Origin of the sequence: Neobacillus cucumis (assembly GCF_016908975.1) — a bacterium.
In the GTDB taxonomy this organism is placed as follows: domain Bacteria; phylum Bacillota; class Bacilli; order Bacillales; family Cytobacillaceae; genus Neobacillus; species Neobacillus cucumis.
The window spans coordinates 1-57671 of record NZ_JAFBEX010000005.1 but is presented as its reverse complement, the minus strand read 5'-3'; the positions used below and the strand labels follow the sequence as shown (position 1 = coordinate 57671).

Sequence of the window (57671 nt, the reverse complement as noted above, 5' to 3'; positions counted from 1 at the left end):
GTCCTCACCTAATAAAATGACATTTTCGTCTTTACGCATTGCAAGTTTCATAGCCTCATTAATCGCAGCAGACATACTCAATTTCCTTGTCATAATCGAATTCCTCCTTTAAATTAGTCCATCCGAAAAAATATTCCTAATCCCAAAATATAAATTCTGGTCGTTCCTTAAAGACGTCCTTTTGGACCTCCGTTCACCGTGCTTTCCATTTTAATAAGATACGTATACATCGGTTAACAACTCAGAAGGACTTGGATATGGACTTTCTTCACTAAACTTTACAGCTTGATTAACTGCATCTTCAACGGATTGTTCTAAAGTGGTTAATTCGTTTTCAGTTAATAGCCCCTGGCTCAGCAAATGATTTCTAAACAGTAGATTTGCATCTTTTTCCGTTTTATGTTCGACCTTTTCTTGCTCGGTTTTGTACTTTTGAGCATCTCCCTCGAAATGGCCATAATTTCGATACGTCACACATTCAATTAGAGTTGGACCTTCCCCGCGGCGTGCCCTGGCGACAGCTTCTTCTGCAGCTTGGTAGACTGCGAGTACATCTTTTCCATCCACCTTAATACCTGGGATATTATAGCCAATCGCCCGATCGACAATGGATTTACAGCTGGACGCGTAGGTAAATGGAGTAGCTTCAGCAAAGCCATTATTTTCGGCAACAAAAATGACTGGAAGATTCCAAATAGCAGCAAGATTAATTCCTTCATGGAAAGTCCCGTGATTTTGGGCGCCATCCCCAAAGAAGCAAACGCTTACATCTCCTGTCTTTTTATACTTCGCTGTTAAGGCAGAACCGCATGCAAGAGGAAAGCCTCCGCCGACAATTCCATTGGCACCCAACATCCCTTTATCTAAATCTGCAATATGCATGGATCCGCCCTTTCCTTTGCATAATCCAGTTACTTTCCCATAGATTTCTGCCATCATTCCATTTAAATCACAGCCTTTGGCAATACAATGACCGTGTCCTCGATGGGTGCTTGTTATACTATCTTTATCGGTTAAATGGGCACAAACGCCCACAGCTACGGCTTCTTCTCCTGCGTATAAATGAACAAATCCTGGCAGGATACCCTGTGCAAATAACTCATGCACTCTGTCCTCAAAATTACGGATTTCCAGCATTTTTTGATACATCCATTGTGCTTTTTCCTTTGTTAAAGCTACATCTTTACTATCCATCGTTCTCATTTTTTCAGCCTCCCTGGAAAAATTCATTACAACTTTAATTATGCAAGAACCGTGCCAAGTGACGGAAGTGAGATTCTTAAGGCTTTAAAGAGAATTATGGTAGAAAAAAAGAGACAAAACGATACAACTGTCTCGTTTTGTCTCTTTTTGTTCAAAGGAAAGATTGTGTTGTGAAAAAATTAGTAAATTTTTCAAAAAACGGTTTACAATTTCCTCCAAACGGTATATTATCATTATTGAGAATGATAATAATTAAAGCAATAGGTGATCACATGAATGAAAAAGCGAATTTAATCTTACATCCAGTTAGAATACGAATCATGAAAGCCCTGGTTGGAAACAGGAAGCTAACTGTGCAGGAAATCGGGCAGTATTTATCCGATGTTCCACAAGCTACCCTTTATCGGCATTTAAATAAACTTGTTCAGGGAGGAATCATTGAAAGTGTGGCCCAAAATCAAGTACGCGGCACAGTTGAAAAGGTTTATGCCTTATCAAGCAACAGCGGCATCACTCCGCAGGAATTTATAGAAAGCTCGAGTGAAGAAAAGCTGGGGGTATTTATACAGTTTGTAAGTGGATTGATTAACGACTTTGGAAATTACGTTGAACAGGACAACATAGATTTGATAAAGGATGGGGTATCTTTTCGACAGCTTGACCTCCATTTGAATGACCAGGAATTTATGGAGGTCGCCATAGGACTTGGAGCAGTTTTTCAAAAATATATTCAAAATACACCTGGTGAAGGGCGAAAAAAACGGACCATTGCAACCATTATAATCCCGGATGCGGGAAAGGGAGCGGATTGAACATGGTATATAAAATTAAAGAAGAACATGCTGTCATTCAGAGTGAAGTAAAACTATCAGGTACGCTAACCGTACCGATTGGAACAGAGGAGATTTATCCCGCTGTCCTGATTATCCCAGGAAGTGGTGGTAGTGACCGTGATGGTAACAACCCAAAATTCAAAATGGGGATTTACAAAGACTTGGCTGAATTCCTAACAGGACTCGGTTTTGTTACGCTGCGCTATGACAAACGCGGCACCCATCAGAGTGAGGGTGACGCCTATACCCTCGGATTCCGGGATTTGGCAAAAGATGCAACTGCTGCCCTTCACTATCTTAAACGGCATCCAAAGGTAAATGAAAACCAAACCATTATCCTTGGCCACAGTGAGGGTGCACAGCTTTCACCGGCGGTTTATGCCCAGGAACCTTCTGCCGGAGTAATCCTTTTATGCGGAGGGGCTATGCCCATGCAGGAAATCATTAACTGGCAACGACAGCAGGGGTTGGATGCCTTGAATCAACTGGGTGGATTTAAGGGCTGGTTGATCAGAACATTAAATGTGACAGAAAAAGCCAAAAAGACAAATGCTAAATTTGATGTAAAAATATTGAACAGCACTAAAGAGACCATGAGAGTATTCGGAAAAAAATTTCCCGCTAAATGGCTGCGAGAATTTTATCAATATGATGTATTAACAGACCTCCTAAAAATCACATGTCCTGTTCTCGTAATAGCCGGGGATAAGGATTGCCAGGTGCCGCTTGCTGCATCAGAACAAGTGATTCCTACTGTGTCAGGCAAAGCGGAGTTTCATATCATCAAAGATATGACCCATATTTTAAAATGCTGGTCCGGCACCATGGATGCCTCAAACCCTTTGAAAATCTATAAACAACTGTTTGAAGAACCTCTTCCAGAGGAATTTAGGAACTGCTTGTCCGCATGGCTGGAAGACCATTTTATTGCTGAAAAAATTGACAACAAGCAGATAGTTGGCAAATAGAGAGAATAAAAAGAACTCAGGGGGAGATCTTTATGAGGCACGTAAAATTAGCTGGATTTTTAACGATTTTATGTTTAGTTGGGATGTTAGCCGCTATTCCTTATTTAGCTGCGGTTCTTGGAGGTACACCAGCTGCAGCTAAACTCCCTTTACCTGTTGGCATTACCGTTACGATCATCCAACAATTAATCATGGCTTTTATCTTGGGGTGGCTTGGATTTATTATGGGGGAAAAACTCGGACTTGATGCCCCAATCTTTCGGCGCTGGGTGACAGGCACCGGGAATGCACAATTTCAAAAAAAAGATGTTTGGCAAGCTCTTATATCAGGGTTTGTTGGGACTTTGGTTGTTATTATACTAGAGATGTTTGTCTTCCAACCTCTTCTACCTGAAATATCCAGCAAATCTCATCCAGTACCCCATTGGGCTGGTATTCTCACCTTTCTCCAGGGAGGGGTATTTGAGGAAGTATTAGTCCGTTTATTCTTTATGACGCTTATAGTTTGGATTTTGTATAAATTGTTCGGAAAAACTTCCGGGAGAAAGGTGTGGATGTACTGGACAGGAATTATCGCTGCTGCCATCCTATTTGGAGTTTCCCACCTTCCAGCTGCTCAGCAGATATTTGGATTCATTACTCCCATCCTCTTTATCCGCACTATCGTCTCAAATGGACTTCTTGGAATTGTTTTCGGCTACCTTTATTGGAAAAAGGGATTAGAGTACGCAATGATCTCACACGCAATTGGAGATATTATTTTGCACGGTATTTTGGGGTAAAGCGGTTTTCCAAAAATCTTGCGCTATTAAAATATGAAGAAAACAGCCCTCCATCTCCATGAAATATAGCAAGAGATAGAGGGCATATTTTGTTAAAACATAATTAATGAAAACATGATGACACTCTTGGTTTCCCGACACTCTGACAGATGATGGTTATCAACATCTTATTCCAATGACTATTTTTTTGTAATCGCCAAAGTCTTATCCAAACCGTCGCCACCGCGATGCTGGATGTTGACATAAAGCGTGGTTCCGCTCTTATCAAAATAAATGCCAGTTGGCTCGGCTTCACTGTCGGTTAAAGTAGCAAAACGAACGGTCGTCTCAGCAGATTCAACATTTCCTTTACTTGGAACGGCTACCCAAATATCATCTCCCTTTGTTTTTGGGTTGGTGGTACTGAAATAACTACCGCCTGGATCTTCTGTTATATAGAGGTTTCCATTTTTATCAAGTGCAAGATTGTCTGGCATATGGAAATCACTTGGTGCATTCACGCCCGCCTGAACATAGGTTCTAACTTTTGCTTTGTCCTTATCTAAGTCGATGGCAATGACCCTGTCCTCTCCAGTAAGAGCAACGTATAAGGTATTCATTCCGCCACGGTTGTTTCCTGTGCTTGTTGCGATTTCAACATCTTCAGGTCTATCAAACTTTGTTGCACCAGCAGCAGTTGCAGCTGCATGTGAATCGATTTGGACTGCCTGACGATCTAATGGAATCCAAACAGCATTTCCTGTTCTATCAGCGGTGTTGTCCGTTACTTTCAAAGCATAAAGCTGACCGCTCGATAAATCACCTTTTTTATCAGGAACAAATTTGAAGATATGGCCATCGTGTTCTTCTGAGATACCATATAAATTGCCATCCTGATCAAATCGGATTCCTTCATTTGCTCTTACGCCAAAAGCTGGGATTGCCTTTGCTTCACCAGTCGTTGGATTAATTTCATAAACTGCAGATTGCCCCCTCTCTTGAGTAGCAATCAAAGTTCCCCAAGGAGTCCAAACGATTCCATCCATACTTCCCCAATCAGAACGTTGTGCTAATGTTTTTACTTCGTTTGTTTTAAGGTCAATGACAGAAACGGAGGCGTTACTGCCAACTTCATGAGTTTGATAGAGATAACGCCCTGCTTCAGGTCCTGTTTCATTTAAAGTATTCATATCCGGGTTACCGCCATAATTTGGCTCGGAAGCAATAATAGTCTGCTGGAACCCTTCGGGAAGAACCAATGGCTGATTTGGATTTCCACCTGGAGTTGCATCTGTAGAGGATGAAATAGGATTAAATTGAAAATAACCGTTTGTAACGCCAATATTCGCTGCATTCACTGTTGCTGTGCCCGCCACTACTGGTAATAAAATTGCGGATGATAGCACGACATTGCGGATTGATTTTTTTTTCATTTTCTACTTCCTCTCTTTATGTCTTCATTCCTACAAAAAGAATTATAGAAGGACACTATTAAGCTAGAGTTAACCTAACGTAAAATATTAGTATATATATCCATAAATGCGATTAATTTCAAAATGAATAAAGCTACCTTGATGGCAGCTTCGTCTATTAAATCAGATACCAATTACTAAAAAAACTCCTGAATGCACAGAGGAGTTTAAGAGCGAAACATCCGGGGATTTTGGAATATCCCCTTTTATGAATATTAAAATTAAAATGTAAATTTTATGAATCCTATGTAAAAATTTCCAAAATACTATTGTTCTAGTTCTCTATCATTTTTATAATAGTTTTGGTTATATATAACAACATTCATCATAAATTCCTCTTGTTTTTGCCATTTATTATGATTTTAAGTTAAGAAAGAGGTGTGGATAAATGAGGTTTACAAAGCTTCTAGCAGCCGGTACAACGGCAAGTTTATTATTGATTTCCCAGCTGGGGACTGCTTCTGCAGAGACAGTTTCTCACTCAAAGGAATCTTTAAACGCAAAAGATCATCAAAAGACAAAGGTGGAACACCATACGGTGGGCAATTTGTCTTTTATCGGGGAACAACGGATTGCAAATGATGCCATTTTCAATGGTACACCTGTTGGCGGTCTTTCTGGTATCGATTATGATCCACAGACAAACAAATGGATTATGATTAGTGATGACCGTTCAGACCTGGCTCCAGCCCGTTTCTATACGGGTCAGCTAAATTATGACTCTAAAAAGTTCAACTCTGTGAATCTATCAGATGTGACCATATTTAAACAACCTGATGGATCAACATACCCTAACCGAAACCAGTATGCTGTAGACCACAATGGTGTTGTACCTGATCTGGAATCGATACGGGTTGATCCTAAAAGCCACAACATTTGGTACACGAGTGAAGGCGATCTTGGTCTTGGTCTTGTTCCTTTTATTCGCCAAGCAAATCAAAACGGGCAATATTTATCATCATTTCAAATCCCGATACAGTTTACAATTGGATCAAACCATGGATTTCGCAATAATCTTGCCCTTGAGGGAAGTTCTTTTTCACCAAATGGGGAGTTTTATTTTACATCGATGGAAGCGCCGCTTTTCCAGGACGGAAATATTTCGACCGTTGATGCAGGTGGTTACTCTCGGATTACAAAATACGATCGACAAGGCCATATCCTCGCACAATATGCTTATACGGTTTCAGCTATTCCGTCTAAACCAGGTGCAGGAAAAAGCGCTGATAACGGTGTTTCTGAAATGCTTGCCATCAACAATCATGAGTTTTTAATGCTAGAACGTTCAGGGGTACAGGCTGCTGATGGCAGTTATTCAAACTACATTCGCATCTATAAAGTCGATACGCGCCATGCTTCAAACATTAGTAATATGGATTCACTACTTTCGGGTGATTATAAATCTGTCTCAAAAGAACTTGTACTCGATCTCAACACCCTTAATTTACCAAAACTAGATAATGTGGAAGGAATGACATGGGGTCCAAAGCTTGCAAATGGTCATGATAGCCTGGTCCTCGTTTCAGACAATAACTTTAATTCAACTCAAGTGACGCAATTCCTTGCATTCGATGTGGATCCTAAATAATTTTTTTGAAAAAAGCCCTGCGATGATGTTGACCGTAGGGCTTCTTTATCTTAGCTTTAATATTTCGATAATTTCATTGAATTTTTGATTATTTACTATCTTTCTTTCATAGTAAATAAGCGTTACTGCATAAGCAGAAACGCATTAGGTAGTAAAATTCTATTTCATAACCAAGGCCACGCAATGTTTTAATACGTAAAAACATAATAAACTTTTACATATAATCAATCTGACCTACAAAAACTGCTTATATAATAATATTGTTAAGATACTATTAAAATGAGGAGTAAGTAATGGAAACTATCTTTTTATCTATTTATTTAACTACAGTTATTTTTACCCTTCTTTATATTAACCTACCTACTATGCATGGCCCTGATTATAATGATATACATAAATCCTATATGTTAGGAATTGGATGGAGTAATAAATATTTAGAAATATGGTTTGACCCTATATCAATAATCGCTAAGCTATCTTTTTAATTGTCTATTTTTTCAAATAATGATATTGTTAAGAAAACAGGGTGAAAAGAAACGGACTTAAAACGAACTCAGTTAAATTGTTGGTTAAACTGATTTGTTGGGAAAGGATAGTTGCTAGCCATGAAAGTAGTTTATTATTTTGATAATGAGATTATTTATAAAACTAAAACGGATGATCTAAGCGGCTTAATTTCAGCAATTGAAAAATCGGATATGTTACCTTTTAAGAATGAAATATATTATCTCGATCATTTTCGATTAAACCATTACCTTAGTGAAAAAGACCATTGGAAAGAAGCCTTTAATGTGTATCTGAAAAAACAAGAAAGTTAAAGCACTCAAACTTATTATTACAAATTATTTACATTATTTTAAAATTTAAAGTGAATTTTTTGAAGTTCTTTTTTCCAAAATGAATATGTACCAAGAAACCTACAAAAATCCCAAAGGTCTTGGCAATCCCCCTTAAAACCCATCCTTATAGAAATAGGATGGGTTTTTTGTATATTTTTTCTATCTTTAATGATTAAAGGGTTAAAATTATTTTTGTTCGAAAATTGATTATTTGTACACATCAATAACAGAAATTCCACTAGTTTTGGACTTTCGTTTATGTTTAGAGGAGAGTCATAATGGATTTATATGAGAACGTCTATTCATTTTGCCGAAAATAAAAATCACACCGCTAGTCAAAGACGAACGGTGTGATTGAAGATATAACTATTTTTGAAGATGGATGGAGCCAACAGACATATCCTTGGCTTGTCCAACCACATTAACTTTCAAGCCAATTTGTGGGAGTTGGACACCGATAAATGGATAGGCAGGATTATAATAGGCTTTTGTATCATTGAAAGCTGGTACTGGTGCCTGACCGGCTTCAACAAGGTTCCGATTAGTGATATCATGATAATCTAAGAACACATTACCTGTTTTATTAAGTGAGAAGGCTGCGTCCTTAATTTGATATCTGTTACTCGCTACCGTCCCATCCGTCCATGAAGCAATATTTTGGTGGGCATCCACCACATTTAAGAAACCATGACCTGGATGGTCTGCCTCCACATTATCCGTATACTTATTATCTACATACCAGATAACCAGACCTGGATCATAGGCTAGTAGTGAGTGGCCACGTGAAATATCTGCAAGTGCCTTATCAGCTGCTGCATAGTTTCTCCATTCAAGAAGATAGTAATTAGTCGTAGAAACTGTTCCTTGATCCTTTTTGAATCCATTAAGAGTGAATGGAGATGTACTGTTTTCAGCTCCATCAGATAGAATCGTTGCACCATCAGCTGTTATGTTGATATCATCCACATAGAAGCCTGAGTGAATGGCTGCAACATCCGTCCAATAGTTGAAACGAAGATTAATTTTTTGTCCAGCAAATTGAGAGAGATCAAACTTTGCATCTACCCATTTCCCATTGGAAGACCCAGTAATTCCGTTACCTGGATTTTGATCATTAGGATTAGTAGTTGTGGTAATATTACCAGGAACCGTTACCCAATCACTACCTTGTTGAACTTTAACAGAGGCATAGTCCCAATCCTGCTCAATGTCATACCAGGTTTTGAAAGTCAGTTCTGCCGACGTTTTACCTGTTAAATCAACGGTCGTTGTCATGGAATTATCCAATTTGTTATCACTGCCGCTGAAATATTCATAGGATCCACTTGCAGGTGTATTGACTTGCGTTACCTTGTCAGGCAGATTCACCCGGACAGCATCCGCATTGGTCCCTTTCACACTGGCTTCATCAAGCTTAACGAATTGGCCCTTTCCAGTTAAATCGCTTAGGTTATAAGTGACTGGTTTAAACCAGTTGGAATCTGGCATGGTGCTTTGTAAAAATTCCTTATCTTTCGCATTAAAGCCGGTTGGTTCTGTTCCGGCAATTTTTCCGGCCCAGCTGCCCGCGGACATGATGGACCAATAACCGACAGGTTCATCATATGGGGTACTATAAGCAATATCATAATCATCTGGCAATCCAAGGTTATGACCGAATTCATGAGAGAATACACCGGCAGCACCGTCCTCTGGTTGCACCACGTATCCATATCCAACTAAGCTTCCACCCCAATATTTAACCTTTGCCTGCCCCGATGTTCCTGGGATTACTGTAGGACCAGCCAGATTCGAGCTATGCGACCAAATCGCATCTTGACCCAAGGACCCTCCACCAGATTCTTCCCCAATACCTGAGTGGACGACCACAAGGTGATCAATAATTCCGTCTGGCTCACGCAAATCTCCATCCCCATCAAGGTCATACGGATCCTCTATGTCATATTGGCTAAGATTGACACCAGATGCCGCAACTTTTGCCAAGGCTTCGTTAATTAAATCACGCGGTTTTGAATCATTGCCACCCGCCGCATTATGTCCACCATAATAAGCAGCAGGATGTTCAGCTGTGAACCATCCATAAACATCTCCATCAACGGTATAGCTGCCGCCTGATTGTTGTTCATAGAATTGTTTTTCCGAGATAAGGTTTTGTCCACTTGGTCCCTCATACCCGTTTTTACCGAAAAGCATATTTTTATAGTGTTCAGTTGGGTAGGATGGCAGACTTAAAACGGTTCCAGGGTCCTTTCCATCTCTGGATGGAAGGTCTGTATATGGATAATCAGGGAAGTCAATTAAAATAACCAGTTCCTTGTCTTGGCGAACTGGACCATTCCAAGTTTCTTTTTGAATGGGATTGACGTCTCCGTTTCCGTTACCAGGGTTTGTTTTAGGGGTTGTGCTATCTTGTCCCTTCGTTTTGCCAGGGGGCTTATGTTTGAGTCCAGCTTTTGTTTGCAAATTGGCGCGGATTTCCTTTACGCTTTTAGGACCTGCCATTTGACTCGCAGCCTTCGCTCTATTCGCAATGTAGTTTTTTAACGCGGTTTGTTTGACCGCAGCACTGGCATTTTTATCAATGACCCCCTGTTTAATTAATGAATTTAGTAGAAGATCATCATTAACTAAACCAACATCAAAAGGTCCTCCTTGGTATTTTTCAAGTATTTGAGTGGTTGGCTGCGCAGAATTCAAATTACTCCCATTTGATGTTTGAGCAAATGCCAATGGACCAAAGCTGCTTAACACTAGTCCAGTAGAAAGAATCGAGGTTCCCAAAGTTTTTTTCCAATTAACCAACTAATCTCGCCCCCAATAATATAAAGTTAGACGGTGCTCTATGTACTTCCTCCTTTCTTGTCCCCGCCGAATGGACAATTAAATAATATTAATATAATTCTAGTTTTTGAGAGAAGATTCCTTGTTAATTTTAGTGAATTTTGCAAAATAATTTACGACTCACTACGACATATTTCGTATTCCTAAATAAGAGAAAGTGATTTTTTCATATTAGTAAGGACCAAAACTCTTACTTTTATTGAATGGCTGGCTTACTGGGGCTTGGGAATTAAGTGTTTTATACAAGGGCTTTCACTCTCGAGAGTCTGATTTTTATGTGAGTAATCGAAACTTCACCATATGTAAAATACGGGGGAAAATATCTATTTTTTTGTTACCTCTATAGTAAGTTAGTATTTTTTTACCAGAAAAGTTATTTTGCAATTTTGTTTCATAAGAAAATATTCCTATTTTTAAATTTTGTTACTATATTGAAAAATAAATAATTAATTTACTTTGACAAACACATGCGGCATTAATTTTACATTAAGGAGTGTCTCCAAAAGTTGTTTTTGAAAGGCTAGGGCATTCGACAATCGGTATCACTATAGAAAATGAGAACCAATTGAGTTCCTCTTTCATATTCATAACCTTTCTGTAGAACGGATCACGTCACCTTTCCTTTTTATTTTAAGCATGATATTCATTATTAGATGCGCTTGGATTATCTTTCTCTGGTCTTATAAAGAATGTTCCGCCAAGTAAAAAGGCACCACTTATAAAGAATACTGAGATAATTCCAATCCAATTACCCACTAATCCAAAAAAGATAGGTGCTATCAATTGAGAAAGCCTATTTGTTGATAGACGCAGCCCTAATACTTCTCCAGTTCTATTTTTTGGTGAAGCATTATACGTTGTAGTCATGGATAAAGGTTGCCCACAACCCAGCCCAAATCCCATTATACAACTTAAAATTCCTAGTAAAATCGCACTCCCTGTAAAAGGAATTATAATGAAAGAAATACCCGCAAAAATAATGGATGCACACAAAATTGTATCTCTTCTAAACATGTTTGTCAGACTGGGCAATATAAAACGAACAATCATCATGGCCAGTGCCTGATTAGAAATAATCCATCCAATTGTAGAGTCAGAAATATGATATTGTTTTGCAAACAACGGGAAATAGGCAATAAAGATATCCTTGGAATACAAAACTAATGCACTTGAAAATAATGCTTTTCGTAAAACGGATATATTTAATAATCCGACTGATGAAAGAATACTAATTTTTTCTTGTTCCTTTTTCTTAATTACTACAGGAATAGTAAAAGAGAAGGCAACAGGCATAAAGGATATAAAAATAGAAACAAAAAAAGCTGCAGTATATGAAAGATGCTCAGAAATATAGCCTCCTATTAGTGGACCAATTAAAGCACCTGCAGCTACAGCCATACTAAAGATGCTAAAGTACCGATCCCGATTTTCCCTTGTCGCGGTGTTCCCAAGTACATTTTGCAGGGAAACAGTAAGAAAAACATTGGATAATCCAACAATGAACTGGCTTATGTACAGTGACCACATAGAACCAAACAAATAAGGAATAACCATTCCCATTGTGGTTCCAATAGATCCAAATAGAATGGGTAACCGATCCCCTACTTTATCAGCAATTTTACCAGCATGAATCGCAAAAATTAACGGAAGAAATGAGTAAGCCGCGGTGAGAATACCGATTTCAAAAGCAGAGGATCCCATATGTGATGCATATAGCGTTATGACTGGTCTAGTAAGATAAACAACGGTCTGAAATCCAAATGTAATGATAATAACATTCCACAGTTTCATATTCTATTCCTCACAATTATTTTATGGTTAAGCTAATTAATACAAAGGTATATTCTATAATATTAGGCCTTTTGTTCAGAAACTATCGGCATAAAAAAAAGGCTTGACAGACCATAAAATAACTCCTGGCTAATTCCTTCAAGCCTTAAAGGTTATTATATTTTCCGTCTTTATATTCTTTAACCCATCGGTTCACCATTTTGGGACAAAGCTCATGGTGTCGGGCAATATTTGCTGCATTACCTGCGTTAATAGCTTCCTTACAAACTTGTATTTTATACTCTTTTAAATATTGTATACGCTTCATGATTTCTACTCCATAAATTGATCTACAACGTGTTTGAATATCATATTTTATTGACGAAAACAAACGTATTAGATATTTTTTGTTCTGTAAATTTTTTGATAAATACTTTTTAGCTAGCACTAAACACGAAAAAGGATAAATCCATTCAAAGACTGTTTACACCTGCTACTGTCTTAAACAGAAAAGCATTTGAACTTTATAACCCAAATGCTTTTCACCTATGGTTTTTTTAAGTTAAATTTCGCTTGTAACATTCACAATATTTTATTTAAAAAGTGTAATTTTTACTACAAAATCCAGCACAAAAATACCTTTATCTTAAGATTTATATATATCATCAATAATCACACAATTTTTCTTCATTAGTGTTTCATCTACCCAATCCCGGTTTGCAGTTCCATCTATGGCTGCCTGTAATTTTTTATGATCACTGGCAGATACAACCTGAGCATCTTTTAGAATTTGTTCGGCATCATTTTTAGGTATTACAATAACACCGTCAGAATCACCTAGAATTACATCCCCTGGACTAACATGAATACCCCCACAGGCAATCGGAACATTAATTTCTCCAGGACCTTCTTTATAAGGACCTCCTGGTGTCGTTCCCGTTGCATAGACTGGTATAGTCATTTTTGAAATCTCGTTAATATCACGAATGGGTCCGTCCAACACTAATCCGGCTATCTTTTTCGTGTGTTCAGCGTAGGAAATCATAATCTCTCCCATGAGTGCTTGTGTACGGTCACCTTCATTTGAAACAATAATGACATCACCTTCAGAAGCCATATTTAAAGCTTTGTGCAATAAAAGGTTGTCTCCTGGACGCGCTTTTACTGTCAGAGCTACACCAACCATAATTCTATTATTGGGATTAGACATTAGTTTGATTTCTGAACTTAATGCACTTAATCTCCCCATACAATCTGCAGCATTGGCCGCCGGAATGGTTTTAAAACCTTCTATTATACTTTGATCCGGCAGCTCTCTCTTCAAAAATACCCTATTTCCAACACTCATTTTTTTACATTCCTCTCTTTATATAATTAATAGAATTACTCTGCAATTTTTTCTTCATAATGAATTGTGTTTTGCTTCATTTTTATCTTCAAATAATCAAGACCGAATAAAGCAATGGATGACACAATTAATGTGGCAATCATGAATAAAAATCCATCTGTAAATGAGCCTGTAGCTTTTACCAGATAACCAACCACCAATGGTGATATAAACCCACCTATTTGTCCACCAAAATTGGTGAATCCACTTAGTGTTCCGTGGACTTCACTTGGAAATAAATCAAGTGTAAGCCCCCAAAATGGTCCATATGCGCCAAATATAAAGAAGGATGCAACTGATAAGAATACTATACTGCCGCTAGTTGTCCCTGCGCTGAAGGCAAAATATAAACCTGCTCCTGCTAATATGTAAATGATGCCTATTAGAGAAGCGCGATGTTTTACTCGACTACCCAGCCATCCGAAAAATAACAAACCAAAGAATCCCAGTAAATATGGTATTGATGACGCAAACCCTAAATCCTTTATGTTAATGTACCGGCTAGTGTTCAAATAGACGGGGATCCACCCCAATAGTCCCCAGGATGCAACACTTTTTGTTAAATAGGCAGTAAAGATAAGCCAACTGCCTGGATATTTCAGAACATCCTTCAATGCAACCTTATCTTTTTTCTTTACATGATTGCCACTGTTTCTCTTTTCTTTCTTTTCACTTGGTAGAAGCCAATAGAGCAATACCACCAAAATGATTCCAGGGACTGAAAACCAATAGAAAAGACCATGCCATCCTACTTTTCCCATTATCCAAACGGCAATCGGTCCACAAAGAGCTGGACCCAACGGGATCGCCGTATTATATAGACTCGAGCCTAAATTACGATCCGAGCCGTTGAAGTATTTACCGAGTAACTTCAATTGTGAACCAGTTCCTAACGCTTCTCCTGCCCCGAATAATGCTCGTACAGCGATTAACATACCAACCGATGCAACAACTCCGGATAATGCTGTAAAAATCGACCACCAAACTAATCCAAAAATCATCGTTGCTTTTGACCCAAATCGATCTGCCAGCATTCCTCCAGGTATTTGCATAAGTCCATAACCGAAAGTAAAAGCCGATAAAAGGAGACCAAAACTTCCGGCATCCATGTGAAGATCTTTCATCATAAGTGGTCCCGCTGTAGATACATTTACACGGTCCAAGTAAGATACCATAAACGTCAGCCATAACAAAAATAAAACAAGCCATTTTTTTTTCATTAAAACACCCCCTGAGAAATTTAAATAAGTTTAATAATGAAATAGGACCATCTGCAAACCCTTTCATTTAATTTTAAAAAAACGCTAAAAATCTTTAAATACCCCTTTTATTTTTAGCGTTTTGCCGTAAATTTACTTTAGTTTAATTCATGTGAAAAAATCACTCTTCCATGATTGATATGAATACTCGGATTGTATTGTATATGTCCAGTAATGCCGTCTCCTTCAGAATCCAAATATTGAGTCTCAGAATGATCTGCCTCTAAAACAAGGATTCGATTTACATAATCCAGTTCCAATCCCATAAAACGGCATGCGTTATCCAATACGGATGAAAATACTTCTTCTTTCGTAAGTCCCCCTGCAATAAATCTAGAAACAATGTAACTCATGTCATTAACAGGCGGTTTCTTCCATGTATTCCTAACAATGTCCGAACTAATGAAGTTTGGCTTGATACCCTCTTTCAAGGCAGCTTGCTGAAATACTTTCCAGGAAAAATGTTTGCTTCCTTGACCAACATCTAACAACAATCCTCGATCAACTGCTTGTTTAAAGGCCGCAGACACTTTCCCATGTTCATCAAGAACATGACCTTTTTGTCCATGATAAGGGTGTGTCAAAACATCTCCAGGACGTAAAATTTCAACCACTTCGTCAATCGATAGACTTGAACCTGTAAGATGAACCATCATCTTTAAGCCACTTTTTTCAGCCGCATTACGAGCAACTTCCAACAACCCACGATCCGTTTTTGCATCTATTTGGCCTAATCGAACTTTAAACCCATATAGTCGGTTCCCTGCTAAAGAAGCGGTTTCTATCAAACGCTCCACAGAGATATCTTCAGGTTTTGTTGGGTTAGGATTAGGGTGGATAGTCAGACCTTCAGGGAGAACAGATAGCCATGAACGAATTTCCATCGGGCTATTCTGCCATAATCGGTCCGCATTTTCCCATCCATCATATCCAAAAGTTCCAGCATCTACAGACCCAATCACCCCAGAGGAAATATACTCAGTATCGGTAACACCCACAGAAGCACCTGGGGCCCAAATATGACAATGAAAATCAATCAAGCCTGGAACTAGTAAGCTGGATTCAGAGAGGTATATTTCTCGATCCTCTGCATTTAATACTTGAATATCTATAGAGGTGTTTTCCTTGAATCCATTTTCTTTCCAAATTAACCCTCCATGAAAACGCCATGTTGCCATTATATAACCACTCCATTCAAACATTATAATTAATCTATTAAATTTTTAAACTATTATTATTTAGGAGATCTTGTCATGCTCTTTACTAGCTGTAATTACATCCAACCAGCTCTCCGGAGTCTTTCCTTGGAACTTTTCTTTTAAATTTAATTCTGCCAACGATCTAAGTTTATCTTTGGCTGCTCTACTCATCAAGGAATTCAAATTCGAGGATTCTAGCATTTCTATCGTCCCTTCTAATTCTATCGATCTTCTTAATGCATGAATAGAAGTTCCGGTAATCAAACGATTCATAGTTTCTTCAAATGTTTTTGCATTCATGGTTTCACTTATAGAGTTAATAACTCGTTCTTCCACATTAAATTCACTAGCAGCTTCTAACATTTCAAGCAAAAGAGCAGGTAAGCCTTTCATAAAGATGCTGCGAATTAATTTTACGGCAGATGCATCTCCCGGTTTTTCACTTACTTTTGTAATATTCATGCCATATGGGGACATGAAATCAATAAAAGCGTCCGTTCCCTCACCACTTGCAAGAATAGGTACTTTATGTTTATAAACCGGCAAAGGACCCATCATCGCTGCATCAACGAATTGTGCTCCTTTCTCCTTAATATTATCATTAATATCTCGCTTAACATTTGGGCTTGAAGCAGATACATCGATATACACTAGATTGTTTTTTATATATGGCTTTAATGTCTCACTAACCTCGTATGCTTTATTTGCTGGCACAGCGACAATCAGGATATTGATTTCTTCCAAATTGAATAAACTTTCCAAAGAATTTTCCAGTTTAACTTGTGCTAGTTCTGCTCTGTCATGGACAAGTTTTCCGTACACAGGGTGATTCCAGAGCGAATCATATGCAACTATTTTTTCCAAACCCTGTACTTTTAGTCCAGCTGCCATTTCGAAAGCTGCTTCTCCAAACCCTACAAACCCTAATTTCATTCTGATATATCCTCCCTCTTTTACTACATAAGCTTCTGATTTCGGTTTTCATTACTTTAATTCAGGTTCCTCTGTTTAGGATCTTCTATTTGTATAACTAGTAGCAAAATAACAAATAGGCATTTTACCTAATGCAGGGGAAAATCCTACATGGTTTTAAACTTTCCTAAATGTAATATGTTGTTTTGTAGTAAAAATAACTACTAATAAATAAAATGTAATATTTATTACACACTTATATTATCATCGTTTTATTTACATGTAAACCTTTTCACTATATAAATTTTGAAAATAAGTAAAATTCACATTAATCATTAACTATATTTGGTACACTTTGCTGAATTTAATGAATATATAAAAGACCATACGTGAACACGTATGGCCTTTTCGTTTCATAATGACTTTAAGTTTAATCCAAATAATGATAGCCCAAATCGGTAATGATTGGTTCAATTGACTTAAAGCGTTCTTTTGTTTTATCTGAGTAATTAATGGCAATTGCACTAATAAGATAATCAGCGATAAACATTGGTCCAATGATGGAGTTGTGAAAAGCAATGCTTTGGTAACTGCAAGGAAGTAATAAATCGGTATAGCCCACTAGAGGAGATGAGTATCCGTCAGTAATAGAAATAATCTTCGCATTATTTTGTTTTGCCACTCTCGCCATGTTAATCATTTTGCTTGAATATCTTGGAAAACTGATAACTATCACTAAATCTGATGGTGAAAAATCAGTTGCTTTTTCTGGCCATTCATCCTCATTCGCCAAATGACTGTTACCAAACAATCGATTGAATCCATGATTTAGAAATTGAGCTACTGGCTTACTTGTTCTGGCACCTAAGCAATAAATCTGATTGGCAGAACATATCATATCCATCATCTTATTCAAAGTTTCGCTATCGATGAGATCCATTGTGGAACGAATATTTTCTATTTGTTTTTCTGCACAACGCACTAATAAATCGCTTTCATCAATTTCCTTCAGATTTACTTGCAACCTTGTTTGAGGATCTACCCTATTTCTTAGTAGTTCTTGAAGTTCCTTTTGAAATTCAGCATAACCCGAAAAGCCTAATTTAAAAGCCATCCTCATAATCGTAGTAGTACTCGTTCCTACGAGTCCTGCCAATTGATCAACAGTTAAAAAAGCAACATCCATCGCATTCTTGATGATGTAATCGGCTACTTTACGTTGTGATTCTGTTAATTCTGATGCCTTATTTTGAATTAATTGTATTACATTCGTTTTCATGACAATCTCCTATAATGTAAATTAAAGGTACATATTCTACATCATACCATATTAAAGTAGGATGTCGCAGGCTAAACCTTTATAGATTTTATATCAAAAACTACTATATTAAACTCAAGTAGTAATAAATACCACTACTAAATATGCTAGCAACGTTTAGCAAAAATATAATCTTCTATTTAGATGTATTTTTCTCTAAAAAAGTAAAATTAACTTAGTCTACTCTCATTAATATGACTTATTAGAAATAAAAACCCTGCGACATCTTGTCATATCCACTTTTGATACTGCGCTGGATTATGACTAGTTGCAGGGGCTAGGTTTACTTACAGACTTATTACTTTCTTTAATGGGAATTTGTTTCCATACCAAACAACCGTTGGAGGCCATATACTTTTTCCAATAAAATAACTGGAATTAAGCTTAAAAGAATCACTGCAGTTGATACTGCGGATATTAACGGATCTACATTTTCCTGAATGTAGCTGAATATCGTCAGGGGAAGTGTCATCTGCTGCGGTGACACTAAAAACAAGGACAGTGTAACGTTGTCGAACGAATTGAGAAAAGAAAAGATAAATCCAGAAAAAACAGCAGGTCTAATCAACGGAAGGGTAATATCCCAAAATACTCTAATTGGTTTTGCTCCTACAATGGCTGCTGCTTTTTCAAGACTATAGTCAAAACTTGTCATTCCAGTTAAAACCAGACGAACGACGTACGGAATAGTAATCAGCAAATGCGCCAAAAGCAATCCAAAAAAGGAACCCGCTATGCCAATCTTAGTAAAATAAATCAATACAGCAATTCCCACGATTAATGAAGGAACACTTAGTGGCGAAAGTAAAAATGTATTGACAATTTTCTTTCCCCTAAACTTATACTTCGCTATAGAAAATCCAGCCAATGTTCCTAGAATAGTCGCCGCAATGGCAGTTACCACAGCCAATTCTATACTGAATATAAAAGAATCAATAAATTCTGGGCGATCCAGTATTTTCGCATACCATTGAAAAGAGAACCCCTGCGGAGGAAACGACAGGAATTTGGCTGATGTAAGCGAACTTGGTATAAGAACGATAAAAGGAGAGATTACAAACAACAAAACAATAAATGTTAAAGCCCCAAGCCAAGAGAAGCGAAACGTTCTCATGATTGGAACACCTCCTTATAACGATGTGTTTCCACCAGTTTGGTAAATGAGCCCGCCAAGAGAAGCGTAAAGGCTAGTAAAATAAAGGACAAAGCGGTACCAAAAGGCCAATTTTGTGTAATCAGGATTTCTTGATATATCAGAGTTGGCATCACTTTTACCGCAGTTCCTCCCAATAAGGCAGGTGTCACAAATGCACTCATGGATAAACTAAATACCAAGACAATCCCAGAAAAAATCCCCGGCAAACTTAACGGAAACGTAATCGTTAAGAAAGAAGTAAATCGTCTCGCACCCATAATAGAAGCAGCTTTGTACAGGGATTGGTCTATGGCATAAAGACTTGTCGCAATCGCTAAAATCATATACACAATATAGGAGTCTGCTAGACCAATAACAGTACCTAATTCGTTATACATTAGGCGTAAAGGCTTTTGGATGATGCCCAAATTCATTAGCAAACTGTTGATTAAACCATTTTCATTCAAAATAATCGTCCATCCAAAATTGCGGATAACCACACTTACCAAATGAGGCACAAGTACAAGCAAAGTAACGAGGCTTCTTACTTTCCCTTCCGATTTCGCCATAAACATGGCTACAGGATAGCCGAAAACGAACGTTACCAAAACGGTCCAGACACTGATTTTAACTGAATTCCAAAGAATATCCCAATAATAGAGATCCTTAAAGAAAATGAAGTAGTTTTGCAAGGTAAAGTGAAAGTCATTATCCTCAAAACTATGAAAAAACATCATCAGCATGGGAATTAAGAAAAAAACCATTAATACAACAAGTGTAGGAGCCAACAAGAGTCCAATAATTAAGCTTGTTCGTAAAGAAGTTTTCGCCATCTAGTAGTTCTCCTCTACAACCATAATATCTTCTGTATGACAAAAGCCGTAAACTTCAGCTCCTTCAACGAAATGTCTCTGAGGTTGTTGCGTTCGCACAATCAGCTCGTGCTTTCCTACAGAAATGTGATATTCCGTAATCGGGCCAAGAAAAGTGACAAGCTTGATGATACCACTAAAAGTAGTTACATCAGCGCTACCGGCCGGGTCCTTTGTCAATTGGATGGTCTCAGGACGCATATACATTGAAACCTTTTCGCCCGAGACAAATTTCTTCTCCTTGTTCCTTGCCTTAATGGACAGTCCATCCTCCGTATGAATGGTAAGGTCACTGCCATCCAAAGCCTTTACAGTACCAGTCAGACGGTTCGTTTTCCCAATAAAAGTATGTACAAACTCCGTAGCCGGTCGGTGATAGATATCAGAGGGGGAGCCGATTTGCTCAATGTTTCCATGACTCAAGACAACAATTCGGTCGGATAGCGACAAGGCCTCTTCCTGATCATGGGTCACAAAAATGGTAGTAACCCCAATTTCCTTATGGAGACGTTTCAATTCATCTCTTAACTCCTCGCGAAGCTTCGCGTCCAAGTTACTCAGAGGTTCGTCCAGTAACAGAATGGACGGTTCCATTACTAACGCTCTGGCGATTGCGATACGTTGACGTTGACCACCTGAAAGCTGTTTGGGAAAGCGTGTTTGCACTTGAGGTAGTTTGACCAGTTCAAGAACTTTTTTCACTCTTACGTCTATTTCAACTTTCGGAAGTTTCCTCAATTTTAATCCATACGCTATATTTTCATACACAGTCATATGCGGGAACAATGAGTAGGTTTGGAAAACCATCCCCAAGTCTCTTTTGTAGGTAGGAACTCCATTCATTAATCTTCCCTTGATCAACAATTCCCCTTCATCCGCTTCCAAGAAGCCCGCAATCATGTTGAGTGTGGTGGTCTTTCCACAGCCCGAAGGCCCGAGAAAGGAGATAAATTCTCCTCTCTCGATCTGTAGACTAAAATCCTTTACAATCGTGTTTCCATTAAAGCTCTTTTTAATATGTTTTAGTTCAACATCATACTGTTTTTCCAACTGGTAGTCCTCCTTACTTATTGACTTTGGTTGCGACCTCTTTGTTGAATCTCTCTACCCATTTGGCATACTCGTTACTAATCAATTCTGTATCCACATTCACCGCTTTACTTTTATCAAAGTCAATTTTTTTGGACGCTTCAGCCGATAATTTCACATCTGTTACTGGGTTCAGATATAATTTTTCTCCTAGAGTTTTCTGCACTTCATCGGTCAGAAGAAAATCAATAAACTTTTTCGCCGCTTTAGTATGAGGTGCTCCTTTTACCAAGTTGGCAAATTGAGTCGAAAGGATGGTCCCTTCTTTTGGAATAACAAATTCCATAGGAGTACCAGAAGCAGCCAAGGTTAAACTTCTGTTTGAGTTCCATACTGTATAAGCTGCTCTTTTTTGTTGTAACGCCTGTTGAATTTGGGCGGTATTATTTAAGAAAGTGGGTAATCCAGAAGCAATACCCGCGTATTTTTCAAAGCCGGGATCGATATTCTTTTCCGACCCTCCATTAGCGTAAGCTAACATGATCAATGTCGTACGTCCGAAATTATTGCTAATATCCGAGAGTACTAGATTTTCTTTTACCTTTGGATTGTTTAAGTCATTCCACGATTTAGGTACTGGCAGCCCTTTACTATGCACAAGCTCTTTGTTATAAGAAATCCCCATAGTCGAGTAAAATACAGGCACTCCACTGTTATCTTTCGCTTTAGAACCAAATTGAGCTTTTTCCAAATTCGGTACATCTTTTTTATCTACTTTTTGCCAAAGCCCCTCTTTACGTCCAATCTCTTGGGAGTTGGAATCTACGATCGCAAAGTCAATTTGAGGAGAAGCTTTTTGTGCTCTTACCTTGGCTACAATGTCCCCTGAAACTCCAGAAACATAACTGATTTTTACTTCCGGATATTTTTCTTGAAACTGCTTGAAGATATCGTCTCTCATGACATTTTCGAATTCTGCCCCATTACCAGCAATAACCAGTTGGTTTTCAATGCTACCTTTCTTGCTTTCTGCCTTAGAAGCTGTACTCTGTTGTCCACATCCTGTAATCAGTGCACCCATCATGGTGGTTACGGCAATACTTGTTAACCATTTTTTCTTCATCTCTTTCATCCCCTCTTTACTTATATAAGTTTTTAATCTACCTAATTTACGTTGTAATAAATACTACATTTGTTATATTTAATGTATTTTTTATTACCAATTTAAGCAAAAAATATTATTCTATTTGGTATGCTCATTGGAAAGGTTTGAATAACGTGGGATGCGTAACGACTTTTATGCTGGGTCATACCTATGTTATCAAGACCGTCTCTAATTGATGAAGCGCTTTCTTTTTAAGAATAAATAAGTGAAACTCACAAAGGAGATGAGTTTCCGTCAGTAGTGGAACGAATATTTTCTATTTGTTTCCCTTCCCATTAAATCGCTTTCATTAATTTCCTTAAAAATTTGCTAGCAGACTTGTTTGTAGGTCTACCCTATTTCTAAGTAGTTCTTGAAGTTCCTTCGGAAATTCAGCATAACCCGAAAAGTCATCACCACCAGTAGTATTATTTTTTACTACAAAAATACAAATCGTAATAATTATTACATTCACATTGTAGCATATAAGTTTTCTAGATAAAAGCCTTTATTTATATAATTTTAAATATTTTAATAATTATAATTTACTTTAGTATCCCAAGTCCTCCTTACAAATTAACCGATTATTTAATTCCAAAACACTTGCTTGCCTTATTTAAGATTTCACGACTTAGGACATTCAACAACTGGAAATACGATGGACATTTACACACATGTTTTGCCAAATTTACAAAAAAAGCTGCTCACCAATTTGAGCAGCTCATTAAATAACATATGTAATGGCCAAAAAAAGTTCACCTTCCTCTCCTCAAACTATGTACTAACTTAATGCCTAAATAATTTCAAAGAATCTAATATATACACTTCCTAGCCAATAATGTCGTCTTGCATTTGCTTCAGATTTATTAAAATCAGTTCAAAAAAAATAGCTTGGGAAACTTCCCAAGCAAAATTATTATTATTATTATATTCATCTCTAGTATAAACAAACTCTGGAAGGATTTTCTGTTCATTCCGTACCAAGGTCGGATCTTATTATACTTTAAAATACAATACTAGAACCTTTTGTTTAAACGAAGTTTATAGAAATATTAATCTCTGCCGACCACTTCAGGATCCCCGAACTGACGCTTATTCTAATTAAGAGTACCTATTCGATTTAAATCTTCTTGTGTAAGTTCAAAATCAAAGATATCGGCATTTTCAGCAATACGATGTGGTTTGATTGATTTTGGAATCGTCACCACGCCTGTTTGAATATCCCAGTGCAGGGTCACTTGGGCAGTAGACTTGTTGTACTTGTTAGCAATCTCCACTAAGACTGGGTCGTTAAGCAGGATACCGCCAATCCTATCTCTAGCCTCTAGAACCCTACATTTTATGCCCTGCGCTGTAAGTAGAGACGCAGCCCGTAGGCCACTTAAACCAGCACCAACAATTACTATCGGATTTTTCATATTCCTTCCTCTTTCTGATCGTGTGAATACTGTTTAAATTTACCTGTTCGCCATTCAATCCCACCTACCAGATGTGAAGCCCCTGTCAATATTATGTAAAATAAATTTTTAAAGTATTTCTGCCTTTGTTCATGTTCTTAGGGAAAAGGTTCAATCATTGGCCTTACATCAGTGAGGACACTGAAATTTAAAAGAATTATATTCAATCTTGGATCTGTGATTTACTTTATAAGCGTTTTAATATATTACTGGAACCTCCAATAACCATCCAACATTTCAAAAAAGTGACTTTGATTCGTGTCAGTCAGGTTCACTAAAAAAGGAGTCTCCCCTTTTTCTTTTAATACCTTAGCAGCCGGACCATTTCCAATTGGTGTACAAAATAATAAATTAGTTCCGTTCAATTTTAATATTCTGCAACGTGCATTGATTTCCGTATCAATATACTCCTCGCCTTGTTTAAGGCCAAACAATTTCTTCCAAATTTCTAAAGTTTTATCTAAATTATTTACGACAAAACCAGCACTTTCCAATTTTGGTTGACCTAATAGGTGTGTCCCTATGAGTCTTTGTTCCTCTAATTCCGAATACCTTTCTTCATCTGATTTTTCCCATTCTATAAAAAATGGTAAAGAAACTTTGTTTTCCGCGTATTCAGGGAATAACAATGACCACCTGATTACTTCACCATCAGCTCGAACTCTCTCCCCAGTAAGCGGCCCATATACTGTAAGTCCTTCTGCTTTAAGTTTTATTGCTAGTTCTTCAATTTGATTTGTTCGGATCGCTACTTTCGCAGGACCTTCCCGACTTTCTTTAGCTAGCTGTTCAACAATTTGTGTAATCAATCGATTTTCAACATGTTTTTCAGCTATTGATAAATTTTCAATTCCTAAAAATTCAATATAACTTAAGCCAAAATAGGTCAGGGTATTATATGTTCCCCAAGATTCATGACGCCCACCATTCACAACATGAAGTCCTCTTTGTTTTAAGGGTAAAATTGCTTTCTCCGGTTTCCTAAAGAACCAAACAAGGTGATCAAAGAAAAAGTCCAAAATAGTACTCCTTTCAATCGATATTGTATGTTAACCTGACTTTATTCTGATGCTAATCTAATTATGGTTTGCATGAGGAGATTAACGCCATCCGCGATATCCTCTTTACTGCTCCATTCCTTTGGATTATGACTGATCCCATCCTTACTTCTAACGAAAATCATGCCTACATCCGTAATATTGGACATGATCATCGCATCATGGCCAGCCCCACTTACGATTCGAAACGGTTCGAAACCCAGATCTTGACACGCATCTTCCATCACATATCCACAATCGTATTCGAACAAAGAACCGGTGGAATATCCATATTCACAGTCAGATTATATTGCAGTGAACGTTTTTCACAAATTTTACGAAGAGCTAATTCAATCTCCGTTTTCATTAGCTCCCTTTTCCCGGCATCTGTATGTCGAAAATCAATCATAAAGGAAGCAGATTCTGGAATAATATTCGCACCGCCAGGTTCAAAGTGAATTCTCCCAATTGTTCCGACCCCTTGATACGCTTTGGCAATCTGTTCGACTTGCAGCATTAACTCTGCTGCGGCCAAACCAGAATCAGCCGTAACTGCATCGGGGTGGTTCCTGCATGGCCAGATTCACCTCAAATGGTCACTTCGAGCCACATCGGTCCTGCAATACCTGTGACAATTCCTACAGAAAGATCTCCATTCTCCAGTACTTTACCTTGTTCAATATGGATTTCAACAAATGCCTTGATACTACCTGGTTCTCTTTTTGCATTTTCGTAGTTATCAGGATTTAACCCAGCTTGAAGAAAGGCTTGGGAATAGGTAATCCCATCTTGATCGACCATTTCATCAAGATGGTGCCGTCCAAAAAGGCCGCACATTCCTTTGCTTCCGGTAAAACCAGCTGAGAAGCGAGCACCTTCTTCATCCGTAAACGAAATCACTTCAATGGAACGTTTCAGTTTTATCCCATTCTCCTGAATGGTTCGAACGGCTTCGAGGGCACCAAGAACTCCTAATGGCCCATCAAATTTCCCACCATTTAGGACAGAGTCAATATGCGATCCAGTCATAACAGATTCAGTTATTGATTCATCTGTTCTTGGCAATCGTCCAATAATGTTTCCCGCTTCATCTACCCGTACCTCCAGGTCCGTTTCCTGCATCCAATTCATGAGAAGCTTGCGGGCGGTTAAGTCTTCCGGGGACAAGGAAGTTCTGGTTACACCGCCACTTTCTTGTTTACCTATTTCGGCCAGTTCCATTAATTGAGACCAAATTCGTTCCGTATTAATCGAGATATTCGCGATCTGCTTTGCCATCAAGAAACATCCTTTTCATTTAAATTAATGATTTCAGCAACTGCCTGTTCAGCTGACTGAAGGGCACCTTCAAGATGTCCACTATATTCTGAATTCGTTTCTGTACCAGCAAAAATAATTTTCTTCTCCCATACACCTTCTACTGGTGGTGGACCATAGCTTTGGTAATTTTTAAGAGGACTTAAGTCTTCCTCAACAGTGGTTTCAGAATCGCTGGACCAATCTTTATAAAAAATAGCCTTTACGTTTTTAGCTTCACTCCCAAAGAGCTTAACTAACTGGTCAACAACCAATTTTAAAATTTTATCTTGGCCCATTTTTTCACGTGCTGCTGGAGGCATTCCGAAGAAACCAAATAATGCACCAGGGCCATTATTTGGAGAGGCATCATATATTTCTTCTAAGGGACCAACGGCACTCAATACATAACCAGAAAGTCCTACTTCTCTCCAGAAGGGACGATCATATACTGCAACTACCTTAGCCTGTCCCGCCATCCACGTAGGTTTTTTGACAATGTCAGCAATAAGATTTGGAGGAAGGGAAGGCGAAAATTCAATGTGATGTGCCACAAGACGAGGTGGCAATGCTAGAATAACAGCCTTTGCAGGAAATTTTTTTCTCTTTCCATCAGAAAGTTCTGCTTCAACCGTGATATCACCAGCTTCATTCAGCTGAACTTTCTTCACTCGCGTTTCTAGTTCAACTATTTCTGAGGGAATAGTTTCTGCTAGCACATCGATAAGAGACTGCACACCTCCAGTCAATCGAACCCATTTTTCGTCAGTGTGTTCTTTCAGCTCACAACGCTCTGGTGGCTTGATTTGAAATCGTTCTATAAGTATTTCACCTTTACTATATTGTTCGAAAGTTTCTAAATTTAGTTCTTTTACAAGTTTAGCAATTTGGCTCTCATACTGTGGCCAAAACCACTTCGGGCCAAGGTCAAATTTTCCTAGGTCAGGTCTCTTTGGATCAGAAGCACTCAAAACCCTTCCACCAATCCTATCTCTTGCCTCTAGAACCCTACATTTAATGCCTTTTTCAGTAAGTAGTGATGCAGCACGTAGGCCACTTAAACCTGAACCAACAATGATTACAGGATTGTTCATATTTTGTCCTCCTTCTGACAGTGTCTATGTTGTATAATTGTACTTTGTTAAAGGGATTTGTATCATAAAAGAGTTGTTTCTTTTTCTAATTCATGATGCAATACTTCTCCCATAACCTCCATACCTTTAAAAATTTTCTCTTTAGGCATATTCGAGTAATTTAAACGTAAAGAATTTTTCTTTGTTCCATTCGGAAAGAATGGGGCACCAGGAACAAAAGCAACATTATTTTCCAAACATTTTGCGAATAATTCCCCAGAATCAACAGATTCAGGAAGCTCTATCCAAATAAACAATCCACCTTCTGGCATACTATAGTTTATATTTTTTGGGAAAAATTCTTTGATACAAGATAACATAGCTGTGCATCTTTCTTTATAAACAGCTTTGATTTTATTAATGTGTTCTTCGATATTGTAAAGTTCCAGATACTTAGCTGTAATTCTTTGAGCAAAGCTATCAGTGTGTAAGTCAGCTGTTTGCTTAAAAGCAACGTACTTTTCAATGAAAGATTCGTCAGCACAAATCCATCCAAGTCGAAGACCGGGCGTAAAAATCTTAGAAAAGGTACTTATATAAATGACTCTACCCTCTGTGTCAAAGTGTTTCACAGGTAGGAGTTCCTCTCCAGCAAATCTTATAGCTCCATAGGGATTATCCTCTACAATCAGTACATCATATTGATTAGCGAGCTCAATCATTCTCTTTCGTCTTTCGAGCTTTAATGTGCGCCCTGTAGGGTTTTGGAAATCTGGAATCGTATAGATAAACTTCGTGTTAGGATACTCTATTAGCTTTTTCTCTAGCTCTTCCATCACCATACCATCATTATCCATAGCTACTTCAACAAATTTGGGATTGTATGACTTGAATGCATTAATGGCTGCAAGGTAGGTTGGGCTTTCACAAATAATAGTATCTCCCTCATTGATAAATAATCTTCCAGTAAGGTCGATTGCTTGCTGGGACCCTGATGTGATAAGAACATGTTCAATATTAGCGTTGATTCCAATAACTTTCATTCTCTGACAAATAGCATCTCTTAAAGGAATATATCCTTCAGTCGTACTATATTGAAGAGAAGCCGCACCTTCTTCGTTTAATACAGCATTACATGCATCCTTAAGAGCTTCTACAGGAAACAACTCTGGAGCTGGTAAGCCTCCCGCAAAAGAAATTACTTCTGGCCTTTCTGTTACTTTTAATATTTCACGTGTCTCTGAAGGTTTTACTAAGTGAGTTCTCTCAGCAAATTTATTTTCCATTTATCATCATTCCTTTTATATTTAGTAATGGAGAACATTTAATAATTATTTTAAAAAGATTAATAGCTACCTTCCTCTAAAATACCCTGAATTTTCAGTTACTTTTTAGCAGTCCTTACTCTGTTTATCCTCCAACTAGATTTAAAACATTCTAACACGCAACAAAAAGCCATACAACATTATAATTGTATGGCAAACAATTTCTTTCTTCTTTTCCTTCTGTTGGTATGTCAAATCCATATAGGAGGCTGCTCAAATAGAGAGCAAAGATGGTACATTCATATAATCATTTTCTTTTAAGAGTTTTGCTTCTCTAATAATGTTTGTAATCGCTATTTTGACATTCTCGGGAGTCGTTGCCAGGTTCAGTCTGACGTATCCTTTATAATCTGTACCAAACCATTCCCCAAAGTCCACAGCAAGTCGACAGCGGTCTTGAATAAATTCTTTTGTCTTTTCTTTTGGAATAATTTTATTTAGGTCAATAAACATTAAATATGTTCCTTCCATAGGTGTAACTGTAATTTCCGGAAGCTCTTTATTAAGGGTATCTCTTGCATAAACAAAGTTTGAATAAATAACGCTCTTCACTGATTCTAACCACTCACCTCCGCTAGAATAACCTGCCTCTGTCGCAGTAAGTCCCATCGTATTAAAATCTGTCTGATTCACTGTTTTTATATATTTATCATATTTTTCTCTTAGTATATCGTCTGTAATGATAATATTGGAATGAATCAGTGCTGCCAGGTTGAAAGTTTTTGAAGCAGAATTCACTGTAATGATTAGATCCCGGTATTTTCCGTCTTTCACTACAGCGGCAGGAATATGTTTATGATCATCGAAAGTAAAATCCTGATGAATTTCATCTGACACAATCAAAACGTTATGTTTCTTGCAAATTTCAAATAGTTTATCTTGTTCTTCTTCTGACCAAACTCTGCCTGCTGGGTTATGTGGAGAACAGTGTATATACAGTTTGGCACGGCTATCGATGATTGCTTGTTCGAAACGGTCATAATCAAAGGTGAAATAACCGTTATCATTATTTAATGGACAAGTAATTAGTTTCCGACCACAATCACGAACGGCATTATGAAATGGATAATAGACTGGAGTAAGAATGATTACAGAATCTTCAGGTTCAGTAAAAGCATTAATAAACCAGTAAAGCGCAGCAACTACACCGGTTGAATATCGAATCCATTCTTTTTTCAACTGAAAAGAATATCTTTCTTCCATCCAATTGAAGTATGCATCAAAGTAACTTTGTGGAACGAAAGAATAGCCATACACACCATGGTTCACGCGTTTTGTAAGAGCTTCTGTAATGGAATCTGAGGTCCTAAAATCCATGTCCGCTACCCACATGGCAAGTAAGTCTGCATCTCCAAAACGTTCTTCTAATAAATCCCATTTTAAAGATGTTGAATTATGTCTCTCTACTTTATACTTTTCTACAAATTCTTCAATGTTCATTTCTGTTCTCTCCCTTTTTTGCGACTACTAATATCATAATTCTCCGAATCAGGAAGCTCAACCCCAAAAATAATTGTTCTTCTGGTTTACTATAAAATCTATATTAAAACTACTTTTCTAGAAAGCTAATTCTATAGCTTTATTTCTCAAACCAGATTTGAATAATTCCAACACGTAAAACCATACAATTTTAAAAATTGTATGGTAAAAATAGTATAAATTACCAATTATAATTTAATTAACACAACATTTAAATCTAAAGTCTGTGTTCCATCTTCTATTTCAAAAAATGGAATTCCTATTCCTCCTGCTTCACGTACGGAATCATATAGTGTATTATTTTCCCTAACGTACAAATAATCCTTTAGCGCCGGAAAGCTTGTAGATAAATCCTGAAAATCGACATTGGCATTTTTTTCCTTCAGTTTGCTGAGTGCGTATAAGGTATCTGGGCACAAGTGGCTTCCAATTACTTTTACTTTCATAGTGTTCATCCACCTTTCAAATTTATATTTAAAAATTATTTAATACTGGTTTTTTGGCATTACAGCAATCGCTTCTATCTCACAAAGAACACCTTTTGGGAGTTCCTTTACCGCTACGCAGCTTCTAGCTGGTTTTGATACAAAATACTTTGAATAAACCTCATTAAAGACCGCAAAATCCGCCATGTCTGCTAGGAAACAGGTAGTCTTAAATACATATTCAAATCCACTTCCTGCCTCTTCAAGAATCGCTCCCACGTTTCGGCAACTCTGTTCCGCCTGTTCTTTAATAGCAGTTTCTACTGTCCCATCTTCTGGATTTACTGGAATTTGACCAGACGTATATACCAATTCATTCACTATAAATCCCTGTGAATATGGTCCAATTGCACCTGGTGCATGTATAGTTTCTATTATTTTCATTATTATTTTCCTCCGATCCTTTTATTTATTTGAGCCCTAAAATTTCTTCACCTTATAAAACCGATTAAATGGTTACATATGTTGCATCCTGTAAACAGGTAATTTCTAAAGTAATAATTATCCGCCAAAATCTTCTAATGTGCCTTTTGCAATATCTGTATCATTTGCAATATCCTTTACAGTATCACTCCTTGTATAGAACTTATAAGCAATGAAAACTATTACAACCCATACAGCCGACACAACCAAAGACATTCTTTCATCCGGTAAGAATCCCATACATACTATTACCACAGCCATAAAGAATAAGCCGAAATAATTACTGTACGGATAGAAAGGCATCTTGTAAGTAAGTTTGTCAACCTCATTATTTTTAATCTTTATCTTCCTGAATTTCAAATGACTTATTAGAATCGCAGACCAGTTGCAAATTAAACCAAAAACAGTAACTGAAGCAAACAAAGAGAAAACTTTTTCTGGTATAAGGAAATTCATTAAAACACCAAAAAGCATTGATGCAAAAACTAGCATGACTCCTGCAAATGGTATATTTTTACGGTTAACCTTGCTAAGGATAGCAGGAGCGTTCTTTTGCAAAGCCAAGTTGTAGAATGTACGGGTGTTGGCAAAAATACTAGAGTTTACTGCAGATAATACTGCTGAAATAACTACAAGGTTCATAATCGAAGCCGCAGCTGGAATATTCATTTTAGTAAAAATCTCAACGAAAGGGCTTCCTTTCGAACCAGCAGTATTCCATGGAAAGATTGTTACCAAAATAAAGATAGCCCCTACGTAGAAAATCATAATTCTCCAGAACACAGCGTTAACAGCTTTAGGAATAGTAGTCTTTACATTTTTTGCTTCTCCAGCTGCAAATCCAAGGTTTTCAACTCCGCCAAATGCAAACGCTACCATAACAATTGATAAAATAAATCCATTCATTCCCATAGAGAAAAATCCCCCATGGTTTACAAGATTACCGATTCCGACCGGATTACCATGATTGCCAACTCCGAAAATAATCATTAAAGCTCCAAATATTATCATAAGAACAATTGCTGTGACCTTAATCAAGGATAACCAGAATTCAGTTTCTCCATAGATCGATACGCCAATAATATTAATGGTGAACATAATCAATACCACTGCTAAAGCGCTAACCCATACCGGTATATTAGGAAACCAAAACTGTACATACTTTCCAAGTGCGTTAAGATCAGCTGCACTTGTAGCAATTAAGAAGATAAATGCGTTCCAGCCAGATAGAAACCCAGCAAAGCGATGAATATAACGATTCGCATAGGATACATACGTTCCCGACACAGGTTCTTCAACAGCCATTTCACCCAAAGCTCTCATAATGAAGTAAATGGCTATCCCAACAATTAAATACATCAGCAGAATGGCAGGTCCTCCTTGACTAATAGCCCAGGAAGAACCATAGAATAGACCAGTACCAATTGCCCCTCCTATGGCTATCATCTGGATGTGACGATTTGACAGATCTCTCTTCAAGTCCTCTTTCTCGTAAGACTCTACGTGTATTTTGTCACTCATTTTTTTTCCTCCCTCTATAGTGGTGATTGCAGATAAGATATATAAATACAGTAGATGTTGCCTAAAGGTAATAATAAAGACGTTTCTCGGTTATTTACTAATCTCTTTCCTCAAATAGCGAAATCAAACGGTATCGCCTAAATATACTATTTCGTTCTACTACTAACGTTAACCGCTAGCCTTCCAATCGCTATAACCTGCAGTTCACCACCAAAGAGGAAGACCAAGCATCATTACAAATTCTTCATATTTTTCAATGGTTACAGTTCTCAAACCTCCATTTTCACATTAGTTTCGGATTCTGAAGTTTCTTCTTCCTTGGCATTGATTGCATCACAGATTCTTTTCAGACCTTCAGCCAATACGGATCTCGGACAGGCCAGATTTAACCTAATGTAGCAGTCTGAGTTCTGTACAAACATATTCCCCCCTTCTAATAGAACACCAGCCTTATAGGCAAAAAACATAGGAAGGTTCTCATTCTTATCTAAGTAAGCACTTACATTTATCCATGCAAGGTACGTTGCTTCCGAAATTTCAAAAATGGCATTTGGTAAATTCTCTGCTAGATAATCTTTAGTAAAAGTAAAATTATCATCCAGATAAATTCTAAGTTCTTCTAACCAAGGTTCTCCCTTTTCATAAGCAGCTTGCGCACCGGCAACACTTAAAGGATTATCAAAATTGTAATGTCTTGAAAGCCAAATTTCTCTTAATTTCTCATCCGGAATTATAACATTCGAAAGCATCAGTCCCGCTGTGTTAAATGTCTTACTCGGAGCCATACAGGTAATCAATTTATCATACTTAGGAAATACTTTTGCTAATGGAATGTGTTTTTGATCTCTCCTTAGAAGATCACAATGAATTTCATCTGAAATAATCCATAAATCGTTTTTGACACATATATCGCCCAATCTTCTAAGCTCTTCTTCAGTCCAAACTCGACCTGTAGGATTATGTGGATTACATAAAATAAAGAGAGTTGTTTTTTCATCGGCTGCTTTTCGTTCAAAATCATCAAAGTCAATAAGATAGCGACCTTTTTCATTAATTAGATCTGAGCATATAGCCTCACGGTGATTATAATCTGCTGCATATTTAAAATAGGCATATGATGGAGTTAAAAAAATCACCTTTTCATCTGGCTTGCAGATATACTCAACAAACTCAAATAAAGCAGGTATAATTCCATTAGACATTACTAAGTGTTTTCTTTCAAAGCTCCATCCATATCTTCTAATACACCAATATACAAAAGCTTTATAATAAGAATCAGAGAGTATTCTGGTATAACCAAATATTTTACTATCTAATCTTTCTTTTATTCCATCGATGATTACCTGTGGTGTAGCAAAATCCATATCTGCGACCCACATTCTGATAAACTCCTCATCTTTGTATGGAAACGTCATCGAACCATCGTTGTCACCGAAAATATATCCACGGAAACCATCTGTACTCATTGCATTTGTATTTCTTCTGTCAATAATTTCGTCAAAATTATACATAAGCTCATCACGCCTTCTAAATTTTTATTAAGTCGAATTAACCGATTAAATGTTTCTGCTCCAAATGCCATAATATTTTGAAAACATAAATTATTGGGATCCCTCTATCTGAGATCATCATAACACGCACAAAAAAGCCATACAACTCCACGATTGTATGGCGAACAATTTTATATTGTGTGGCAAACAATCGTAATGTTGTATGGCGAATAATATTAGGTAAGATCGTTTAATAAACGTTTAAGGATCATTAATCCTTGCTCAAGTTCTTCAAGCGTTTCTGGTGCACAGACAGAAATCCTTACAGCCCGCTCTGGACTACTATTTCCAACTACAAACCGTTCAGCGGCATACACTTGCACCCCCTGCTGTGCCGCTAACGTTTCAAATTCAGCTCCTGTAATCTTGCCTGGTAATAGCAACCAACGAAAAATACCTGTTTCAGCACCCAAACACATATAGTCTGCCAAATATTGATTTACAACTTGGTTTATGCGAATGGTTCGTTTCCGATGCTCCTCAATTATGACTTCAAACTGATTTGATACAATAGTACGTGCAGCCAGTTCTGCTAATAAAGGGGAAACTGATATATTCAAATTATAAAGTGCCTTAGAAATAAATTCTTTAAATTGGTTCGGCACCGCTACATAGGCTAGTCTTAATCCTGGGGCTATTGATTTCGATAAACTTGCAATATGGATAACCTGTTCTGATGCAAATGATGCAATTGCTGGAAGTGCTTTTTCTTTGTGGAGATGATATGTCGCATCTTCAATGATGAACTTATTATACTTTTTGGCAATTGTTGCAATGGCTTTTCTATTCTCTACTGACATACAGCGAGTTGTCGGATTATGATAATCAGGTATTAGATAAATGCCTCTAATATTCTCATTTTTACATGCATATTCAAAGGCATCTGGTCTCATTTCATTGTTCTCTGATTTTATCGGTACTATTTTCAAACTAAGCATCGCTGCTACAGTTTTTAAGCCTGCGTATGTATGATGATCCGCACCAATGCAATCTCCAGGGTGACAAAGACTAGCTAGTGTGGCAGCAATCGCATTTTGGCCTCCATTTGCAAATAAAATGTGATCAACTGTCGTTTCAAACCCGCCTCTTCGGATAAGCTTAATAGCTGCATCCTTTTGCCAAAGACTTTCGCCTGCACGACCATAACCAAACCATTTCTCATAATGTGTCTCTTGCAGCATACCTCTCAGTTGGTTCAGGAGTGGCTCGTAAGAAGCTTTATCCGGTAGTGTTGCTCCCATCTCTATTAAATGCTTGGGCTTTGTTTCTTCAAGTAAATACGCATTCGATAACGCATCATATGATACAAAGGTGCCACTTCCAACTGATGAACTTAACAAACCCTTTAACTCACAGACTTTAAATGCTTTTGAAATAGTACTCAAATTTAAATCTAAATAATCGGCCAATTCTCGCTGTGGGGGCAGTTTTGTGCCTGGTATTAAAACTCCATTTAATATGTCCTGTTTTAATTGCTCAGCGAGCATTTTATAAATGGGCTTTTTGGTTTTATCAATGGATGGCTTCCAGCTCATCGGATAGTTTTCAAAAGAATTAATCGGCACGATACTCATCCTTTTTCATACAATTATATGATTGTGTCGTTTATAACACAATTATAATTTTCTTTTAATTTATCCAAGAAGGAGTCGAAATGGACCCATAGACTAACTATGATAAGTTATAAAGAAAGACCAATGGCATGTCGCTATTGGTCTTTTGATGGCGAATCGTTTAATGAATATCGCAGCTTCATTTGTGTAGATCCAGAACTTTATCGCATATTTTAAAGAAGTTCGGCCATCAGCTCATAAATTGCTTCTAACTAGGCAAGCATTGAGTTTTCCCAACTGCTTGCATAAAAAAATCCACCTTTCATTCAGAGTTTGGTGGATTTGACACACTAGTTCACATTAAAGCAGTAGCACTAGTACTATGTAATTTTCAAACAGCCGGTAAAACGCTTGATATGATTGAGTTTGTTGGCGGGACTGCGTGGGAATCGAACCCACCAGACCTGGCACGCAGGTCTCAAGCAGTTTTGAAGACTGTGGAGGACACCAGTACCCCATTCAACCCCATCTCAATATGCTTCTACAACTAAATATTATCTTGCAATCATAATACTATGGAATATAGTATTAATCAATTAAAAAATCCTATTTGTCATACTATCGACAAGGATTTCCATTATAGCATATCATCGACCCTATATTTTGGTTTTCAAAATTGTGGCGGATTCTTGTCATTAGCCCCATAAAAAGACTATAATAGAAGATAATTATATCGGTTTGTAGGTGAATCGCATGCTGCAAGGTTGGTTTCTATGGTTTATCCTATTTTGGGTCGTCTTTTTAATAGGTTCCTTTTCGATAGGCGGCTTCTTTATGTTCCGAAAGTTTCTTAAAAAGATGCCCAAAGAAGATGGCAAATCCGACATGGATTGGGAAGAACATTATGTGAATGAATCCCTTCACCTCTGGGGTCCGGAAGAAAAAGCCCTCTTAGAGGATCTTGTCAGCCCTGTGCCGGAGTTGTTCCGAGATGTTGCAAAGCATAAGATTGCTGGAAAAATTGGCGAGCTGGCACTAAAAGAAAATGCTTCCGAAATTACCGAAGAACTCGTCATTCGAGGATATATCCAGGCGACACCAAAGCGGGATCATAAATTTTTACGTAAAAAGCTTTTTCAAAATCAAATCGATGTTACTCCCTATGAACATTTATTCTAAACCGCCCAATTTATGGCGGTTTTTTTATTGTGTTCCCCTGTCGACACAGCATATAAAAAACACTGACATCAAAGAAGTCAGTGTTTAGCATTAATTTTGATTATGAAGCTCTTTATACAGCTTCCGATAAGAGCGGTACATCGCCACACGCCAAGGTACTATCATGCTGTAGGCCAGCAAGAAGAACATGCCGCTTAGCTGTCCAATATCAATCGTACTGCTTAAGATGGCTTTTAGAATCAAACGAAGAATCAACAAACCGACAAGGATGTAGATAAACGCCTTCGATCGTTTTAAATAAATATCATTATCGCGAATCTCAAAATTGGATGTTTTGATCAATAGAATAGAGAAAAGCATACCAACAATGATTGCCTCACCAATTTCCATTGGCGTTAAACGAAATTCCGGTACCACATACATGAATGCCCCAGTGGACATAAAAATAGGCGGCAGGATAATTTTTTTCGCATTAGTCGGTTTCTTTGCGGCTTTCATGCGGACAAACAGTACAAAAAAGCCCATAAAAACAGCTCCGATTGAAGAAACAACAACGTAGTTCATTGGATTCAATCATCCCTTATCTAATTATTTACTCACCTATTATATCTCAAATGAAGAAATTTGAAAAAAAATATTACTGTTTTAATCATTAAAATATTTTAATCTTAAAGGGAATCCATACAATCGCTGGTAAGTTTGCTATGCCTTGCAAACTATGAACTTCTAAAAACCGGTAAAGCCACCAAACATTCCTTGAAAAACGATAATGATTTTGGTCATCCAGTCAAAGAAAAGGACAATCCCCATGACAATCATGATATAACCGCCAATTTTCATAATCTTTCCGCTGTGTCTTTTAATCCACTTCATCCGTCCAACGAAGAACGACAGAATTAAGAAAGGAATCGCAAATCCTAGAGAGTAAGCAAACATGTATAACACACCTGACCCCGGATTGGAAGCGGCAAGGAGAATGACAGCTGAAAGAATTGGGCCCGTACAAGGAGTCCATCCGGCGGCAAATGCCATCCCAATTAAAACCGATCCAATATAACCTGAAGGACGGTTTTTAAACTCATAACGGCGGTCCCTCATCATAAATTCGGGTTTAAATACCCCGACAATCATTAATCCAAATAAGACAATAAAAATCCCGCCTAACTGACGAATTAGGTCCTTATAGGATAAAAAGAAGCTGCCTATAAAAAACGAGGTTCCAAAACCAATAGCAATGAAAATAATCGAAAAACCGATTAAGAAGAAGATTGTATGCAGTAAGCTCCGTTTTTGTAGCATGGCATTTTCATCTCTTAGCTCCCCAACAGACATGCCGGTTATGTATGAAAGAAAGGCTGGATAGAGCGGCAAACAACACGGTGAAATAAAACTTAAAAAGCCTGCCCCTAATGCTAAAAATATATTTACATCAGACATGTATGAACACTCCCACTTAAGTCGATACCTCTTCATTCTAACAAAAATGCTCTCCAAATGATAATGGTTCACATGAATATTTTGTGTCTCAGTGATAACGCTTCATGAAATGGGAACTTTTCATATAGAATGTATGAAATGGATTTTTTCTTACAAATAACTTTGAAGTTATTTACATTATAGGTTATACTAGTAAAACAGTGCTATTTTGTTGATAACTCTCTTATTCTACTATCCATTTTAGGAGTTACTCCGGAAAGGACTTCGGCCGTGATAAAACAAGACCTTATAACTATGATAGAAACAAAGCGAGCTGAATTAATTCAAGTCGCCATCACGAACGGCTTGACATCCTCCGTTGCAATTCGCTACAGCCAGGAACTTGATAAATTACTAAACGAATATAATAGAATATATATTAAAAAAGTTCCATCCACAGCCCACTAACAGGTAAGCCTTGCATATCTATTCATGCAAGGCTTTTTTCTACTAATTTACCGCATCTTCTAACCTCTCTACCGCCCCATTTTGCAGCAGGAACATTTTATGATAAAGTCCTCCAAGGGCAAGCAGTTCTTGATGGGTCCCCCGCTCGACTATTTCTCCTTGGTGCAAGACAAGGATTAAATCGGCATCCTGAATCGTCGATAAGCGATGCGCAATCGCAATGGTTGTTCGACCTTTCCGCATTTTGGCCAAAGCGGTTTGAATCATTTCTTCTGTTTCCGTATCAATGTTGGCCGTTGCTTCATCCAACACCAATATTTTAGGATTGGCTGCAATGGTCCTTGCAAATGCGATTAATTGCCGCTGTCCACTTGAAAAAGTGGATCCTCGCTCTACCACTTTATGCTCATAGCCATCCTCTAATTTTTCAATAAATGAATGAGCTTGAACAAACTTCGCAGCCTCCATCATTTGCTCATCTGTTAGCCTATCGTTATGAAGGCGGATATTATCTTTTACTGTTCCAAAGAATAAAAATGGATCCTGAAGTACTAAGCCCATTTTCTCCCGTAGTTCAGGCTTCGTAAAATGTCGAATGGATTCCCCATCGATTAAAATTTCCCCTCGTTCAAATTCATAGAAATGCATCATGACATTAATAATTGAACTTTTTCCACTGCCTGTATGACCAACAAGGGCAACGGTTTCGCCCGGATTGGCTGTAAAAGTAATATGTTTTAACACATCTCTTGCTCCATCATAGGAGAAACTGACATTCTTAAACTCAATCTTCCCTTTGTCAATGGAAATGTTTTTTTCCTGTTGCTGGCCCGGTGCTAATTCTTCTTCATCTAATAATTGAAACACACGAGAACCGGCCACGATGGCTTGCTGGTAGAGCGAAAGCCTCATCATCATTTGATTAACCGGTTCAAAAAAACGGTCTAAATAATTAATAAAAGCATAGATGACTCCAATTTCTACTGTGTGACTGGAGGAGGTAATTCCAAAGAAGCTTAGAACAAGGATTAATGCAAAAATATAAATCAAATCAATCGCAGGTCTTAAGAGTAAGCCATCAATCTTAATATTTTTCATTCCCGCGTTATAATGCTGCTGATTGATGTCACCAAACTCCTGGCGAAGGCGTTTTTCCTGACGAAATACCTGTATAATCGGCATACCGGAAAGAGATTCCGCAAGCTTTGCATTTAACTGGCTCAATCTTTCACGCAGATCGAGGTAAAATCTTGAACTTAATTTTCGGTATAAATTCATCACAAACAGCAAAATCGGCAGAATGATGACACACAATAAAGCAAGCTTCACATTTAAGATAAACATTGCAATAAAGATCCCTGTCAGTAAAAACCCGCTTTGAATAAAAGTGGCAATCACCGTAACAAACATATCTTTTATCGCTTCTGTATCATTTGTTACCCTTGAAACAATACTTCCGGCCGGAGTCTTGTCAAAATATTTTAATCCAAGGGACTGAACCTTAGAAAATACATCAATTCGTAGTTGCTGGATTATATAAAGTGCTATCTCTTGAAATTTTACTAATTGAAAGAATAAAAGAATCGCTTTAATTACTTGAATCCCCATGTAAATGGATCCTAGTATCATTAAGGGTCTAAACATTAGCTTGCTAGGAGTTAAATAATCATCAATAAACACTTTCACTAGATAAGGAAGGACAATATCTCCAATGGTTGTTAAAATCAGCAGCACAAAGGCAACAGTGATGATTTTTTTATGCGGCTTTGTATAGGAAAGAAGACGGAATAAGACCTTTCTTTGTTCACGTTCTGACAGTTGTGTTTTCTCATCCATATGAATGTCCCCCATGCTCCACCAGTTCTTCTAGCTGCTGGCGTAAATACATTTCCTTGTACCGTCCGTCTTTTTCCATTAGTTCTTCATGTTGCCCTCGTTCCACGATTTTTCCTTCGTTAAGCACTAAAATCAGATTGGCATGTTGAATCGCACTTAATCGGTGTGAAGTGATGATGGTTGTTTTTCCTTCTCGATTCTCTCTCAAGGAAGAAAGGATTGCTTCTTCGGTTTTGGCGTCGACGGCTGACAACGAATCATCTAAAACTAATACCTCCGGAATCATCAACAAAGCTCGGGCAATGGAAATACGCTGTTTTTGTCCACCTGATAAAGAAACACCTCGTTCTCCGACCACGGTATGATAGCCATCAGTAAATTGAAGAATATCCTCATGAATATTGGCTAGTTTCGCTGCTCTTTCTATTTCCTCACTCGTAACCTCCGGATCTGTAAAAGCAATATTTTCGGCAACGGTAGCAGAAAATAAGAAATGATCCTGAGGCACATAGCCAATGGCTTCGCGAAGTTTTTCAAGCTTATAGGATTGAAGCGCTTTCCCATCAAAAAGAATTCCACCTTGATAACCTTCATATTCACGGATGAGCAGTTTTAGAAGCGTGGTTTTGCCTGAACCTGTTTTCCCAACGATCCCGAGTGTCTCGCCTTTTTGGAGCGAAAAGAAGATATTTTTTAAAGTAGGTCTTGTTTCCCCCGGGTAAGTGAATTCCTGAATCTTATAGTCAATATCACCCATTGGCATTGTAGCTAATGCGTTATGCTTGTCGGTGATTTCAACTTTCTCTCTTAAGAGTGCAGCAACACGGTCATAAGAAGCACGCCCGCGCTCAACAATATTAAATAACCAACCAAATGCCAGCATCGGCCAAATTAATAGACCTAAATAGGTTGTAAACGAAATTAATTCACCAATCGTTAACTCGCCATTAAGAACATATTTCGCGCCAAACGCTATTGAGAGAAAGAAAGAGATTCCGACGATAATCGAGATGGTCGGGTCATAGAGGGAATCAATTTTCGCGACGGTAAGGTTTTTTTGGACGACATCTTCCGACTGCTTGCGGAAATCCTCAATATCTTCTTGTTCCTGGCCAAAGGTCTTTATGACTTTTATCCCAGTTATGCTCTCTTGTGTTTTATCATTTAAGGAGGAAAAGGCTTCTTGTGCCTTGTGGAAACTTTTATGTAACATTGTCCCAAACCAGCTGGTCAGCATCGCCATAAATGGCATTGGGAGTAAACAAATTAAGGTCAGCTTCCAGCTAATCGTCAAGGCCATCGCGATAATAACAAATCCTCCGGTTGAAAGGGAGTCGACGAGTGTTAGAACCCCCATTCCAGCTGTTTGCTGAATGGCAGATAGATCATTGGTCGCATGTGCCATTAGATCACCAATTCGGCTTTTTTGGTAAAAAGATGGCGACATCTTCGTAAAATGATGGTACAACTGATCTCGTAAAATACGACTAAGTTTTACGGAGGAACCGAAAATCATGATTCTCCAAAAATATCGTAGTACATACATCGTTAATCCTACTGCCAAAAGGACTACAATCCATTTTATTAAAAGACCTGTTGTAATCGTTCCATCATGAATATCATCAGCGATGATGCCAATAACTTTTGGAGGAATTAATTGAAGAACCGCTACAAATAATAAAATGAGAATCCCAGATAAATAAGCTTTTTTCTCTTGTTTAAAAAACCATCCTAATTGTAAAAAAACTTTCAATAAAACACCCCCAAATCCTTGATTCACAAGGTAATTACTTCGAACATCGAGGTAATCATTTTATCAAATTTTTACAAATTAATAAATACTTAGAAAATGATAAAAAGCACTCATCTATTATGAGTGCTTGTCCGTTTTTATTTAGATTGCTGCTTGTTCATGGCTGCCATCATTTGGTTGATCTTCTTTTGAGAAGGCTTCATACCCATTTGCATCATCATCATTTTTAACATTTGTTCATTGATTGGCGGATTTTTCTTCAGGTAGGTCATCATATATCTACGTGCAATGAAAAATCCTAGTGCTACACCAGCTACTAATGCCAGTATACCAACTAGTACATAATACATTAAACTTCCTCCTTCATGTTGTCTACCATACAGTGTACTAAATAAAACGGAATAAAACAATATCTCATTTCAATTAGACAAATTTTCTTTCTTTTATAGGCTTTAACCACCCAATCCGCTCATGTTCGAGGTCAATCGCTATAAAGGAAGATTCACATTTTCTAAGTACCTCAAAAAAAGCGGTCTCTGCTTCATAGCTGCCTTCTGCTTCAACTGTTATTAAATCTTGAAAAACTTCTAACCTTGCCATGCTTAGTTTTCCACTTAAGTTTATGGTATATGCACCGTGATCTGCCTTAAATCCCTTCATTTTTCCGAGCTGTTTTTGAAGTAAACTATGGATTTTTAAGACCTCTACCTTCTTCGTGATATATATAATTTGTTTTTGTGTAATAAATTTCAACTCGCCGTCAGATGAATGGTGCTCATGAAAAAGTTGAAAAAAAATTCGCTCTCTTCCGAAGTAATGGGCGGCAAATTCATCTTCTATTAAATATAGCTGATATTTTCTCACCACTGTTCTCCCCTTCGTTGAAATCCTTTTTTCTATTATAAAAAAGCATTCACAAAACGTTTGTCTTACGGCGGCAAAAACTTTCACTACTTTTGTCGATTATGAAGTTACTAAACAGTTCGTTTATAGATTTCGGTAGAATTCATGAACTTTCCTTTTAATTTGAGCAATGTTCACAATATTGCAACCTAATTTTCGGGGTGGGAAGGTGGATTGGCTCAATTTAGGGGGTAATTGGCTCTAAATTTTGACTTTATGGCCGATAATTTGCAGGGTTTGGCTCATTTCTTGCCCTTATTGGCTCATTTAAAAAGCAAATCAGCTTATTTACCATTTTATTACAAAAGACAACCAAAAAAGAGAACGGAATATCCGTTCTCTTTACTTACTTTATTTTTGTAAAAGTGCTTTAACACGAGCTACCACATTATTAACGCTGAAGCCGTACTCTTCCATAACTTTTTCACCTGGTGCCGATGCACCGAATTGGTCGATTGCGATTACATCGCCTTCGTCACCTGTATATTTATGCCAGCCGAAAGAGGCTCCCATTTCAATTCCAAGACGTTTTTTCACATTTCTTGGAAGTACAGAATCTTTGTAATCTTGAGATTGCTGTTCAAAGCGATCCCATGATGGCATGCTGACAACAGAAACTTGGACACCTTCGCCAGCAAGGACTTTTTGTGCTTCAACTGCAAGACTCACTTCTGAACCAGTTGCAAGAAGTAGTGCATCTGCTGTTTCTTTATCAGCTGGAGACACGACATAGGCACCTTTTGAAACTCCATCATATGCATTGGTATCTGTACCTTTTAATGTAGGTAAATCTTGACGAGTCAAGACAAGTGCAGTTGGCTTGTTAGTTGATTCAACGGCAAGCTTCCAAGCGGCAGCTGTTTCGTTTCCATCTGCTGGACGAATGATGGATAGACCTGGCATTGCCCGTAATGCTGCAAGCTGTTCGACTGGTTCGTGTGTTGGACCATCTTCTCCTACTGCGATACTGTCATGTGTAAATACATAAGTAACAGGTAGTCCCATAAGGGCTGCTAGACGAATCGCCGGACGAAGGTAATCAGAGAATACGAAGAATGTTCCTCCAAATACTTTTACGCCACCGTGAAGAGCAATACCATTCATTGCTGCACCCATGGCAAATTCACGAACACCGAACCAGAAATTGCGGCCTTCATATGCACCTGGCATATAGTCGGCTGAACCTTTTATCATCGTTTTGTTTGAACCTGCTAAGTCAGCTGAACCACCAATGAAAATTGGAAGGTTTTTAGCGATGCCATTTAGAGCTTCACCAGAAGAGGCACGGCTTGCTAAACTTTTGCCTTCTTGGTAAACCGGAATATCCTTATCCCAGCCTTCAGGAAGTTCATTCTTTAATGCTTGTTCAAGCTGTGTAGCTAATTCAGGATATTCATTTTTGTATTGTGCGAATAAGTCGTTCCATTCTTTTTCTTTTTTCTCACCATTTTCAACGATAAGTTTTTGGAAGTTTTCATAAACTTCTTGTGGAACGTGGAAATCTTCTTCAAAGGTCCATTTATAGGCTTCTTTTGTAAGCTTTAACTCATTGGCACCTAGTGGTGATCCGTGAACACCAGAAGTACCAGCATGATTTGGTGAACCATAACCGATGATGGTTCTAACTTCAATCAATGTTGGACGGTCAAGATCATTTCTAGCTTCTTCTAATGCTTTCGCAATTTCATCAAGGTTATTCCCGTCTTCTACACGCAGGTATTGCCAGTTGTAGGACTCAAAACGGCCTTTAACACTTTCTGAGAATGATTTATCTAAGTCACCATCAAGCGAGATATCATTTGAATCATATAAAACGACTAAACGTCCTAATTTTAAATGACCTGCAAGTGAAGCTGCTTCTGCTGAAACACCCTCCATAAGGTCACCATCACCACAAATACTGTATGTAAAATGGTTCACAAGTTCATAGTTATCTTTATTATAAACACTTGCAACATGACGCTCTGCCATTGCCATACCGACAGCCATCGCAATACCTTGTCCAAGTGGACCCGTTGTGGCTTCTACCCCTTCAGTGTGGCCATATTCAGGATGTCCAGGTGTCTTACTTCCCCATTGACGGAATTGTTTAATATCTTCCAAGCTTAAGTTATAGCCGGATAAGTGGAGCATGCTGTATAACAATGCAGATCCATGACCTGCAGATAAAACAAAACGGTCACGATTAAACCAATGAGGATTCTTAGGGTTATGGTTCATGAATCTAGTCCATAATGTATATGTCATTGGTGCAGCACCCATTGGCATACCTGGATGCCCTGAGTTCGCTTTCTCAACTGCATCAATTGAAAGCGTACGAATAGATGTTACAGATAAATCATCAATAGTATTAAACATGAATTACATCCTTTCTTGTTCGCGAATACAAATACATCCTTAATATTAGCTTGCATTGTCTATTAATTCAACAAATAAACAAAAATTCTGATAGAAATCGACCTTTATTTCTTATTTTTTCACAAACGAGATGAATGTATGTAATGGTAAAAATAAAACCTCGCTTAAATATTTAAGCGAGGTTTATATTAATAAAAGGAAATTAATGAAGGGGTCTATTTTTTCTAGCTTTTAATTTTTCCGGTGTCACATCATTGCCTTCTGGGTCAATAAACTTTGTATTTGTTAATGTATCGAGCATATTTGCCCGGAAAGTGGCTAAATATTCACTTCTTAATTTGGATTGCTCTTTTGCTTCAAGCTCTGTTAATCCTGAAGATTTTGCTTTTCTCGCCAGTTCATTGATGCGAGCCATTTTTTCTTTTGAAAGCATTCCCATCCATCCTTTCTATCAAATGGTGACACTTGATTTTACTAAAAAAAAGCCATTATGACAAGATAATGGCCTATTGCTTCTGTGATTCTATATATTCCTGATATCTTCTATGGACAGTGGCTTTGGAAATGTTATAACCAAAACCTCTAAGGGTAGCGGCAATTTCAGCAAATGTTAGGTCGTTGTTTCGTAAACGAATAATTTGTTCAATAGGGACCTCAATTTTGTCCCTTCCAGAGGATTGTCCAAGATTTTTTAAATTTTTTTCAGGTCTATACCCTTGCTCTACTGCTCGTTTCATCCCTCGTTTAATTTTTACATTATGGAGCTTGCGTTGATATTCTTCTACCATGCTGACAATTTTTAATACCATTGAGTCCGATTCTGACAGCTCTAATTCGCCACTATGTGAAATACTATATAGTTTTATTCCTTCTTTTAATATGCAATGCAAGAGCGCGATTTTAGCGTTTCCTCTTCCAAGCCGTGTTTCATCTTGTATTAACAAGGCTTGTACTTGTGGTTCTTTAATTCGCTCTAAAACCTCTAGTATTCCTTCTCTTTCAAACTCATACCCGCTTGCTTGTTCTTTTATAATCGTCTCAATTTCCAATCCATACTCTCTGGCAAGCTGAATTAATTCTTCTTCCTGACGTTGTAAGGATGTTTCTTGTGTTTCTTTATTCGTACTTACTCGGCAGTATATAATGGCTTTCATTCTTTTCCCTTTCTATTCCTTTGGTGCACTCGCTAGTTCTGTTGTGTTGGCTTGGTCGTTTTTACTTACAGGAATGACAATCTTTTCACCCGGATAAATTTGATCTTTGATATTTTCATTATGTTTTTTCACCCAACTGACGAACTCTTTGTTTGATAATGAATGCTGATCAGCAAATTGTTCGGAAATGGTCCAAAGTGTATCTCCTTCAGATATAGTTACTTTAACATATTGATCATCTGATTGATGTTTTAATAGGATAACAAAAGCGATAGTAAAGCTAAGCAATATTAGAGTTATAGCATATGAGTATTGATTCCATAATTTTTTCATGATCCGCACCTCTTATAGAATATATGTTCTCTTTTTATTTAAGCTCATTATAGTCCGAACGTTTGTTTGATGTCAACCATTTTCTCGAACTTATGTTTGTATAAGGCAGATGAACATGCTATAATAAATACAACAATAACCAGACGAGGTGCATTTTATCATGGTAAAGATATCAAAGCGGCAGCAGGATATCCTGGAGTTTATCAAGGATGAGGTTAAAAGTAAGGGTTATCCGCCTTCAGTGAGGGAAATTGGAGAGGCAGTAGGACTTGCTTCCAGTTCTACGGTCCACGGTCATCTGGCCCGCTTGGAAAGTAAAGGCCTCATTCGAAGAGACCCTACCAAACCTAGAGCAATCGAAATACTAGATGCAGATGAAGCAGCACAGATTCCTAGAAATAAAGTCGTGAATGTTCCTGTGGTCGGAAAAGTAACAGCAGGTCTGCCAATTACAGCCATCGAAAATGTTGAAGAGTACTTTCCGCTGCCTGAAAGCTTAGCCCCTGCTGATGAGCAAGTGTTTATGCTAGAAATCATGGGTGAAAGTATGATAGAAGCCGGAATACTTGATGGAGACTATGTAATTGTCAAACAACAGCAAACGGCTAATAATGGGGATATTGTTGTTGCGATGACCGAAGATGATGAAGCAACATGTAAGAGATTCTTTAAAGAAAAAGACTATATCCGTCTGCAGCCAGAAAATTCTACGATGGAGCCGATTATTTTACGGAATGTATCGATTCTGGGAAAAGTGATTGGGGTATATCGTCATATTCATTAATCTTGGAGAGCTAATTTAGCTCTCTTTTATATTTGGGTTGGGATCTTCTAGTTGATTTCGACTTTATTTTGCTATTAAGGACAGTTTCCTTTTTCTCAATCGCTTTTTGTCTTTCAAACTTATGATGAAGAACAATTTCCTAATCCCAAACTTGAATTTTGTCCTTCACAACCGATGAAGAACCTTTCCCTTTTCCATATCAATCAAAATCACCCCGCAGAAAGCTATTCGTATAAAAACAAAAAGCCCCAGCGCCACACAGCGCTAGGACTTATTTTATCTCTTAGTACATGCTCATGTACTGATCGCGTTCCCATTGGTGAACGACAGTACGGAACATATCCCATTCAATTTCTTTTGCTTCTACAAAATGTTCGAAGATGTGCTCTCCTAAACCAGAAACGATTACTTCATCAGCCTTTAACTGATCTAATGCTTGAGCAAGAGTTGCTGGAAGATCGATGATTCCTTCTTCGATTCTTTCTTCCTTGCTCATTACATAGATGTTACGGTCTACTGGAGCTGGAGGAGTTAATTTATTTTTAATACCATCTAAACCTGCTTTTAATAGAACAGCCATTGCTAGGTATGGGTTTGCTGCTGGGTCAACACTACGTACTTCTACACGTGTACTTAAACCACGAGATGCTGGAATACGAATGAGTGGTGAACGGTTTCTAGCAGACCACGCTACATAACAAGGTGCTTCATAACCAGGTACTAAACGCTTAAATGAGTTTACAGTTGGGTTCGTTACAGCTGTAAATGCTGGAGCATGCTTTAGGATACCAGCGATGAATTGACGAGCTGTATCACTTAATTCAAGATTTCCAGATGGCTCATAGAATGCATTTTGTCCATTTTTGAATAAGGAAAGGTTACAGTGCATACCTGAACCATTAACACCGAATAATGGTTTTGGCATAAAGGTAGCGTGTAAGCCATGCTTACGAGCAATTGTTTTTACAACAAGTTTGAACGTTTGAATTTGGTCACATGCTGTTAGGGCATCTGCATATTTAAAATCAATTTCATGTTGTCCAGGAGCTACTTCATGGTGTGATGCTTCGATTTCAAAGCCCATTTCTTCTAGCTCAAGAACGATGTCACGACGGCAGTTTTCACCTAGATCTGTTGGTGCTAAGTCAAAGTATCCGCCTTGGTCGTTAAGTTCTAATGTTGGTTCACCTTTTTGATCTAATTTGAATAAGAAAAATTCTGGCTCAGGTCCAAGGTTGAAGTTAGTGAATCCAAGATCTTCCATTTCTTTTAAGACTCTTCTTAAGTTATTACGTGGATCCCCTTCAAAAGGTTTTCCTTCTGGAGTATAAATATCACAGATTAAACGAGCTACTTTACCTTTTTCAGCAGTCCAAGGGAAAACAACCCAAGTGTTAAGGTCTGGATATAAAAGCATGTCAGACTCTTCGATACGTACAAATCCTTCAATAGAAGAACCATCAAACATCATTTTGTTATCAAGTGCTTTTTCCAGCTGGCTAATTGGAATCTCAACATTTTTGATTGTTCCAAGAATGTCGGTAAATTGAAGACGGATAAACTTCACATTTTCTTCCTTCGCCATCCGTTGGATGTCATCTCTTGAATACTTTGGCATCATAATTCCCCCTACTTTTTAAAAGAATAATTAAACTTAATGGAAAAATCGAGACATATCGCCTTGGCGTAATGTAGATCGATTGTTTCTGCCTGAATGCATTAATTCATTTCGAAGAAGTTTTCTAAGTTGATCGTCTGTTAGATTTTGTTTTTGTTTTTCAGTTTGTTTTTCGATTACATTTGGTTCCTGATGCTCTTTGACCATGAACAATTGCTTAATTCCAGCCATATTCACACCTTGGTCAATCAAATCTTTAATTTCTAATAGTCTATCAATATCAATTAAACTGAATAGACGTCTGTTTCCCTCGGTTCTTGCTGGAGAAATCAATTGGTGTTCTTCATAATAGCGGATTTGTCTTGCGGTTAACTCTGTTAACTGCATGACCGTTCCGATTGGAAACAAGGGCATGGAACGACGTATTTCTTTTCCACTCACCAAATTTCTCCTCCCTTTAATAGTCAATCATAATCTAATTATATTTAGTGTGAGAAAAGATGTCAATGTTGCGTAAGATTATGTTACACGTTTTTTTAGAAATATTGAACATTTTTTTAAATCTTTTCCTATTTTATATTGCCCTGTTCGAGACTAATTAATCCCTTATTTACTAATTGGTCAATCGCTAAACAGATCGCCATTTTCACATGCGAATAGGTCAAACCACCCTGGACATACGCCACATATGGTGGTCTAAGCGGACCATCAGCAGTCAGTTCAATACTAGCACCTTGAATAAACGTTCCAGCTGCCATGATGACATCATCTTCATAGCCAGGCATATAGCTTGGATGGGGTGTGACATAGGAATTAATCGGTGACGCAAACTGAATGGCCTGGCAAAAAGACACCATTTTATCGCGATCATCGAATTGGACAGACTGGATAAGGTCAGTCCTTTTGGTATCCCATTTAGGAGATGAATTCATCCCCAATTCCTCAAGCATTGCCGCGGTAAAAACGGCTCCTTTTAAAGCCTGCCCGACCACATGCGGTGCAAGAAAGAAGCCTTGATACATTTCTTGAAGGCTATATAGGGAAGCTCCCGCCTCAGCTCCGATCCCCGGAGAGGTCATTCGGTAAGAACAGGCTTCTACCCATTGTTTTTTCCCGACGATATAGCCGCCCGTTTTCGCTAGACCACCGCCAGGATTTTTAATTAAAGACCCAGCCATTAGATCGGCTCCCACATGACAAGGTTCTTGTTCCTCGACAAATTCACCGTAACAGTTATCTACGAATACCACCAGTTCCGACTTAATTTCTTTAACAAAGGAAATCATCTGACCTATTTCCTCTACGGTAAAAGACGGTCTTGTGGCATATCCTTTTGAGCGCTGAATCCCGATCATTTTGGTATTCGGTTTTATTTTTGCCGCAACCTCATCCCAGTTAATCGCTCCTTCAGCCGTCAAGGCGACACTATCATAGGAAATTCCAAATTCTTTTAATGAGCCTACCCCATTGCCGCGAATTCCAACAATTTCTTCTAGTGTATCATAAGGTTTACCAGTTATGTAAAGAAGTTCATCCCCTGGTCTTAAGACACCAAAAAGGGCAATCGAAATGGCGTGGGTACCGGAGATAATTTGGGGACGGACAAGCCCTGCTTCTCCGCCAAACACATCTGCATAGATTTGTTCCAGTGTATCTCTGCCAATATCATCATAGCCGTAGCCAGTAGACGGGATAAAGTGTGTATCACTAACACGGTGTTTTTGATAGCTTTTTAAGACACGAAATTGATTGCTTTCAATCTTTTCGTCTATTTCTTTATGGACTTCAGCAATTTGTTGTTCTACTTTTCGAACCAGGGAGTAAAGCTTTTCCCCATTTTGTAACTGTTGAAACATGTTGGAGCTCCTAACTATATTGTGAATTTCTGTAATTGACCGGTGATTTGATGATCCGCGAGAGTAAAGCCCTTACAGCGGTAAAATTGGTCCTCTTCATCAAAAACCAGTTCTCTCAAGATGGTATCATTTTTTAATTGTGACAACAGCTTTCCTTCAGTTGAAGGGATCTTTACTTCGTAAGACTCCATCATGCCGATCAACACTTTTTGCATTTGTTCCTTTAAAGCTTGGCGGTCCTTTTCATCAAAGGCACTAATAAAGATGGTCGGGTTATCGGCCGTTGGAACAAAATCTGGATGTTGAATATCTCTTTTATTATACACGGTTATTTGCGGAATATCTTTTACTTCTAAGTCATCTAGCAATTTTTTTACCGTTTTTTCATGCTGATAGTAATCTGGGTTTGACATATCGACCACGTGTAGAAGCAAATCCGCTTCCTTTACTTCTTCAAGTGTAGAGCGAAATGCCGCAATCAAGGTTGTAGGTAGATCTTGAATAAATCCAACTGTATCCGTAATCAACGCTAAAAAACCACTTGGTAAAATCAATTTGCGTGTCATTGGATCGAGCGTAGCAAACAATTGATTTTCCTCATAAGACTCCGCTTCTGATAATCGATTAAAGAGGGTTGACTTTCCTGCGTTCGTATAGCCGACGATGGCCACTTGGAAGGTCTTATTTTTCTTGCGGCGCTCTCGATATCTGTCACGATGTTGAACTATGACGGACAGCTGACTTTTAATATCGTCAATTCTGCGGCGGATATGTCTTCGATCAGATTCTAATTTTGTTTCCCCCGGTCCTCTGGTTCCAATTCCTGCTCCAAGCCGTGATAAAGCCGTCCCTTGTCCGGCCAAGCGGGGAAGTATGTATTGCAGCTGAGCTAATTCAACCTGTAGCTTTCCCTCTTTTGAACGAGCCCTTTGTGCAAATATATCTAAAATAAGTTGGGTCCGGTCAATAATCCGAGCATCCATTTCTGAGCCAAGATTTCGCTTTTGACTTGGAGAAAGTTCATCATTAAAAATGACGATATCAGCTTCTAGCTCCTCGACGAGTGCTTTCAGTTCTTCTACTTTCCCTTTTCCAATATAGGTTGCCGGATGGATGCGGTCCCTTTTTTGGATTAAGGAAGCAATTACCTCTCCTTGTGCGGTTTCAGTTAAGGCACCTAACTCTTCCATTGAATAGTCAAAACGCAAATCCTCGTCACTATTTGTATGACAACCAACGAGAATAACCTTTTCCTTTGTTTCCTTTTGTTCCATAGGCATCCTTCTTTCCATACATGCTTATACCCATCATAACAAAAATTAAATGGTTTCTCTAATTTTCCCCAACCCTTTTCATATTAAAAAAATTGTTGTAATTTTCTTTCAGCATGATACAATTTTATTTGTTTGTTACTGTGCGTTTTTTACTATTATCATAGTGATTTTGTGACGAAAATCAGGGGAGAAATCAAACATGACATGGGAAGTTTTAAGTATGATTGGGACCATTGCCTTTGCCGTCAGTGGTGCCATTGTAGCAATGGAAGAGGAATATGATATTTTAGGGGTCTATATTTTAGGTATTGTCACTGCTTTTGGCGGAGGAGCGATTCGGAATCTATTAATAGGGGTTCCCGTTTCCGCTTTATGGGAGCAAGGTTTATTTTTTCAAATTGCCTTGTTGTCGATAACGGCGGTGTTTTTATTTCCAAACGATCTTCTACGTCACTGGCAAAAATGGGGAAACTTTACCGATGCGATCGGTTTGTCCGCTTTTGCGATTCAGGGGGCCATTTATGCGGAGAAAATGCATCACCCTCTTAGTGCCGTAATTGTTGCGGCTGTTTTAACTGGAATTGGCGGTGGAATCATTCGTGATTTGTTAGCCGGAAGAAAACCAATTGTATTAAGAGCGGAAATTTATGCTGTCTGGGCTATACTGGCCGGTTTAGCCATTGGTCTAGAGATTGTCGTGGATTCTTGGCAATTATATACTCTGTTTGTTCTCGTTACAGGTTTACGCGTTCTATCCTATACCTTCGATTGGAAATTGCCTTCACGAAGTATCGGAGTGGGACAAACCTTACAAAGTCATAAAAAAATCGGCGGATGATTGCATCCGTCGATTTTTTTCAATCCTCTTCAAATACCAAATCATTGCTCCTAAGTGTCATGAGTTCGTGCCGATCATAGCTATTTAACATTAGCAAGCGCATCGCTTGTGCCCGAACGGATTTTTCAATGACGTTCCGGACATATCTTCCGTTTGAAAAACTAGTAGGATTTAAGACAGCCTTTACCCAAATCAAATGATCTCGTAATTTCTTTTCGGCCTCATGGCTAAGCGTATATTCTCTTTCCTTCAACATTCTTGCCGAAATTTCCATCAGCTGATCAATATTATAATCCGGGAAATCAATCACTAAGGGAAAACGAGAATGAAGACCAGGATTTAAGGTTAGAAAATGATCCATTTCCCTTGAATACCCAGCTAAAATTAAGATAAATTCATGTTGCTTATCCTCCATATGTTTGACCAGTGTATCAATGGCTTCCTTCCCAAAATCCTTCTCCCCGCCACGTCCTAAGGAGTAGGCTTCATCAATGAAAAGAATTCCACCCTGAGCCCTTTTCACTAAATCCCTGGTTTTCTGAGCAGTATGCCCAATATACTCGCCCACGAGGTCTGCTCTCTCAGCCTCAATTAAGTGTCCTTTGGAGAGCACACTCATTTTTTGAAACAACTTGCCAATTAATCTGGCCACAGTGGTTTTCCCTGTTCCGGGGTTCCCTTTAAACATCATATGGAGGGCTTGCTTTCTTGCCTTCAGCCCCATTTCTTCTCGTTTTTTATTCACGTAAATCCATGCGTAAATTTCCTTTATCATGCGTTTCATTTCTTCCATGCCAACCAATGCCCCGAGCTCTTCTTCAATTTCTTTTAATGCGGTGTGCTCTGGGGGAATGACCTTTGGAACAACTTGAAAATCTGGTACCTCTTTTCTTACTGTTGTTTGCTCATGTGAATTGAGTACCACCCTTATTTGGCCGTTACTTCTTGTACGAAATGGTTGATCCAAAGCTATCACCTCTCATTCAGCAGACAGTATACATAAGGCAGCTTGATAAAAGCTATTAACGAAGTGTTTTAGGTTAGGCATAATCCTTCATACTATTTGTATTCACAATCCTCTGAATTCATTAAAGTTTATTTGATTAAATTAAAAAAGAGCCCGATTGAAGGGCTCGATTCTTTTAAAAATTTATTGATTGTCCAACTCAAGCTGGACATTTCGCTGCGGCGCAAAAGTGGAAATAGCATGCTTAAATACTAATTGCTGTTTCCCCTCTGATTCAAATAAAACGGTAAAATTATCAAAGCCCTTGATTTGGCCTCTTAATTGAAAACCATTTAATAGGAACACCGTTACATGGGTGTTGTCTTTGCGGCACTGGTTCAGAAATTGGTCTTGAATATTAATTGTTGTTTTCATTTGTATATCCTCCTCTTTTATCTCTACTAATATGTATTCGATTTTACTTGCAGCTTTCCTTCAACATATTGTGAAATTTCCCCTATTTTTTTTGAGAGATTATTCACATCTGTCATGTCAAACCATTGTACATCCATTTTGTTTCGAAACCAAGTCATTTGCCTTTTGGCATACCTTCTAGAGTTTTGTTTTAGTTGCTCTACCGTATCATCCCAAGTCATTTTACCATCTAAAAAGTCATAAATTTCTTTATAGCCGATTGCTTGGATGGATTGACATTCACGAAGACCCTTTTGAAATAAGGATTTTACCTCATCAAGAAGTCCTTGCTCAATCATTAAATCTACCCTTCGGTTGATGCGATCATATAGCATTTCCCTGTCCATCGTTAAACCAACAAGAGCTGTCTCGTATAATAAATCCGGCTGTTGATTACTCTGGAATTCTTTCATGGTTTTCCCTGTCAACTGAAATATCTCTAGGGCCCGAATGACTCTCCTTACATTATTTGGATGTATTTGAGTAGCATTTTCTGGGTCAATCTTTTGCAATTCTTTGTACAATGCTTCATTTCCAATGCCTTTTGCTCTTTCCTCAAGCTCTTTCCGTAAAGTCTCGTCACCGGGAACATCTGAAAATTGATAGTCATAAATGACAGACTGTACGTATAGCCCTGTCCCGCCAACAATGATGGGAAACTTCCCCCTTTTGGCAATCTCATTTATTTTAGCACGAACGAGGAGTTGAAATTCTGCAACTGAAAAATTTTCCTCCGGGTCCTTGATATCAATTAAATGATGTGGGATACCTTGCATTTCCTCTTTTGTTATTTTCGCTGTCCCTATATCCATTCCTCGATAGATTTGCATGGAATCTCCGCTAATAATTTCACCGTTATAGCGTTTCGCCATTTCGATACTCAGGTTGGTTTTTCCCACTGCAGTAGGGCCAATAATAACTAATAATTTTTGGTTGGAATCCACGATTTTTCTCACTGCCTTATGCTTTATTTCAGTGGTGGAAGATGTCTACTCCACTTCCACCCCTTTATGGTAACACAATTTTAATAAGCAGTAGAACATCAAACAATTATATACAAAAAACATCATTTCTATGCAATGACAAATATGATTTTTTCGACACATTTCTTACAATTTTGCAAAATAATCCTCATAACATTACAAAAACATAACGGTTCATTTACAAACGACCATCTACCCCCAAATTCATGTTAGGCTTAATCGTAGTTTTTAAATGTACTTAATAATTTAGGAATAGGTGAATAAAAATGCTTTCTAATTTTGATATTGGGATTGATTTAGGAACTGCTAATATATTGGTCTATAGCAAAGTTAAAGGAATTGTTCTTAACGAGCCATCGGTTGTGGTCATAGATACGAATACAAAGAATGTCGTGGCGGTTGGGATTGAAGCCAAAGAGATGATCGGGAAGACACCGGAAAAAATCGTCGCCATCCGACCGTTAAAAGATGGGGTTATTGCAGATTTTGATGTCACGACAGAAATGCTTAAAAGCGTAATCCGCAAGGCATCTAAAAAATTAGGTTTCGCTCTTCGTAAGCCAAACGTGGTGGTATGTATTCCTTCGGGTTCGACTAGTGTGGAACGCAGAGCGATTCAGGATGCAGTCCGTAATGCGGGTGCAAAGAAAATTACTCTGATTGAGGAACCTGTAGCGGCTGCGCTCGGAGCAGGAATGCCTGTCGATGAGCCTGTTGCCAATGTGGTTGTCGATATTGGCGGTGGTAATACCGAAGTAGCGATTATCTCTTTTGGTGGTGTAGTGGCCTGCCACTCGATTAAAGTTGGCGGCGATCGCTTGGATGACGATATCATTCAATTTGTCCGCAAAGAGTATAATGTTTTAATTGGAGAAAGAACGGCTGAAAATATTAAAATGGAAATTGGTTATGCACTAATTGATCATGAGGAAAAGTTTATGGATGTGCGCGGTCGTGATTTGGTAACCGGTCTGCCGAAAACTATTACGCTATCATCTTATGAGATTCGCAACACAATTAGGGAATCACTGCTTCATATTTTGGAGGCAATTCGGGCTACGCTTGAGGATTGTCCAGCCGAGTTAAGTGGTGATATTGTAGATCGAGGTGTCATTCTGACTGGTGGCGGATCGTTGCTGAATGGAATGGAAGCGTGGCTAAGTAAGGAAATTTTCGTTCCGGTCCATCTTTCAACAAGCCCGTTGGAGTCTGTTGCGGTTGGAACTGGACAAGCGTTGCAATATATTAATAAGATTCACGCTGGTGTAAAATAGATATTTTAAAAGGCTACAGGATTTCCTGTAGCCTTTTTCTTTGTGTGATAGGTAATCCTTATTTTTGGTCAAAATAATTTTTTATTTTGACCGATTTTCTAATATTTGCCTGCCTGCGGGCAATATAATCATTTATTTTGACCGACTTCCTATTATTACGCCTGCCTGTGGGCAATATAATCATTTATTTTGACCGACTTCCTATTATTGCGCCTGCCAGCAGGCAATATAATCATTTATTTTGACTGACTTCCTATTATTGAGCCTGCCTGCGGGCAATATAATTATTTATTTTGACCGACTTCCTATTATTGCGCCTGCCTGTGGGCAATATAATCATTTATTTTGACCGACTTCCTATTATTACGCCTGCCTGCGGGCAATATAATCATTTATTTTAACCGACTTCCTATTATTGCGCCTGCCAGCAGGCAATATAATCATTTATTTTGACTGACTTCCTATTATTGAGCCTGCCTGCGGGCAATATAATTA

Annotated in this window: 56 protein-coding genes and 1 tRNA gene (1 of these 57 running past the window's edge); 11 read left to right on the top strand and 46 right to left on the bottom strand. The window is 38.1% G+C overall.

Annotated elements, in window-relative coordinates; all coding sequences use genetic code 11:
- Positions 1-93 carry the 5' portion of an alpha-ketoacid dehydrogenase subunit beta gene (locus JOC76_RS07970; protein WP_205177071.1) on the bottom strand. It extends 936 nt beyond the left edge of the window, so only the first 93 of its 1029 coding nucleotides appear in the window; the start codon lies at positions 91-93; its stop codon lies beyond the left edge, outside the window.
- A gap of 117 nt (positions 94-210) precedes the next feature.
- Positions 211-1203, bottom strand: coding sequence for a thiamine pyrophosphate-dependent dehydrogenase E1 component subunit alpha (locus tag JOC76_RS07965; protein ID WP_205177070.1), 993 nt, complete (start codon positions 1201-1203; stop codon positions 211-213).
- A 170-nt stretch (positions 1204-1373) separates the two neighbouring features.
- Between JOC76_RS07965 and JOC76_RS07960 the strand changes: the two genes are divergently transcribed.
- The 3 genes from JOC76_RS07960 to JOC76_RS07950 are packed head-to-tail and all read left to right on the top strand — an operon-like array spanning position 1374 to position 3786.
- Positions 1374-2015, top strand: a complete 642-nt coding sequence (locus JOC76_RS07960) for a helix-turn-helix domain-containing protein (RefSeq protein WP_307784699.1) — start codon at positions 1374-1376, stop codon at positions 2013-2015.
- A gap of 2 nt (positions 2016-2017) precedes the next feature.
- Positions 2018-3004: an alpha/beta hydrolase gene (locus tag JOC76_RS07955; RefSeq protein WP_205177069.1), complete on the top strand. Its 987-nt coding sequence runs from the start codon at positions 2018-2020 to the stop codon at positions 3002-3004.
- A 32-nt stretch (positions 3005-3036) separates the two neighbouring features.
- Positions 3037-3786 (top strand): CPBP family intramembrane glutamic endopeptidase, encoded by a 750-nt coding sequence (locus JOC76_RS07950; RefSeq protein ID WP_205177068.1) that lies wholly within the window; start codon positions 3037-3039, stop codon positions 3784-3786.
- Between the two features lie 179 nt (positions 3787-3965).
- Here JOC76_RS07950 and JOC76_RS07945 read toward each other — a convergent pair whose 3' ends face one another.
- Positions 3966-5198, bottom strand: a complete 1233-nt coding sequence (locus tag JOC76_RS07945) for an alkaline phosphatase PhoX (protein WP_205177067.1) — start codon at positions 5196-5198, stop codon at positions 3966-3968.
- A gap of 427 nt (positions 5199-5625) precedes the next feature.
- Here JOC76_RS07945 and JOC76_RS07940 point away from each other — a divergent pair, with 427 nt between their 5' ends.
- From JOC76_RS07940 to JOC76_RS07930, 3 genes are all read left to right on the top strand, one after another.
- On the top strand, positions 5626-6825 hold the full coding sequence (locus JOC76_RS07940) for an esterase-like activity of phytase family protein (protein ID WP_205177066.1): 1200 nt from the start codon (positions 5626-5628) through the stop codon (positions 6823-6825).
- A gap of 293 nt (positions 6826-7118) precedes the next feature.
- Complete coding sequence (locus JOC76_RS07935) at positions 7119-7310, top strand: hypothetical protein (RefSeq protein WP_205177065.1); 192 nt, start codon at positions 7119-7121, stop codon at positions 7308-7310.
- A gap of 120 nt (positions 7311-7430) precedes the next feature.
- Positions 7431-7643: a hypothetical protein gene (locus tag JOC76_RS07930; protein WP_205177064.1), complete on the top strand. Its 213-nt coding sequence runs from the start codon at positions 7431-7433 to the stop codon at positions 7641-7643.
- A 387-nt stretch (positions 7644-8030) separates the two neighbouring features.
- Here JOC76_RS07930 and JOC76_RS07925 read toward each other — a convergent pair whose 3' ends face one another.
- The 26 genes from JOC76_RS07925 to JOC76_RS07810 all read right to left on the bottom strand — a co-directional run bounded on the left by JOC76_RS07925 (position 8031) and on the right by JOC76_RS07810 (position 36256).
- Positions 8031-10466, bottom strand: a complete 2436-nt coding sequence (locus tag JOC76_RS07925; RefSeq protein WP_205177063.1) for an immune inhibitor A domain-containing protein — start codon at positions 10464-10466, stop codon at positions 8031-8033.
- A 669-nt stretch (positions 10467-11135) separates the two neighbouring features.
- Entirely contained in the window at positions 11136-12296 is a 1161-nt protein-coding gene (locus tag JOC76_RS07920; RefSeq protein WP_205177062.1) for an MFS transporter, read from the bottom strand.
- Between the two features lie 145 nt (positions 12297-12441).
- Positions 12442-12603, bottom strand: a complete 162-nt coding sequence (locus JOC76_RS07915) for a hypothetical protein (protein WP_205177061.1) — start codon at positions 12601-12603, stop codon at positions 12442-12444.
- A 318-nt stretch (positions 12604-12921) separates the two neighbouring features.
- The gene (locus tag JOC76_RS07910; RefSeq protein ID WP_205177060.1) at positions 12922-13623 is read right to left on the bottom strand and encodes an RraA family protein; all 702 of its coding nucleotides are present in this window, start codon (positions 13621-13623) and stop codon (positions 12922-12924) included.
- Positions 13624-13658: 35 nt separating this feature from the next.
- On the bottom strand, positions 13659-14882 hold the full coding sequence (locus JOC76_RS07905) for an MFS transporter (RefSeq protein WP_205177059.1): 1224 nt from the start codon (positions 14880-14882) through the stop codon (positions 13659-13661).
- A gap of 137 nt (positions 14883-15019) precedes the next feature.
- Positions 15020-16099: an amidohydrolase family protein gene (locus JOC76_RS07900; RefSeq protein WP_205177058.1), complete on the bottom strand. Its 1080-nt coding sequence runs from the start codon at positions 16097-16099 to the stop codon at positions 15020-15022.
- Positions 16100-16159: 60 nt separating this feature from the next.
- A complete protein-coding gene (locus tag JOC76_RS07895; RefSeq protein WP_205177057.1) occupies positions 16160-17053 on the bottom strand; it encodes an NAD(P)-dependent oxidoreductase in 894 nt (297 codons plus the stop codon).
- A 409-nt stretch (positions 17054-17462) separates the two neighbouring features.
- Positions 17463-18311 (bottom strand): MurR/RpiR family transcriptional regulator, encoded by an 849-nt coding sequence (locus JOC76_RS07890; RefSeq protein ID WP_205177056.1) that lies wholly within the window; start codon positions 18309-18311, stop codon positions 17463-17465.
- Positions 18312-18657: 346 nt separating this feature from the next.
- The gene (locus JOC76_RS07885) at positions 18658-19464 is read right to left on the bottom strand and encodes an ABC transporter permease (protein ID WP_205177055.1); all 807 of its coding nucleotides are present in this window, start codon (positions 19462-19464) and stop codon (positions 18658-18660) included.
- Positions 19461-20318, bottom strand: coding sequence for an ABC transporter permease (locus JOC76_RS07880; protein ID WP_205177054.1), 858 nt, complete (start codon positions 20316-20318; stop codon positions 19461-19463). The genes JOC76_RS07885 and JOC76_RS07880 overlap by 4 nt, the downstream gene beginning before the upstream one ends.
- Positions 20319-21407 carry an ABC transporter ATP-binding protein gene (locus tag JOC76_RS07875; RefSeq protein ID WP_205177053.1) on the bottom strand — a complete coding sequence of 363 codons (1089 nt, stop codon included), beginning with the start codon at positions 21405-21407 and terminating at the stop codon, positions 20319-20321. It lies immediately after the preceding gene.
- A gap of 13 nt (positions 21408-21420) precedes the next feature.
- On the bottom strand, positions 21421-22509 hold the full coding sequence (locus JOC76_RS07870; RefSeq protein ID WP_205177052.1) for an ABC transporter substrate-binding protein: 1089 nt from the start codon (positions 22507-22509) through the stop codon (positions 21421-21423).
- A 1118-nt stretch (positions 22510-23627) separates the two neighbouring features.
- Positions 23628-23948 carry an aldo/keto reductase gene (locus JOC76_RS07865; RefSeq protein WP_205177051.1) on the bottom strand — a complete coding sequence of 107 codons (321 nt, stop codon included), beginning with the start codon at positions 23946-23948 and terminating at the stop codon, positions 23628-23630.
- Positions 23949-24193: 245 nt separating this feature from the next.
- A complete protein-coding gene (locus JOC76_RS07860) occupies positions 24194-25006 on the bottom strand; it encodes a VOC family protein (RefSeq protein ID WP_205177050.1) in 813 nt (270 codons plus the stop codon).
- 41 nt (positions 25007-25047) lie between these two features.
- On the bottom strand, positions 25048-25269 hold the full coding sequence (locus tag JOC76_RS29915) for a M20/M25/M40 family metallo-hydrolase (RefSeq protein ID WP_239557612.1): 222 nt from the start codon (positions 25267-25269) through the stop codon (positions 25048-25050).
- Positions 25269-25559, bottom strand: a complete 291-nt coding sequence (locus JOC76_RS29910) for a zinc-binding metallopeptidase family protein (RefSeq protein WP_239557611.1) — start codon at positions 25557-25559, stop codon at positions 25269-25271. Before JOC76_RS29910 ends, JOC76_RS29915 begins: the two co-directional genes overlap by 1 nt.
- A 53-nt stretch (positions 25560-25612) precedes the next feature.
- Positions 25613-26302 (bottom strand): hydantoinase/carbamoylase family amidase, encoded by a 690-nt coding sequence (locus JOC76_RS29905; RefSeq protein ID WP_239557610.1) that lies wholly within the window; start codon positions 26300-26302, stop codon positions 25613-25615.
- Positions 26302-27414 carry a flavin monoamine oxidase family protein gene (locus JOC76_RS07850; RefSeq protein WP_205177049.1) on the bottom strand — a complete coding sequence of 371 codons (1113 nt, stop codon included), beginning with the start codon at positions 27412-27414 and terminating at the stop codon, positions 26302-26304. The genes JOC76_RS29905 and JOC76_RS07850 overlap by 1 nt, the downstream gene beginning before the upstream one ends.
- Positions 27415-27476: 62 nt before the next feature.
- Positions 27477-28679 carry an aminotransferase-like domain-containing protein gene (locus tag JOC76_RS07845; protein WP_205177048.1) on the bottom strand — a complete coding sequence of 401 codons (1203 nt, stop codon included), beginning with the start codon at positions 28677-28679 and terminating at the stop codon, positions 27477-27479.
- Positions 28680-28931: 252 nt separating this feature from the next.
- Positions 28932-30158 (bottom strand): MalY/PatB family protein, encoded by a 1227-nt coding sequence (locus JOC76_RS07840; protein WP_205177047.1) that lies wholly within the window; start codon positions 30156-30158, stop codon positions 28932-28934.
- Positions 30159-30385: 227 nt separating this feature from the next.
- Positions 30386-30643 carry a glutaredoxin gene (locus JOC76_RS07835; protein ID WP_205177046.1) on the bottom strand — a complete coding sequence of 86 codons (258 nt, stop codon included), beginning with the start codon at positions 30641-30643 and terminating at the stop codon, positions 30386-30388.
- 39 nt (positions 30644-30682) lie between these two features.
- Complete coding sequence (locus tag JOC76_RS07830) at positions 30683-31066, bottom strand: RidA family protein (RefSeq protein WP_239557609.1); 384 nt, start codon at positions 31064-31066, stop codon at positions 30683-30685.
- A 117-nt stretch (positions 31067-31183) separates the two neighbouring features.
- Positions 31184-32626: an amino acid permease gene (locus tag JOC76_RS07825; protein ID WP_205177045.1), complete on the bottom strand. Its 1443-nt coding sequence runs from the start codon at positions 32624-32626 to the stop codon at positions 31184-31186.
- A 269-nt stretch (positions 32627-32895) separates the two neighbouring features.
- The gene (locus JOC76_RS07820; protein ID WP_205177044.1) at positions 32896-34137 is read right to left on the bottom strand and encodes a MalY/PatB family protein; all 1242 of its coding nucleotides are present in this window, start codon (positions 34135-34137) and stop codon (positions 32896-32898) included.
- 215 nt (positions 34138-34352) lie between these two features.
- The gene (locus JOC76_RS07815; RefSeq protein WP_205177043.1) at positions 34353-35750 is read right to left on the bottom strand and encodes an aminotransferase-like domain-containing protein; all 1398 of its coding nucleotides are present in this window, start codon (positions 35748-35750) and stop codon (positions 34353-34355) included.
- Between the two features lie 409 nt (positions 35751-36159).
- Positions 36160-36256 (bottom strand) — tRNA-Sec (locus JOC76_RS07810).
- A 226-nt stretch (positions 36257-36482) separates the two neighbouring features.
- On the opposite strand from JOC76_RS07810, the gene JOC76_RS07805 reads away from it, so the two are divergent.
- On the top strand, positions 36483-36908 hold the full coding sequence (locus JOC76_RS07805) for a DUF2621 domain-containing protein (protein ID WP_205177042.1): 426 nt from the start codon (positions 36483-36485) through the stop codon (positions 36906-36908).
- A 90-nt stretch (positions 36909-36998) separates the two neighbouring features.
- Here the strand turns inward: JOC76_RS07805 and JOC76_RS07800 are convergent, their stop codons facing one another.
- On the bottom strand, positions 36999-37472 hold the full coding sequence (locus JOC76_RS07800; protein ID WP_205177041.1) for a CcdC family protein: 474 nt from the start codon (positions 37470-37472) through the stop codon (positions 36999-37001).
- 162 nt (positions 37473-37634) lie between these two features.
- Entirely contained in the window at positions 37635-38345 is a 711-nt protein-coding gene (locus tag JOC76_RS07795) for a cytochrome c biogenesis CcdA family protein (RefSeq protein ID WP_205177040.1), read from the bottom strand.
- Positions 38346-38639: 294 nt separating this feature from the next.
- Here JOC76_RS07795 and JOC76_RS07790 point away from each other — a divergent pair, with 294 nt between their 5' ends.
- On the top strand, positions 38640-38792 hold the full coding sequence (locus JOC76_RS07790) for a Spo0E family sporulation regulatory protein-aspartic acid phosphatase (RefSeq protein ID WP_239557608.1): 153 nt from the start codon (positions 38640-38642) through the stop codon (positions 38790-38792).
- Between the two features lie 42 nt (positions 38793-38834).
- Here the strand turns inward: JOC76_RS07790 and JOC76_RS07785 are convergent, their stop codons facing one another.
- The 8 genes from JOC76_RS07785 to yneA all read right to left on the bottom strand — a co-directional run bounded on the left by JOC76_RS07785 (position 38835) and on the right by yneA (position 47129).
- Positions 38835-40628 carry an ABC transporter ATP-binding protein gene (locus JOC76_RS07785; RefSeq protein WP_205177038.1) on the bottom strand — a complete coding sequence of 598 codons (1794 nt, stop codon included), beginning with the start codon at positions 40626-40628 and terminating at the stop codon, positions 38835-38837.
- The gene (locus tag JOC76_RS07780; RefSeq protein ID WP_205177037.1) at positions 40621-42381 is read right to left on the bottom strand and encodes an ABC transporter transmembrane domain-containing protein; all 1761 of its coding nucleotides are present in this window, start codon (positions 42379-42381) and stop codon (positions 40621-40623) included. The genes JOC76_RS07785 and JOC76_RS07780 overlap by 8 nt, the downstream gene beginning before the upstream one ends.
- Before the next feature lie 137 nt (positions 42382-42518).
- Positions 42519-42731, bottom strand: coding sequence for a YneF family protein (locus JOC76_RS07775; RefSeq protein ID WP_205177036.1), 213 nt, complete (start codon positions 42729-42731; stop codon positions 42519-42521).
- Positions 42732-42804: 73 nt separating this feature from the next.
- Positions 42805-43245 carry a sporulation inhibitor of replication protein SirA gene (sirA, locus tag JOC76_RS07770; protein WP_205177035.1) on the bottom strand — a complete coding sequence of 147 codons (441 nt, stop codon included), beginning with the start codon at positions 43243-43245 and terminating at the stop codon, positions 42805-42807.
- A gap of 390 nt (positions 43246-43635) precedes the next feature.
- The gene (gene tkt, locus JOC76_RS07765) at positions 43636-45642 is read right to left on the bottom strand and encodes a transketolase (RefSeq protein WP_205177034.1); all 2007 of its coding nucleotides are present in this window, start codon (positions 45640-45642) and stop codon (positions 43636-43638) included.
- Positions 45643-45844: 202 nt separating this feature from the next.
- Complete coding sequence (locus JOC76_RS07760) at positions 45845-46075, bottom strand: DUF896 domain-containing protein (protein WP_098528585.1); 231 nt, start codon at positions 46073-46075, stop codon at positions 45845-45847.
- 73 nt (positions 46076-46148) lie between these two features.
- Positions 46149-46796, bottom strand: a complete 648-nt coding sequence (locus JOC76_RS07755) for a YneB family resolvase-like protein (RefSeq protein ID WP_205177033.1) — start codon at positions 46794-46796, stop codon at positions 46149-46151.
- 12 nt (positions 46797-46808) lie between these two features.
- A complete protein-coding gene (yneA, locus tag JOC76_RS07750) occupies positions 46809-47129 on the bottom strand; it encodes a cell division suppressor protein YneA (RefSeq protein ID WP_205177032.1) in 321 nt (106 codons plus the stop codon).
- Between the two features lie 160 nt (positions 47130-47289).
- Here yneA and lexA point away from each other — a divergent pair, with 160 nt between their 5' ends.
- Entirely contained in the window at positions 47290-47913 is a 624-nt protein-coding gene (lexA, locus tag JOC76_RS07745; protein ID WP_205177031.1) for a transcriptional repressor LexA, read from the top strand.
- Between the two features lie 283 nt (positions 47914-48196).
- On the opposite strand, the gene glnA is transcribed toward lexA, so the two are convergent.
- From glnA to hflX, 4 genes are all read right to left on the bottom strand, one after another.
- Positions 48197-49531: a type I glutamate--ammonia ligase gene (gene glnA / locus JOC76_RS07740; protein ID WP_205177030.1), complete on the bottom strand. Its 1335-nt coding sequence runs from the start codon at positions 49529-49531 to the stop codon at positions 48197-48199.
- A 36-nt stretch (positions 49532-49567) separates the two neighbouring features.
- A complete protein-coding gene (locus JOC76_RS07735) occupies positions 49568-49945 on the bottom strand; it encodes a MerR family transcriptional regulator (protein ID WP_205177270.1) in 378 nt (125 codons plus the stop codon).
- A gap of 155 nt (positions 49946-50100) precedes the next feature.
- Positions 50101-51387, bottom strand: coding sequence for a methionine gamma-lyase family protein (locus JOC76_RS07730; protein ID WP_205177029.1), 1287 nt, complete (start codon positions 51385-51387; stop codon positions 50101-50103).
- 14 nt (positions 51388-51401) lie between these two features.
- Positions 51402-52661: a GTPase HflX gene (hflX, locus tag JOC76_RS07725; protein WP_205177028.1), complete on the bottom strand. Its 1260-nt coding sequence runs from the start codon at positions 52659-52661 to the stop codon at positions 51402-51404.
- Between the two features lie 199 nt (positions 52662-52860).
- Between hflX and JOC76_RS07720 the strand changes: the two genes are divergently transcribed.
- Positions 52861-53499: a trimeric intracellular cation channel family protein gene (locus JOC76_RS07720; protein ID WP_205177027.1), complete on the top strand. Its 639-nt coding sequence runs from the start codon at positions 52861-52863 to the stop codon at positions 53497-53499.
- A gap of 19 nt (positions 53500-53518) precedes the next feature.
- Here JOC76_RS07720 and spoVK read toward each other — a convergent pair whose 3' ends face one another.
- The 3 genes from spoVK to miaA form a co-directional block, all read right to left on the bottom strand.
- The gene (gene spoVK, locus JOC76_RS07715; protein ID WP_205177026.1) at positions 53519-54466 is read right to left on the bottom strand and encodes a stage V sporulation protein K; all 948 of its coding nucleotides are present in this window, start codon (positions 54464-54466) and stop codon (positions 53519-53521) included.
- A gap of 183 nt (positions 54467-54649) precedes the next feature.
- Positions 54650-54880 (bottom strand): RNA chaperone Hfq, encoded by a 231-nt coding sequence (hfq, locus tag JOC76_RS07710; RefSeq protein ID WP_007083878.1) that lies wholly within the window; start codon positions 54878-54880, stop codon positions 54650-54652.
- 26 nt (positions 54881-54906) lie between these two features.
- On the bottom strand, positions 54907-55863 hold the full coding sequence (miaA, locus tag JOC76_RS07705) for a tRNA (adenosine(37)-N6)-dimethylallyltransferase MiaA (protein ID WP_205177269.1): 957 nt from the start codon (positions 55861-55863) through the stop codon (positions 54907-54909).
- Between the two features lie 305 nt (positions 55864-56168).
- Between miaA and mreBH the strand changes: the two genes are divergently transcribed.
- The gene (mreBH, locus tag JOC76_RS07700; RefSeq protein ID WP_205177025.1) at positions 56169-57176 is read left to right on the top strand and encodes a rod-share determining protein MreBH; all 1008 of its coding nucleotides are present in this window, start codon (positions 56169-56171) and stop codon (positions 57174-57176) included.
- Positions 57177-57671: the final 495 nt, after the last annotated feature.

Coding starts and splice junctions, on each gene's coding strand:
- lexA (WP_205177031.1), top strand. CDS start 47,290: ATGGTAAAGATATCAAAGCGGCAGCAGGATATCCTGGAGTTTATCAAG.
- JOC76_RS07955 (WP_205177069.1), top strand. CDS start 2,018: ATGGTATATAAAATTAAAGAAGAACATGCTGTCATTCAGAGTGAAGTA.
- glnA (WP_205177030.1), bottom strand. CDS start 49,531: ATGCCAAAGTATTCAAGAGATGACATCCAACGGATGGCGAAGGAAGAA.
- JOC76_RS07895 (WP_205177057.1), bottom strand. CDS start 17,053: ATGAAATTAGGGTTTGTAGGGTTTGGAGAAGCAGCTTTCGAAATGGCA.
- hfq (WP_007083878.1), bottom strand. CDS start 54,880: ATGAAAACAACAATTAATATTCAAGACCAATTTCTGAACCAGTGCCGC.
- tkt (WP_205177034.1), bottom strand. CDS start 45,642: ATGTTTAATACTATTGATGATTTATCTGTAACATCTATTCGTACGCTT.
- JOC76_RS07760 (WP_098528585.1), bottom strand. CDS start 46,075: ATGCTTTCAAAAGAAAAAATGGCTCGCATCAATGAACTGGCGAGAAAA.
- JOC76_RS07850 (WP_205177049.1), bottom strand. CDS start 27,414: ATGAACAATCCTGTAATCATTGTTGGTTCAGGTTTAAGTGGCCTACGT.
- JOC76_RS07965 (WP_205177070.1), bottom strand. CDS start 1,203: ATGAGAACGATGGATAGTAAAGATGTAGCTTTAACAAAGGAAAAAGCA.
- JOC76_RS07730 (WP_205177029.1), bottom strand. CDS start 51,387: ATGTTTCAACAGTTACAAAATGGGGAAAAGCTTTACTCCCTGGTTCGA.
- JOC76_RS07870 (WP_205177052.1), bottom strand. CDS start 22,509: ATGAAGAAAAAATGGTTAACAAGTATTGCCGTAACCACCATGATGGGT.
- JOC76_RS07900 (WP_205177058.1), bottom strand. CDS start 16,099: ATGGCAACATGGCGTTTTCATGGAGGGTTAATTTGGAAAGAAAATGGA.
- JOC76_RS07880 (WP_205177054.1), bottom strand. CDS start 20,318: ATGGCGAAAACTTCTTTACGAACAAGCTTAATTATTGGACTCTTGTTG.
- JOC76_RS07800 (WP_205177041.1), bottom strand. CDS start 37,472: ATGAACTACGTTGTTGTTTCTTCAATCGGAGCTGTTTTTATGGGCTTT.
- JOC76_RS07755 (WP_205177033.1), bottom strand. CDS start 46,796: ATGAAAGCCATTATATACTGCCGAGTAAGTACGAATAAAGAAACACAA.
- JOC76_RS07825 (WP_205177045.1), bottom strand. CDS start 32,626: ATGAGTGACAAAATACACGTAGAGTCTTACGAGAAAGAGGACTTGAAG.
- JOC76_RS07940 (WP_205177066.1), top strand. CDS start 5,626: ATGAGGTTTACAAAGCTTCTAGCAGCCGGTACAACGGCAAGTTTATTA.
- JOC76_RS07910 (WP_205177060.1), bottom strand. CDS start 13,623: ATGAGTGTTGGAAATAGGGTATTTTTGAAGAGAGAGCTGCCGGATCAA.
- JOC76_RS07720 (WP_205177027.1), top strand. CDS start 52,861: ATGACATGGGAAGTTTTAAGTATGATTGGGACCATTGCCTTTGCCGTC.
- JOC76_RS07805 (WP_205177042.1), top strand. CDS start 36,483: ATGCTGCAAGGTTGGTTTCTATGGTTTATCCTATTTTGGGTCGTCTTT.
- JOC76_RS07920 (WP_205177062.1), bottom strand. CDS start 12,296: ATGAAACTGTGGAATGTTATTATCATTACATTTGGATTTCAGACCGTT.
- JOC76_RS07890 (WP_205177056.1), bottom strand. CDS start 18,311: ATGAAAACGAATGTAATACAATTAATTCAAAATAAGGCATCAGAATTA.
- JOC76_RS07775 (WP_205177036.1), bottom strand. CDS start 42,731: ATGTATTATGTACTAGTTGGTATACTGGCATTAGTAGCTGGTGTAGCA.
- JOC76_RS07820 (WP_205177044.1), bottom strand. CDS start 34,137: ATGTATAATTTTGACGAAATTATTGACAGAAGAAATACAAATGCAATG.
- JOC76_RS07840 (WP_205177047.1), bottom strand. CDS start 30,158: ATGAACATTGAAGAATTTGTAGAAAAGTATAAAGTAGAGAGACATAAT.
- JOC76_RS07845 (WP_205177048.1), bottom strand. CDS start 28,679: ATGGAAAATAAATTTGCTGAGAGAACTCACTTAGTAAAACCTTCAGAG.
- JOC76_RS07835 (WP_205177046.1), bottom strand. CDS start 30,643: ATGAAAGTAAAAGTAATTGGAAGCCACTTGTGCCCAGATACCTTATAC.
- JOC76_RS07830 (WP_239557609.1), bottom strand. CDS start 31,066: ATGAAAATAATAGAAACTATACATGCACCAGGTGCAATTGGACCATAT.
- JOC76_RS29915 (WP_239557612.1), bottom strand. CDS start 25,269: ATGGAAGATGCGTGTCAAGATCTGGGTTTCGAACCGTTTCGAATCGTA.
- JOC76_RS07935 (WP_205177065.1), top strand. CDS start 7,119: ATGGAAACTATCTTTTTATCTATTTATTTAACTACAGTTATTTTTACC.
- mreBH (WP_205177025.1), top strand. CDS start 56,169: ATGCTTTCTAATTTTGATATTGGGATTGATTTAGGAACTGCTAATATA.
- JOC76_RS07885 (WP_205177055.1), bottom strand. CDS start 19,464: ATGAGAACGTTTCGCTTCTCTTGGCTTGGGGCTTTAACATTTATTGTT.
- JOC76_RS07950 (WP_205177068.1), top strand. CDS start 3,037: ATGAGGCACGTAAAATTAGCTGGATTTTTAACGATTTTATGTTTAGTT.
- JOC76_RS07815 (WP_205177043.1), bottom strand. CDS start 35,750: ATGAGTATCGTGCCGATTAATTCTTTTGAAAACTATCCGATGAGCTGG.
- JOC76_RS07790 (WP_239557608.1), top strand. CDS start 38,640: ATGATAGAAACAAAGCGAGCTGAATTAATTCAAGTCGCCATCACGAAC.
- JOC76_RS29905 (WP_239557610.1), bottom strand. CDS start 26,302: ATGGCAAAGCAGATCGCGAATATCTCGATTAATACGGAACGAATTTGG.
- yneA (WP_205177032.1), bottom strand. CDS start 47,129: ATGAAAAAATTATGGAATCAATACTCATATGCTATAACTCTAATATTG.
- hflX (WP_205177028.1), bottom strand. CDS start 52,661: ATGGAACAAAAGGAAACAAAGGAAAAGGTTATTCTCGTTGGTTGTCAT.
- JOC76_RS07785 (WP_205177038.1), bottom strand. CDS start 40,628: ATGGATGAGAAAACACAACTGTCAGAACGTGAACAAAGAAAGGTCTTA.
- JOC76_RS07865 (WP_205177051.1), bottom strand. CDS start 23,948: ATGAAAAATCCGATAGTAATTGTTGGTGCTGGTTTAAGTGGCCTACGG.
- JOC76_RS07915 (WP_205177061.1), bottom strand. CDS start 12,603: ATGAAGCGTATACAATATTTAAAAGAGTATAAAATACAAGTTTGTAAG.
- JOC76_RS07930 (WP_205177064.1), top strand. CDS start 7,431: ATGAAAGTAGTTTATTATTTTGATAATGAGATTATTTATAAAACTAAA.
- JOC76_RS07795 (WP_205177040.1), bottom strand. CDS start 38,345: ATGTCTGATGTAAATATATTTTTAGCATTAGGGGCAGGCTTTTTAAGT.
- JOC76_RS07735 (WP_205177270.1), bottom strand. CDS start 49,945: ATGCCCTTGTTTCCAATCGGAACGGTCATGCAGTTAACAGAGTTAACC.
- JOC76_RS07905 (WP_205177059.1), bottom strand. CDS start 14,882: ATGAAAAAAAAATGGCTTGTTTTATTTTTGTTATGGCTGACGTTTATG.
- JOC76_RS07945 (WP_205177067.1), bottom strand. CDS start 5,198: ATGAAAAAAAAATCAATCCGCAATGTCGTGCTATCATCCGCAATTTTA.